Annotated in this window: 70 protein-coding genes and 1 pseudogene (1 of these 71 cut by a window edge); 17 read left to right on the plus strand and 54 right to left on the minus strand. The window is 62.9% G+C overall.

Features of this window, described 5'->3' with window-relative positions; genetic code table 11:
- The 5 genes in view from lpdA to SZ64_RS07430 are tightly spaced (at most 43 nt apart) and all read left to right on the plus strand, a layout consistent with a single transcriptional unit that may run on beyond the window.
- Positions 1-1224 carry the 3' portion of a dihydrolipoyl dehydrogenase gene (lpdA, locus tag SZ64_RS07410; RefSeq protein ID WP_054530226.1) on the plus strand. Its footprint begins 177 nt before the window's first position, so only the last 1224 of its 1401 coding nucleotides appear in the window; its start codon lies off the left edge, out of view; the stop codon is at positions 1222-1224.
- Between the two features lie 24 nt (positions 1225-1248).
- Positions 1249-2601, plus strand: coding sequence for an amidohydrolase (locus SZ64_RS07415; protein WP_054530227.1), 1353 nt, complete (start codon positions 1249-1251; stop codon positions 2599-2601).
- On the plus strand, positions 2598-3020 hold the full coding sequence (locus SZ64_RS07420; protein ID WP_054530228.1) for a VOC family protein: 423 nt from the start codon (positions 2598-2600) through the stop codon (positions 3018-3020). Before SZ64_RS07415 ends, SZ64_RS07420 begins: the two co-directional genes overlap by 4 nt.
- A 43-nt stretch (positions 3021-3063) precedes the next feature.
- A complete protein-coding gene (locus SZ64_RS07425) occupies positions 3064-3750 on the plus strand; it encodes a PepSY domain-containing protein (protein ID WP_054530229.1) in 687 nt (228 codons plus the stop codon).
- A complete protein-coding gene (locus SZ64_RS07430; RefSeq protein WP_054530230.1) occupies positions 3747-4391 on the plus strand; it encodes a trimeric intracellular cation channel family protein in 645 nt (214 codons plus the stop codon). The genes SZ64_RS07425 and SZ64_RS07430 overlap by 4 nt, the downstream gene beginning before the upstream one ends.
- Here the strand turns inward: SZ64_RS07430 and SZ64_RS07435 are convergent.
- Together SZ64_RS07435 and SZ64_RS07440 are read right to left on the minus strand one after the other, a co-directional pair.
- Positions 4370-5080 carry a hypothetical protein gene (locus SZ64_RS07435; protein ID WP_054530231.1) on the minus strand — a complete coding sequence of 237 codons (711 nt, stop codon included), beginning with the start codon at positions 5078-5080 and terminating at the stop codon, positions 4370-4372. The two genes, SZ64_RS07430 and SZ64_RS07435, sit on opposite strands and share 22 nt — an antisense overlap.
- Before the next feature lie 136 nt (positions 5081-5216).
- Positions 5217-5795, minus strand: a complete 579-nt coding sequence (locus SZ64_RS07440; RefSeq protein WP_054530232.1) for a hypothetical protein — start codon at positions 5793-5795, stop codon at positions 5217-5219.
- A 235-nt stretch (positions 5796-6030) separates the two neighbouring features.
- Between SZ64_RS07440 and SZ64_RS07445 the strand changes: the two genes are divergently transcribed.
- Positions 6031-6798 carry a hypothetical protein gene (locus tag SZ64_RS07445; RefSeq protein WP_054530233.1) on the plus strand — a complete coding sequence of 256 codons (768 nt, stop codon included), beginning with the start codon at positions 6031-6033 and terminating at the stop codon, positions 6796-6798.
- Between the two features lie 86 nt (positions 6799-6884).
- On the opposite strand, the gene rplQ is transcribed toward SZ64_RS07445, so the two are convergent.
- The 37 genes from rplQ to apaG all read right to left on the minus strand — a co-directional run bounded on the left by rplQ (position 6885) and on the right by apaG (position 31625).
- The gene (gene rplQ, locus SZ64_RS07450; RefSeq protein WP_054530234.1) at positions 6885-7307 is read right to left on the minus strand and encodes a 50S ribosomal protein L17; all 423 of its coding nucleotides are present in this window, start codon (positions 7305-7307) and stop codon (positions 6885-6887) included.
- A gap of 86 nt (positions 7308-7393) precedes the next feature.
- Entirely contained in the window at positions 7394-8449 is a 1056-nt protein-coding gene (locus SZ64_RS07455; protein ID WP_054530235.1) for a DNA-directed RNA polymerase subunit alpha, read from the minus strand.
- 106 nt (positions 8450-8555) lie between these two features.
- The gene (rpsK, locus tag SZ64_RS07460; RefSeq protein WP_054530236.1) at positions 8556-8945 is read right to left on the minus strand and encodes a 30S ribosomal protein S11; all 390 of its coding nucleotides are present in this window, start codon (positions 8943-8945) and stop codon (positions 8556-8558) included.
- A gap of 54 nt (positions 8946-8999) precedes the next feature.
- Positions 9000-9368, minus strand: a complete 369-nt coding sequence (gene rpsM / locus SZ64_RS07465) for a 30S ribosomal protein S13 (protein WP_054530237.1) — start codon at positions 9366-9368, stop codon at positions 9000-9002.
- Positions 9369-9785: 417 nt separating this feature from the next.
- The gene (locus SZ64_RS07470; RefSeq protein WP_054530238.1) at positions 9786-10433 is read right to left on the minus strand and encodes an adenylate kinase; all 648 of its coding nucleotides are present in this window, start codon (positions 10431-10433) and stop codon (positions 9786-9788) included.
- Positions 10434-10493: 60 nt separating this feature from the next.
- The gene (gene secY / locus SZ64_RS07475; protein ID WP_054530239.1) at positions 10494-11858 is read right to left on the minus strand and encodes a preprotein translocase subunit SecY; all 1365 of its coding nucleotides are present in this window, start codon (positions 11856-11858) and stop codon (positions 10494-10496) included.
- Between the two features lie 123 nt (positions 11859-11981).
- Positions 11982-12470: a 50S ribosomal protein L15 gene (gene rplO, locus SZ64_RS07480; RefSeq protein ID WP_054530240.1), complete on the minus strand. Its 489-nt coding sequence runs from the start codon at positions 12468-12470 to the stop codon at positions 11982-11984.
- 70 nt (positions 12471-12540) lie between these two features.
- Entirely contained in the window at positions 12541-13692 is a 1152-nt protein-coding gene (locus tag SZ64_RS07485; protein ID WP_082384472.1) for an acyltransferase, read from the minus strand.
- Positions 13693-13801: 109 nt separating this feature from the next.
- Positions 13802-13978: a 50S ribosomal protein L30 gene (gene rpmD / locus SZ64_RS07490; protein WP_054530242.1), complete on the minus strand. Its 177-nt coding sequence runs from the start codon at positions 13976-13978 to the stop codon at positions 13802-13804.
- 6 nt (positions 13979-13984) lie between these two features.
- Entirely contained in the window at positions 13985-14722 is a 738-nt protein-coding gene (rpsE, locus tag SZ64_RS07495; protein ID WP_054532149.1) for a 30S ribosomal protein S5, read from the minus strand.
- A gap of 2 nt (positions 14723-14724) precedes the next feature.
- Positions 14725-15069, minus strand: coding sequence for a 50S ribosomal protein L18 (gene rplR / locus SZ64_RS07500; RefSeq protein ID WP_054530243.1), 345 nt, complete (start codon positions 15067-15069; stop codon positions 14725-14727).
- Between the two features lies 1 nt (position 15070).
- On the minus strand, positions 15071-15604 hold the full coding sequence (gene rplF / locus SZ64_RS07505; RefSeq protein ID WP_054530244.1) for a 50S ribosomal protein L6: 534 nt from the start codon (positions 15602-15604) through the stop codon (positions 15071-15073).
- Complete coding sequence (gene rpsH / locus SZ64_RS07510; protein ID WP_054530245.1) at positions 15604-15999, minus strand: 30S ribosomal protein S8; 396 nt, start codon at positions 15997-15999, stop codon at positions 15604-15606. The genes rplF and rpsH overlap by 1 nt, the downstream gene beginning before the upstream one ends.
- Positions 16000-16009: 10 nt before the next feature.
- A complete protein-coding gene (gene rpsN, locus SZ64_RS07515) occupies positions 16010-16315 on the minus strand; it encodes a 30S ribosomal protein S14 (protein ID WP_054530246.1) in 306 nt (101 codons plus the stop codon).
- A gap of 26 nt (positions 16316-16341) precedes the next feature.
- Positions 16342-16920 (minus strand): 50S ribosomal protein L5, encoded by a 579-nt coding sequence (gene rplE, locus SZ64_RS07520; RefSeq protein WP_082384473.1) that lies wholly within the window; start codon positions 16918-16920, stop codon positions 16342-16344.
- Entirely contained in the window at positions 16913-17233 is a 321-nt protein-coding gene (gene rplX, locus SZ64_RS07525) for a 50S ribosomal protein L24 (protein ID WP_054530247.1), read from the minus strand. The genes rplE and rplX overlap by 8 nt, the downstream gene beginning before the upstream one ends.
- Positions 17233-17601: a 50S ribosomal protein L14 gene (gene rplN, locus SZ64_RS07530; protein ID WP_054530248.1), complete on the minus strand. Its 369-nt coding sequence runs from the start codon at positions 17599-17601 to the stop codon at positions 17233-17235. Before rplN ends, rplX begins: the two co-directional genes overlap by 1 nt.
- 61 nt (positions 17602-17662) lie before the next feature.
- Positions 17663-17944: a 30S ribosomal protein S17 gene (rpsQ, locus tag SZ64_RS07535; RefSeq protein WP_054530249.1), complete on the minus strand. Its 282-nt coding sequence runs from the start codon at positions 17942-17944 to the stop codon at positions 17663-17665.
- 11 nt (positions 17945-17955) lie between these two features.
- Positions 17956-18159 (minus strand): 50S ribosomal protein L29, encoded by a 204-nt coding sequence (rpmC, locus tag SZ64_RS07540; protein ID WP_054530250.1) that lies wholly within the window; start codon positions 18157-18159, stop codon positions 17956-17958.
- 3 nt (positions 18160-18162) lie between these two features.
- On the minus strand, positions 18163-18594 hold the full coding sequence (rplP, locus tag SZ64_RS07545) for a 50S ribosomal protein L16 (protein ID WP_054530251.1): 432 nt from the start codon (positions 18592-18594) through the stop codon (positions 18163-18165).
- 20 nt (positions 18595-18614) lie between these two features.
- Entirely contained in the window at positions 18615-19310 is a 696-nt protein-coding gene (gene rpsC, locus SZ64_RS07550) for a 30S ribosomal protein S3 (RefSeq protein ID WP_054530252.1), read from the minus strand.
- A 2-nt stretch (positions 19311-19312) separates the two neighbouring features.
- The gene (gene rplV / locus SZ64_RS07555) at positions 19313-19690 is read right to left on the minus strand and encodes a 50S ribosomal protein L22 (RefSeq protein WP_054530253.1); all 378 of its coding nucleotides are present in this window, start codon (positions 19688-19690) and stop codon (positions 19313-19315) included.
- A complete protein-coding gene (rpsS, locus tag SZ64_RS07560) occupies positions 19690-19968 on the minus strand; it encodes a 30S ribosomal protein S19 (RefSeq protein WP_054530254.1) in 279 nt (92 codons plus the stop codon). Before rpsS ends, rplV begins: the two co-directional genes overlap by 1 nt.
- Before the next feature lie 5 nt (positions 19969-19973).
- Entirely contained in the window at positions 19974-20810 is an 837-nt protein-coding gene (gene rplB, locus SZ64_RS07565) for a 50S ribosomal protein L2 (protein WP_054530255.1), read from the minus strand.
- A 12-nt stretch (positions 20811-20822) separates the two neighbouring features.
- Positions 20823-21134 carry a 50S ribosomal protein L23 gene (locus tag SZ64_RS07570; protein ID WP_054530256.1) on the minus strand — a complete coding sequence of 104 codons (312 nt, stop codon included), beginning with the start codon at positions 21132-21134 and terminating at the stop codon, positions 20823-20825.
- Complete coding sequence (gene rplD / locus SZ64_RS07575; protein WP_054530257.1) at positions 21127-21753, minus strand: 50S ribosomal protein L4; 627 nt, start codon at positions 21751-21753, stop codon at positions 21127-21129. The genes SZ64_RS07570 and rplD overlap by 8 nt, the downstream gene beginning before the upstream one ends.
- A gap of 3 nt (positions 21754-21756) precedes the next feature.
- On the minus strand, positions 21757-22515 hold the full coding sequence (gene rplC / locus SZ64_RS07580) for a 50S ribosomal protein L3 (protein WP_054530258.1): 759 nt from the start codon (positions 22513-22515) through the stop codon (positions 21757-21759).
- Positions 22516-22771: 256 nt separating this feature from the next.
- On the minus strand, positions 22772-23083 hold the full coding sequence (rpsJ, locus tag SZ64_RS07585; RefSeq protein ID WP_040715017.1) for a 30S ribosomal protein S10: 312 nt from the start codon (positions 23081-23083) through the stop codon (positions 22772-22774).
- 161 nt (positions 23084-23244) lie between these two features.
- The gene (gene tuf, locus SZ64_RS07590) at positions 23245-24420 is read right to left on the minus strand and encodes an elongation factor Tu (protein ID WP_054530259.1); all 1176 of its coding nucleotides are present in this window, start codon (positions 24418-24420) and stop codon (positions 23245-23247) included.
- A gap of 89 nt (positions 24421-24509) precedes the next feature.
- On the minus strand, positions 24510-26603 hold the full coding sequence (fusA, locus tag SZ64_RS07595) for an elongation factor G (RefSeq protein ID WP_054530260.1): 2094 nt from the start codon (positions 26601-26603) through the stop codon (positions 24510-24512).
- A 119-nt stretch (positions 26604-26722) separates the two neighbouring features.
- Positions 26723-27193 carry a 30S ribosomal protein S7 gene (rpsG, locus tag SZ64_RS07600; protein ID WP_054530261.1) on the minus strand — a complete coding sequence of 157 codons (471 nt, stop codon included), beginning with the start codon at positions 27191-27193 and terminating at the stop codon, positions 26723-26725.
- Between the two features lie 75 nt (positions 27194-27268).
- Positions 27269-27640 carry a 30S ribosomal protein S12 gene (gene rpsL / locus SZ64_RS07605; RefSeq protein WP_006831873.1) on the minus strand — a complete coding sequence of 124 codons (372 nt, stop codon included), beginning with the start codon at positions 27638-27640 and terminating at the stop codon, positions 27269-27271.
- Between the two features lie 335 nt (positions 27641-27975).
- Complete coding sequence (locus SZ64_RS07610) at positions 27976-28326, minus strand: TonB family protein (RefSeq protein WP_162225084.1); 351 nt, start codon at positions 28324-28326, stop codon at positions 27976-27978.
- 658 nt (positions 28327-28984) lie between these two features.
- Complete coding sequence (locus tag SZ64_RS07615; protein ID WP_054530263.1) at positions 28985-29707, minus strand: EF-hand domain-containing protein; 723 nt, start codon at positions 29705-29707, stop codon at positions 28985-28987.
- A gap of 87 nt (positions 29708-29794) precedes the next feature.
- Positions 29795-30310 carry an FKBP-type peptidyl-prolyl cis-trans isomerase gene (locus SZ64_RS07620; protein ID WP_054530264.1) on the minus strand — a complete coding sequence of 172 codons (516 nt, stop codon included), beginning with the start codon at positions 30308-30310 and terminating at the stop codon, positions 29795-29797.
- A 34-nt stretch (positions 30311-30344) separates the two neighbouring features.
- The gene (locus SZ64_RS07625; RefSeq protein ID WP_054530265.1) at positions 30345-31133 is read right to left on the minus strand and encodes a LysR substrate-binding domain-containing protein; all 789 of its coding nucleotides are present in this window, start codon (positions 31131-31133) and stop codon (positions 30345-30347) included.
- A gap of 81 nt (positions 31134-31214) precedes the next feature.
- The gene (apaG, locus tag SZ64_RS07630) at positions 31215-31625 is read right to left on the minus strand and encodes a Co2+/Mg2+ efflux protein ApaG (protein WP_054530266.1); all 411 of its coding nucleotides are present in this window, start codon (positions 31623-31625) and stop codon (positions 31215-31217) included.
- Positions 31626-31680: 55 nt separating this feature from the next.
- On the opposite strand from apaG, the gene SZ64_RS07635 reads away from it, so the two are divergent.
- A complete protein-coding gene (locus SZ64_RS07635; protein ID WP_156313569.1) occupies positions 31681-31998 on the plus strand; it encodes an excalibur calcium-binding domain-containing protein in 318 nt (105 codons plus the stop codon).
- Positions 31999-32093: 95 nt separating this feature from the next.
- Complete coding sequence (locus SZ64_RS07640) at positions 32094-32540, plus strand: DUF6628 family protein (protein ID WP_054530267.1); 447 nt, start codon at positions 32094-32096, stop codon at positions 32538-32540.
- On the opposite strand, the gene SZ64_RS07645 is transcribed toward SZ64_RS07640, so the two are convergent.
- Positions 32513-33121 (minus strand): hypothetical protein, encoded by a 609-nt coding sequence (locus SZ64_RS07645; protein ID WP_054530268.1) that lies wholly within the window; start codon positions 33119-33121, stop codon positions 32513-32515. The two genes, SZ64_RS07640 and SZ64_RS07645, sit on opposite strands and share 28 nt — an antisense overlap.
- Positions 33122-33206: 85 nt before the next feature.
- Complete coding sequence (locus SZ64_RS07650) at positions 33207-34415, minus strand: aminotransferase class I/II-fold pyridoxal phosphate-dependent enzyme (RefSeq protein WP_054530269.1); 1209 nt, start codon at positions 34413-34415, stop codon at positions 33207-33209.
- 122 nt (positions 34416-34537) lie between these two features.
- On the opposite strand from SZ64_RS07650, the gene SZ64_RS07655 reads away from it, so the two are divergent.
- Complete coding sequence (locus SZ64_RS07655) at positions 34538-35812, plus strand: phospholipid carrier-dependent glycosyltransferase (protein ID WP_054530270.1); 1275 nt, start codon at positions 34538-34540, stop codon at positions 35810-35812.
- A gap of 29 nt (positions 35813-35841) precedes the next feature.
- On the opposite strand, the gene SZ64_RS07660 is transcribed toward SZ64_RS07655, so the two are convergent.
- Positions 35842-36327 (minus strand): hypothetical protein, encoded by a 486-nt coding sequence (locus tag SZ64_RS07660; RefSeq protein WP_054530271.1) that lies wholly within the window; start codon positions 36325-36327, stop codon positions 35842-35844.
- A 115-nt stretch (positions 36328-36442) separates the two neighbouring features.
- On the opposite strand from SZ64_RS07660, the gene SZ64_RS07665 reads away from it, so the two are divergent.
- Complete coding sequence (locus SZ64_RS07665; protein ID WP_054530272.1) at positions 36443-37036, plus strand: hypothetical protein; 594 nt, start codon at positions 36443-36445, stop codon at positions 37034-37036.
- Positions 37037-37048: 12 nt separating this feature from the next.
- Here SZ64_RS07665 and SZ64_RS07670 read toward each other — a convergent pair.
- From SZ64_RS07670 to SZ64_RS07685, 4 genes and pseudogenes are all read right to left on the minus strand, one after another.
- Positions 37049-37246 (minus strand): annotated as a pseudogene (locus tag SZ64_RS07670) (PLDc N-terminal domain-containing protein); the annotation flags it as partial.
- A gap of 105 nt (positions 37247-37351) precedes the next feature.
- Positions 37352-38476, minus strand: coding sequence for a glycosyltransferase family 2 protein (locus SZ64_RS07675; protein WP_054530274.1), 1125 nt, complete (start codon positions 38474-38476; stop codon positions 37352-37354).
- Positions 38477-38487: 11 nt separating this feature from the next.
- Entirely contained in the window at positions 38488-39546 is a 1059-nt protein-coding gene (leuB, locus tag SZ64_RS07680; RefSeq protein ID WP_054530275.1) for a 3-isopropylmalate dehydrogenase, read from the minus strand.
- The gene (locus tag SZ64_RS07685) at positions 39543-40145 is read right to left on the minus strand and encodes a recombination protein O N-terminal domain-containing protein (protein ID WP_054530276.1); all 603 of its coding nucleotides are present in this window, start codon (positions 40143-40145) and stop codon (positions 39543-39545) included. The genes leuB and SZ64_RS07685 overlap by 4 nt, the downstream gene beginning before the upstream one ends.
- 97 nt (positions 40146-40242) lie before the next feature.
- Here SZ64_RS07685 and SZ64_RS07690 point away from each other — a divergent pair, with 97 nt between their 5' ends.
- A complete protein-coding gene (locus tag SZ64_RS07690) occupies positions 40243-40716 on the plus strand; it encodes a DUF983 domain-containing protein (protein WP_054532152.1) in 474 nt (157 codons plus the stop codon).
- A gap of 32 nt (positions 40717-40748) precedes the next feature.
- Here SZ64_RS07690 and SZ64_RS07695 read toward each other — a convergent pair whose 3' ends face one another.
- The 3 genes from SZ64_RS07695 to SZ64_RS07705 form a co-directional block, all read right to left on the minus strand.
- Positions 40749-41003 (minus strand): accessory factor UbiK family protein, encoded by a 255-nt coding sequence (locus SZ64_RS07695; RefSeq protein WP_054530277.1) that lies wholly within the window; start codon positions 41001-41003, stop codon positions 40749-40751.
- Between the two features lie 37 nt (positions 41004-41040).
- Complete coding sequence (locus tag SZ64_RS07700) at positions 41041-41595, minus strand: TspO/MBR family protein (RefSeq protein WP_054530278.1); 555 nt, start codon at positions 41593-41595, stop codon at positions 41041-41043.
- 130 nt (positions 41596-41725) lie between these two features.
- The gene (locus SZ64_RS07705) at positions 41726-42463 is read right to left on the minus strand and encodes a TlyA family RNA methyltransferase (protein WP_054530279.1); all 738 of its coding nucleotides are present in this window, start codon (positions 42461-42463) and stop codon (positions 41726-41728) included.
- 66 nt (positions 42464-42529) lie between these two features.
- Between SZ64_RS07705 and SZ64_RS07710 the strand changes: the two genes are divergently transcribed.
- The 5 genes from SZ64_RS07710 (at position 42530) to SZ64_RS07730 (ending at position 46580) form a co-directional block, all read left to right on the plus strand.
- A complete protein-coding gene (locus SZ64_RS07710) occupies positions 42530-43090 on the plus strand; it encodes a hypothetical protein (protein WP_156313570.1) in 561 nt (186 codons plus the stop codon).
- 235 nt (positions 43091-43325) lie between these two features.
- Positions 43326-43520: a hypothetical protein gene (locus tag SZ64_RS07715; RefSeq protein WP_054530281.1), complete on the plus strand. Its 195-nt coding sequence runs from the start codon at positions 43326-43328 to the stop codon at positions 43518-43520.
- A gap of 544 nt (positions 43521-44064) precedes the next feature.
- Positions 44065-45162 (plus strand): branched-chain amino acid aminotransferase, encoded by a 1098-nt coding sequence (locus SZ64_RS07720; RefSeq protein WP_054530282.1) that lies wholly within the window; start codon positions 44065-44067, stop codon positions 45160-45162.
- 23 nt (positions 45163-45185) lie between these two features.
- Entirely contained in the window at positions 45186-46139 is a 954-nt protein-coding gene (locus SZ64_RS07725; protein WP_054530283.1) for a rhodanese-related sulfurtransferase, read from the plus strand.
- A gap of 51 nt (positions 46140-46190) precedes the next feature.
- A complete protein-coding gene (locus SZ64_RS07730) occupies positions 46191-46580 on the plus strand; it encodes a DUF6334 family protein (protein ID WP_054530284.1) in 390 nt (129 codons plus the stop codon).
- 350 nt (positions 46581-46930) lie between these two features.
- On the opposite strand, the gene SZ64_RS07735 is transcribed toward SZ64_RS07730, so the two are convergent.
- From SZ64_RS07735 to modA, 5 genes are all read right to left on the minus strand, one after another.
- Positions 46931-47815, minus strand: coding sequence for a hypothetical protein (locus SZ64_RS07735; RefSeq protein WP_162225085.1), 885 nt, complete (start codon positions 47813-47815; stop codon positions 46931-46933).
- Between the two features lie 401 nt (positions 47816-48216).
- A complete protein-coding gene (locus SZ64_RS07740; RefSeq protein ID WP_054530286.1) occupies positions 48217-49392 on the minus strand; it encodes an NAD(P)/FAD-dependent oxidoreductase in 1176 nt (391 codons plus the stop codon).
- Positions 49393-49425: 33 nt separating this feature from the next.
- On the minus strand, positions 49426-50064 hold the full coding sequence (locus SZ64_RS07745; protein ID WP_054532153.1) for an ATP-binding cassette domain-containing protein: 639 nt from the start codon (positions 50062-50064) through the stop codon (positions 49426-49428).
- A complete protein-coding gene (gene modB / locus SZ64_RS07750) occupies positions 50054-50758 on the minus strand; it encodes a molybdate ABC transporter permease subunit (RefSeq protein ID WP_054530287.1) in 705 nt (234 codons plus the stop codon). Before modB ends, SZ64_RS07745 begins: the two co-directional genes overlap by 11 nt.
- Positions 50759-50777: 19 nt before the next feature.
- Positions 50778-51563, minus strand: a complete 786-nt coding sequence (gene modA / locus SZ64_RS07755) for a molybdate ABC transporter substrate-binding protein (protein WP_054530288.1) — start codon at positions 51561-51563, stop codon at positions 50778-50780.
- A gap of 69 nt (positions 51564-51632) precedes the next feature.
- Here modA and SZ64_RS07760 point away from each other — a divergent pair, with 69 nt between their 5' ends.
- Positions 51633-52151, plus strand: coding sequence for a hypothetical protein (locus SZ64_RS07760; RefSeq protein WP_054530289.1), 519 nt, complete (start codon positions 51633-51635; stop codon positions 52149-52151).
- Position 52152 lies beyond the last annotated feature (1 nt).

Consider the following 52152-nt stretch of genomic DNA (forward strand, 5'->3'; position numbering starts at 1 on the left):
GAACTGTTCGAGGAAGCCGCCCACGGCGCGCTCGCCAAGTTCGGTATCAAGACCGGCAAGGTGGAAATCGATCTGGCCACCCTGCTGGGCGAGAAGGATACGGCGGTCAAAGGCCTGACCGGCGGCATCGAATATCTGTTCAAGAAGAACAAGGTCGATTGGCTCAAAGGCTTCGGCAGCTTCAAGGACGCGCGCACCGTCGAAGTCGAAGGCAAGGCCTACACTGCAAAGAACGTGGTCATCGCCACCGGCTCCTCCGTCACGCCCCTGCCCAATGTCGAAGTCGACAATGACAAGGGCGTGATCGTCGATTCTACGGGCGCGCTCGCCCTGCCCAAGGTGCCGGAACATCTGGTGGTGATCGGCGGCGGTGTGATCGGGCTGGAACTCGGCTCGGTCTGGCGGCGCCTGGGTGCCAAGGTCACCGTGGTCGAATTCCTCGACCAGATCCTGCCCGGCATGGACGGCGAAGTGCGCAAGGAAGCGCAGAAGCTGTTCGCCAAGCAGGGCATCGAATTCAAGCTCGGCACCAAGGTCACCGGCGCCACCGTGAAGGGCAAGAAGGCCACGCTGACGTTAGAACCCGCCGCTGGCGGCACTGCCGAAACGCTGGAAGCCGATTGCGTGCTGGTGGCCATCGGCCGCAAGCCCAATACGGACGGGCTGAACCTCGAAGCCATCGGGCTGGAACTGAACAAGCGCGGCCAGATCGAGACCGATCACAGCTTCCGCACTGCTGTGGATGGCGTGTGGGCCGTGGGCGATGTGATCCCCGGCCCGATGCTGGCGCACAAGGCCGAGGATGAAGGCATTGCCGTGGCGGAGTTCATCGCCGGGCAGATCGGCATCGTGAACCACGATGTGATCCCCAGCGTGGTCTACACCATGCCGGAAATCGCGGGCGTTGGCCTGACCGAGGAAGCCGCCAAGGAACGCGGCGAAGTAAAGGTCGGCAAGTTCCCGATGGTGGCCAACAGCCGCGCCAAGACCAATCGCGATACAGACGGCTTCGTGAAGGTGATCGCCGACGCCAAGACCGACCGCGTGCTGGGCGTGTGGATCGTGGCCAGCGTGGCCGGCACGATGATCGCCGAAGCCGCTCTCGCCATGGAATTCGGCGCGCTGAGCGAGGATATTGCCTATACCTGCCATGCGCATCCGACCCATTCGGAAGCGCTGAAGGAAGCGGCGATGGCAGTGATGGGCAAGCCTATCCACATTTGAGCTGGCTGGGGCTATCCTGCGCCGATGAGGAACCTGATTGCATGGCCTTTGGGCCTGTCGCTTGCCTGCGCGCTCGCCACACCGGCCTGGGCGACCAGTCCTGACCTTCCGGCGGCGCAGGCGCAGCTCGAAGCCATTCTGGACAAGGCCTATCCAGCGCTGGAGGCGCAATATCGGGATGTGCACGAGCATCCCGAACTGAGCATGCAGGAAACCCGCACCGCAGCCCTGCTGGCGGGAAAGCTGCGCGCGGCCGGGTTCAGCGTAACGGAAAAGGTCGGCGGAACCGGCGTCGTCGGCATCCTGCGCAATGGCGATGGGCCGACGATCCTCGTCCGCACGGAAATGGACGCCCTCCCCATGGAGGAGAAGACCGGCCTTCCCTATGCCAGCCGCGTGCGCCAACAGCGCGACGGGGCGGAGAGCTTCGTAGCGCACAGCTGCGGCCATGATCTTCACATGGCGTGGTGGGCAGGTGCGGCTCTGGCGCTGAGCCAGATGAAGAACGAATGGCACGGCACGCTGATGTTCATCGCCCAGCCCGCCGAAGAGAGTCTGGGCGGCGCGCGGGCCATGCTGGATGACGAATTGTTCCAGCGCTTCGGCAAGCCCGATTTCGGCTTCGCCGCCCATGTCAGCAATTTGCCTGCTGGCACTGTCCAGATCAGGCCCGGCGCAGCGGGCGCCGCCTCCGACAGTTACGAGATCACCTTCCACGGGCGCGGCGGCCACGGCTCCATGCCCAGCGCCACGATCGACCCGATCACCATGGCCGCCCATTTCGTGACCGACGCGCAGACGGTGATCAGCCGCGAGAAGGACGCAGCAGCCTTCGGCGTGCTGACGGTAGGTGCCTTTCAGGCGGGCACAGTGGCCAATATCATTCCCGACAGCGCGCTGCTGAAGGTCAATCTGCGTTCCAACAGCGCGGATGTGCGGGCCTTGCTGCAGAATGGCGTGGTCCGCACGGCCAAGGCCAGCGCCATGATGGCCCGCGCACCGGAACCGACGATCACTTATCTTGGGGGAACTGCCGCGCTGATCAATGACGGCAGCATGGCCAGGCAAGCCCTGGCACTGCTTCAGCCCCTCTATGGCGACAGCATTCAGTTCGTCCCGCCCGACGCGCCGCCCGTTTCGGCAAGCGAGGATTATTCGGAATTCGTTTCCGCAGGCGTGCCGTCGCTGTTCTTCGGCATTGGCGGTTATTCGCCAGAGGCCATCGCCGCGGCAAAGGCCAAGGGCGAGCCCGTGCCCGTCAACCATTCGCCCTTTTTCGCGCCCGTGCCCGATCCCACCATCCGCGCCGGCGTGCGTGCGCTGGTGATGTCAGTCGTCGGCGGCGTCCATCCAGAAAGCGAAACTTCCCCGAAATGAGCCTGCGCCCTTTCCACCTCGCCTTTCCCGTCCGTGACCTTGCAGAGGCCCGCGCCTTTTGGGGCAGTGTCATGGGCTGTCCGGAAGGGCGCAGCAGCGATCACTGGATCGACTTCGATTTCTATGGCCACCAGATCGTCACCCATCTGGCGCCCGATGCAGCGGCGGCCAATGCCAATAATCCGGTGGATGGCCACAATGTGCCCGTGCCCCATTTCGGCATCGTGCTGACGCTGGCTGACTGGCAGGATCTGGCCGACCGGCTGAAGGCGGCGGGCGTGGAATTCGCAATTGAGCCTTACATCCGCTTCAAGGGCCTTCCCGGCGAGCAGGCAACGATGTTCTTCCGCGATCCGTCTGGCAATGCCATCGAGATGAAGGCCTTTGCCGATCTGAACCAGTTGTTCGCCACAGAGTGAACCTGCGCTAAGGCTGCCCGTGAGGAGCGGCCCGGAGGAGCGAATGGCAAGATCGACCACCATGCAGCGTTTCGCGCGCTGGCATATCTGGCTGGGCTGGCTGGCGGGCTTCCCGATCCTGATGTGGACCGTGACCGGCCTGTTCATGGCCGCCCGCCCCATTGGCGAGGTGCGCGGGGAACATCTGCTGGCGCGCCCTGCAGCCGTCGACACGGGAGCGCTGGTGATTCCGCCCCGGCTGGGCACGGTGAAGGACATGAGCCTTGCCGAACAGGCCGACGGGCCCGTGTGGATCGTGACCCAGACCGACGGTGCCCGCTATCGCTATTCCGCCCGCGACGGAACTGTGCTCGGCCCCGTAACGAAGGACGAAGCGCGTGCCATTGCCGACCGTGCCTATATCGGCACGGCACGGCTGGAAGGCGTCACCTATTTTCCCGGCGATGTCGCTCCATCCGATCTGCGTCAGCCCATCGACAGCTGGCAGGCCCGTTTCTCGGACGGCACCCATCTCTATATTGCGGATGTGACCGGCGAAGTCGTCGCCGTGCGCACCGGCTTCTGGCGGGCCTATGATTTCATGTGGGGCCTGCACATCATGGATCTGAAGACGCGTGAGAACGCACATCATGCGATCCTGCTGATCTTCGCCAGTATCTCTGTAATAGGCGCCCTCCTCGGCTGCATCCTGATGTTCCGCCGCCGCAAGGCTCGGGTGAAAGCATCGTGAGCGCCAGCGCGACACTGGCCCTGCCCCCGGCACTCGATGTGGCGGGCGTGGCCGTATTCGCGCTCAGCGGAGCGCTGCTGGCCGCACAGATGCGCCAGACCTTCGTCACCATGGGCTTCTTCGCGCTGGTCACCGGCGTTGGCGGCGGATCGGTGCGCGACGTGCTGCTGGGTGTGCCGGCCTTCTGGCTGCATGATCCATGGATCGCCCCGGTGATCCTGGGCGTGGCGCTGGTTGCCTGGTTCACGCCGCATCGCTGGTGGGAAGGTCAGTTGCTGGAATGGCTGGATGCCGTCGGCCTGGCGGTGTTTTCCGTGCTGGGCACGGCCAAGGCGCTTTCGCTGGGTGCCACTCCCGTTCCTGCGGCCATTCTGGGCATTGTGACGGGCTGCGTCGGCGGGATAATCCGCGACGTGCTTGCGGGGCTCCCCTCGATCCTCCTGCGGCCGGAACTCTATGTGACGGCTGCGGCTCTATCCGCATTCATTTGTGCAGCGGGGCTGGCCCTGAACCTCAATTCGCCGCTGGTATGGAGCATTGCCGCGCTGGCAGGATTTGGCCTGCGGGGCGCGGCATTGCGTTGGGGCCTCTACCTGCCGACCTATTCGCGCGGCGGCACTCAGCCGCCCGGGGCTTCGTAACCGCGATAATCGCCGGGATAGCCTGACTGCTCGCGAGCGCGGGCGTAGGCATCGTCATCCCATTGATTGTCGCTGCCGGGATAGGCATCGCCACTGTAGGACACGCCGCCAAGATCGACGTTGCGGACGCGCCCGTCATTATCGATCCAGCAATTGAAGCCGCCGCCATTATCGAGCTGGCCGGAAATCCGCCAGCCATCGGCGGTGCGTGCAGCATTATCCACGCTGGCAACGCGCGTGGCGCCGCGCTCCACCTGATCGGTGCAGATGCTCACGGCATTGTCGATCCCGCCGCCGGAGTAGCCCGAGCCTCGATAGCTGTCCTGGCCCTGGTAGTCCGGGCGTTCGTCCGGATAGGGATAGGACGGCTCGCGATAACGGTAATCCTCGTTCGGTTCGGAATTGCGGCTGGAATTGCTCGCCGCGCTCGCGATGGCGGCAATCCCGCCGATGATCAGCACGCCGGCCAATACGTCACCCGCGTCTATCCCGCCACGGTCATGCCGATGGCGCCGATCCCACCCGGCCATGGATTCCGCGCCGCCTGCTGCGGGAAGCTGTCGCTCCACGCCCTGCGGTGCGCGCGAATTTCCGGGCAGGTTCGCAGCCGAAACGGGCGCAGCCACCATGGAAAATGCTGCGGCGAGCGCGATGGCAGCAGATGCGTGACGAATGAACGAACGGGGCATCTCAATGGCTCCCAGAGTCGATACCGGCACTACCGGATCGTATGTTCAAGCTAGGCGGCTCAGGCTTTCCTGCGCCTGAACCGCCTTCGCTTCAAGATGGGGTGCCACGTAGAGGGATTGCGCGGCACCGGGGGAATTACAGACCGCGAATGCCGCTGTAATCGACATCCACGACGCGGCCATAACGGACCTTGCAGGTGAACTTGCCCGAGTCATAACCCGACAGGCGATTGTTCCATCCGCGGTAATCGCCGCTCCAGCCATTGCCGTATCGATTGTCACCGCGGCGCCAGTCATGGCCGCGCGTATTCACGGCAATCCGGCCCTTGACGCGATAGCCGTCGCGGGTGCGGTCGATGTCGCGAATATCGGTGACGTCGGCACGGCCGCCATAGGAATACCGGCTGGCCTGGCGCTCAGCGGCGCGCACGCATTGTTCCACCGCCTCGCGGGCACTGCCGCCCCGACGATCACCGTAATAGCGATCGTCGTAGCCGCGGCGATCCCGGTCATAGCCGCGATCGTAGCCGCGATCATTGTCCGAAGCGGCGGCGGCGATCGCGGCGATGCCGCCGATGATCAGCGCCCCGGCGATAACATCACCAGCGTCGATCCGGTCGTCATGTCCGTTGCGGGCATAGGCGGGCGAAACCGAAGCCATCGCCACCGCGCCAGCCGCGACGGTTCCGACCAGGCCCTTGGTAATGGTCTTCATGGGTACTGTCCTCTTCATTCAACGGGGCGGAAATGCCCTTCCATGAAAGTGGGTTTACCGATTCGGCTGTGATGCGATGCTGAATCGGGCTGACAGCGATTGTTCAGACTTCGAGTTTGTTTTATGAACATTCATTCTCTGCAGAATTCCGCCTTTCTGCTGATTGGCAAGCCCGCTCCCCATGGCTAGCCTGCCCGCGACACCCATTTCTGACCGTCACATGCGGAGCTCCCCAATGCGCCAGCCAGTCCGGCTATTCTCCGTTGCAACGCTTGCCGTGACGCTGGTCTGCGCGCCGCCCGCCCTCGCGCTGGACGAAGCCCGGCAGACCGCCTCGATTGAGCAGCATGAGGCCCTGTGGACAAGGATCGAGGAAGGCTTTCGCAAGGATGCCCTCTCAGAAACGGAAATGCAGGAAGGCTACGACATTTTCCTGAACGTCGCGGCCGATGCCCGCCAGGCCATGGTCACTTATGCAGACACCCCCGAACTGGCGCAGAATTTCGCCAACGATCTGGGTATCGCTCTGTTCTATGCGGCCCGTTATCGCGGCGTGAACTTCACCGAAACGGAATCCCGGACGCACCAGATTGCGCTGCTGCAGGAAGCACTTGGCCCGCTCGACACACTCGTAGCCGCGAAAGGTGCGCTGGACGGCCCGAGTTATGAATTGCGGGAAGCTGCACGCCAATTGTTCGATCTGGGTGCCTATGCCGGCGATAGCCGCTGGGCGGACTGGTCAGCGGCCAATGTTCGCGGCAGCCGGGCCACACTGGCACGATTGGGCGATGCCGATGCTTCCGAAACCGTGCTCGAGCGCAACTATCTCGCACAGGCGCTCTATCGCCATGGCCATTTGACCGGAGATGCCGAAGCTACTGCTGAAGCCAGGCAAATGGCGGAACAATTGGGCGAAGACCGGGACTATCTGACGGACCGGATGCACGACGCCGTCGCTGAAGGCGAAGCCCCCTACCCGGCCACCGGTGAGGAACCCTGGTAAGCGAGGCCTGACCAAGCCAAGCCAAGCCAAGAAAAAACCCGCCAGGATCGCTCCTGGCGGGTTCTCAAATCAGCTTGTGGGCTGGATCAGGCTTCGGCCATGTCCAGCTCTTCGCTCATCACCGGGCCGCTATCCTGGCCCTTGGCTTCCACGTCGCGGTCAACCAGTTCGATGATCGCGATGGGGGCGGCGTCCGAAGCGCGGATACCAGCCTTGATGATGCGGGTATAGCCACCGTCACGGCCGGCATAGCGTGCGGCCAGAACGTCGAAGAGCTTCTTTTCCTGCACTTCGTCCAGCACGCGCGAATGCGCGAGACGACGGTTCGACAGGCCGCCACGCTTCGCCAGCGTGATCAGCTTTTCGACATAGGGGCGCAGTTCCTTGGCCTTGGGCGTGGTGGTCTGGATCTGCTCGTGCTTGATCAGCGCGGCAGCCAGGTTGCGCATAAGGGCGGCGCGATGGCCGGACTTGCGCTGCAGCTTGCGGCCGGAAAGTTTGTGACGCATTTTACTATCCTTCGTTCGTAAGGGGCCCGTGTGAGGTAGCCCGATCCCGGCGGCAGTTGCGGGTCGCCGCCTTCACCCAAAAGCTGTTAGCCCAGCAGTTCCTGCTCGAGCTTCTTGGCCATTTCCTCGATGTTCTCGGGCGGCCAGCCAGGGATGTCCATGCCAAGGCGCAGGCCCATGGAGCTGAGGACTTCCTTGATCTCGTTGAGCGACTTGCGGCCGAAATTCGGCGTGCGCAGCATCTCTGCTTCGGTCTTCTGAACCAGATCGCCGATATAGATGATGTTGTCGTTCTTGAGGCAGTTGGCCGAACGCACCGACAGTTCCAGCTCGTCCACCTTCTTGAGGAGGTAGCGGTTGAGCTGGTTGGCGTCCGATTCTTCCGGCTGAGCGGCAATGCCGATCATCGGGCTGGAAGGCTGCGGAATGCCGTCTTCGAAGTGGACGAACAGGGTCAGCTGGTCCTGCAGGATACGAGCGGCATAGGCCACTGCGTCTTCCGGCGTGACAGTGCCGTCGGTTTCAACCGTCAGGCTCAGCTTGTCGTAGTCCAGTTCCTGGCCCACGCGGGCGTTCTCGACCTTGTAGCTGACCTGCTTGATCGGCGAATAGAGCGAGTCCACCGGGATCAGGCCGATCGGCGCGTCAACGGGACGGTTGGAAACCGCCGGGACATAGCCCTTGCCCGTATCGGCGGTGAGTTCCATGTTCAGCGTGGCACCTTCGTCGAGATGGCAGATCACGAGATCCTTGTTCATCACCTCGATGTCGCCGGTAACGGCAATGTCGCCCGCCTTCACTTCAGCGGGGCCGGTCGCCGAAAGCTGCAGCCGCTTCGGGCCTTCGCCTTCCATCTTGAGCGCGATCTGCTTCACGTTCAGGACGATGTCGGTCACGTCCTCGCGCACGCCTGCGAGCGAGGAGAATTCATGCAGCACGTTCTCGATCTTGATCGAGGTGATCGCAGCGCCCTGCAGTGAGGACAGCAGCACGCGGCGCAGGGCGTTGCCCAGCGTCAGGCCGAAACCGCGCTCCAGCGGTTCGGCAATGAAGGTCGCCTTGCGGCGGCCGTCGCCTCCGGCCTTCACTTCCAGGCTGTTGGGCTTCTTGAGTTCCTGCCAGTTCTTCATGTTGACGGACATGGACTTCCCCTAGAGGTTTTATTTGCGGGATCGGCCGTCGGCGCCGGATGCGCCGCGGCCGATCCGAATTACTGTGCGACCCCGAAGGGCCGCGGGCAGGTTCAAATCAGACGCGGCGACGCTTGGAAGGCCGCACGCCATTGTGCGGGATCGGCGTAACGTCGCGGATAGAGGTGATGGTGAAACCCACCGCCTGCAGGGCGCGCAGGGCGCTCTCGCGGCCCGAACCCGGGCCCTTAACTTCGACTTCCAGGGTGCGCACGCCGTGTTCGGCGGCCTTCTTGCCGGCGTCGTCAGCTGCGACCTGCGCGGCATACGGCGTCGACTTGCGGCTGCCCTTGAAGCCCATCATGCCGGCCGAGGACCAGCTGATGGCATTGCCCTGGGCGTCGGTGATGGTGATCATGGTGTTGTTGAAGCTGGCGTTCACGTGAGCGACGCCGCTGGTGATGTTCTTACGCTCGCGGCGCTTAATGCGCTGGGGTTCGCGTGCCATGGTTCGTATCCTGTCCTGAAATTGAGAAGGAAGCCGTGCCTGAAAGGCCGGTTCTTACTTCTTCTTACCTGCGATCGGCTTAGCCTTGCCCTTGCGAGTGCGCGCATTGGTGTGCGTGCGCTGACCACGGACGGGCAGGCCCTTGCGATGGCGGAGGCCGCGATAGCAGGCCAGGTCCATCAGGCGCTTGATGTTCATCGCGGTGTTACGGCGAAGGTCACCTTCCACGGTGTAGCCGGCGTCGATCGCTTCGCGGATCTGCAGGACTTCCGCATCGGAAAGATCCTGAACGCGGCGGCTGTGTTCGATGCCCAGCTTGTCCGCGATGTCCTTGGCCGACTTGGGGCCGATACCGTGAATGTAGGTGAGCGCGATGATTACGCGCTTGTTGGTGGGGATATTTACCCCGGCAATACGAGCCACTTAATTCTCCTGCTCCACAGAGGGCAACCTGATCGCCTGACAAGGCGGCGGAAGTCCTCTATCTCAACGCGTTGCACAACTCCGGCGAAGACGGCTTTTTCGCCACGGCAAAAAGCCCGGACGGCGAACAAGGAACTGTCGCCTGCCGGACTGTCCGTCTTTATCGGAGGGAAAGGCGCCTACGCCGATTCTTGCACGGCGTCAACCGCTAGCTTGCACGCATGCGCGACGTCCCGCCACCGGAACGTCATTGCCATGCCTTTAATTATATACCCCAGAGAACGGCGCGGGTCAAAGCCCTCGATCGACCGGCCTGGCCGAAGACCCTCAAGGTCGCCCTGCCCTGACAGCAATTGGGCCGCGCCACCTCCGCAAGAGGTTGAACGCGGCCCGTTTATCTTGCCTTGACCACCCTGGTCAGTTGCCGAGAATTGCCTCGATGCCCGCCGTCACAACGTCGATGTCGGCCATCCCGTCGACCCGGCTGACAATGCCGCGCGCCTCGTAGATCGGAAGAATCGGCGCGGTCTTGGCGCGATATTCAGCCAGACGCGTACGCACGGTTTCCTCATTGTCATCGGGACGACGCTTGAATTCGGTGCCGCCGCACTTGTCGCACACACCGGCGACCTTGGGCTGCTCGAACTTGTCGTGATAGCCCTGCCCGCATTTGGCGCAGGTGAAGCGACCGGTGATACGCTCGACCAGAGCATCCTCGTCCACTTCAAGCTCGATCACGTGACCAAGCGTGCGACCATGCGCAGCCAGAATTTCGTCCAGCGCGTGGGCCTGCTCGGCCGTGCGCGGATAGCCGTCGAAGATCGCGCCGGTGCCCTTGCCCATGGCTTCCAGCTCGTCGGAAATCAGCGCCGAGACGATCTCATCCGAGACCAGCTCACCTGCTTCCATCACTGCCTTCACGCGAAGGCCAGTCGGTGTTTCCGCCTTCACCGCGGCGCGCAGCATGTCGCCCGTCGAAAGCTGGCGCATCCCGTGGCGTTCAACGAGACGCTTTGCCTGCGTCCCCTTGCCCGCGCCCGGAGGCCCAAGAAGAATGATGTTCATTTGCCCTCCCCATTGATCCGGCGCCGTCTGGCCGGGCGGACCTTGCGGCCCGCCCGCCGATCAGCGCAGTCGGCCTTTCAGCTTAGCCTTCTTGATAAGGTCACCGTACTGGTGCGCCAGAAGGTGCGACTGGATCTGGGTAATTGTATCCACAGTCACGTTCACCACGATCAGCAGGCTGGTGCCGCCGAGAAACAGCGGAACGCCGGTCTGCGCGATCATGTATTCGGGAAGACAGCATACCACAGTGAGGTAGATTGCACCGATCACGGTGATGCGCGTCAGGACGTAATCCAGATAGGTAGCGGTATTCTTGCCCGGACGGATACCGGGAATGAAGCCGCCGTTCTTCTTCAGATTGTCGGCCGTCTCTTCCGGGTTGAACACCACAGCGGTGTAGAAGAAGCAGAAGAACACAATGCCGATGGCATACAGCGTCATGTAGATCGGCTGGCCATGCTGAAGATACTGGTTGAGTGTCACGATAACGCCGCCCAGCGTGCTGTCCGTGCTGACCGAATTGCCGGCGAACTGGCTGATCGTCAGCGGCAGCAGCAGCAGCGAGCTGGCGAAGATCGGCGGAATCACGCCGGCGGTGTTGAGCTTGAGCGGCAAGTGGCTGCGATCGGCCTGCATCATGCCGTTTTGGCTCGCTCGCTTGGGATACTGGATCAGCAGGCGCCGCTGGGCACGCTCCATGAAACAGATCAGCAGCACCAGGCCCACGACCATGCCGATGAAGCCAACGATCACGAAGGGATTGATCGAACCCGAGCGACCGCCTTCGAACATGTTCGCAGTGAAGGTCGGGAACTGGGCAACGATACCGGCCATGATGATGAGCGACACGCCATTGCCGATGCCGCGCGAGGTGATCTGCTCACCCAGCCACAGCAGGAACATGGTGCCGCCGATAAGGCTGATCACCGCCACGATGCGGAAAGAGAGACCAGGTTCCACCACGGCCTGCAGGCCGCTTTGCGCACCATAGCTTTCAAGGCCCGACGCGAGGAACCAGCCCTGCACCGCCGTGAGGAACACAGCGCCATAGCGGGTATACTGGTTGAGTTTCTTGCGCCCGCTTTCGCCTTCCTTCTTGATCGCCGCGAGTGCGGGATGAAGCGAGGCTGCGAGCTGCACCACGATCGAGGCCGTGATGTAGGGCATGATGCCGAGCGCGATGAGGCTCATGCGCTCAAGGCTACCGCCCGAAAAAGTGTTGAACAGGTCGAGAATGCCGCCGCGCGTCTGCGAGTAGAGATCCTCGAGGATCAGCGGATTGACGCCGGGCAGCGGGACGAAGCTCAGGAAACGGAAGACGATCAGCGCGCCGATCGTGAACCAGATTCGCTGCTTGAGCTCGGTCGCCTTCGAGAAGTTGGCGAGATTGAGGTTGCTCGCGATATTGTCGGCGCGTGATGCCATGGGAACGCTTAACCTTTATTGGGGGCGTGACGGCGCGTGCCGACCTTCCCCCTTCCTATCAGCTGAAGCCCATATAGGGGCCGGGCGGAGATGCGACCACCCCCGCCCGGACGATTCCCCGAATTATTCGGAAGCTTCGGCCGCAGGAGCGGCTGCAGCGAGCAGTTCCACCGAACCGCCGGCCTTTTCCACGGCTGCCACAGCGCCCTTGCTGGCACCGGCAACCTTGAAGGAAACCTTGGCCGAAAGTTCGCCCTTGCCGAGCAGACGCACGCCATCCTTGCCACCGCGGGCAAGGCCTGCAGCCTGCAGCGCAGCGTGATCGACAGTGCCCTTGATGTCGAGCTTGCCGGCATCGATGAACTTCTGGATCATGCCGATGTTCACTTCGGCATAGTCCTTGCCGAAGGGATTGTTGAAGCCGCGCTTCGGGATGCGCATGTGAAGCGGCATCTGGCCGCCTTCGAATCCGGCGATCGAAACACCGGAGCGTGCCTTGGCACCCTTCTGGCCGCGACCGCCAGTCTTGCCCTTGCCGGAGCCGATACCACGGCCGATACGCATACGACCCTTGCGGGCGCCAGCATTGTCACGGATTTCGTTCAGTTTCATTGTATGCACTCGCTTTCGCTTTGTTCGCGCTAAAGGAAAGGCGGGCCCTTAGGGGAAAGGGCACGGCTTGTCACCCCCCTTTGGCAGCATCTCTCGCCGCGTGGCGCGAACCGCCTAGCCGTTCGCGCAGGAAGTCCCGCATGGGCCGCTCGAACCAGACGTAGCTGATGCGCGCCATCGCGACCGCCAGCACGAAGAACAGCACCAGGAACCACCCATTCTGCGCGATCTCCTGCGTCTTGATGGCTGGCATCAGCACCAGCATCATCGCCAGCTGGATGGGAAAGTGCCACAGATAAACGCCATAGGTGTTCTCCCCCAGCCACTCGCAGCCGCGATCGAGCCAGGCGGGCGCCCTGTTCTGCCATTGCGCCAGCAGGAGGAACAGCGCGCCGAACATGCCGGTAAGGCCAAAGGCGCGCCAGCCCCAGACGCCCCATTGAAGCGTGACCGCCAGGCCCGCAGCGAAAAGTAAAGTGCCAAGTACGGGCAGGAACCACCCCTGCCCCATTCGCCCTTCACGCAGGACGCTGAGCGTGCAGCCGGCAAAGAAATAGGAACCGCAGGAAAAGACGCCAGAATGCGCCCCCCATTTGTGGTCCGCCCAGGCGAAGCCCAGCGCCATGCCGATCGTGAAGAAGGCCCCGAAACGCCGGGCGAATCCGCGCGTGAGCCAAAACACCGCATAAATCGCAATCTCGACCGAGACCGACCAGACCGGCCCGTTGAACGAAAGGCCGGTGCGAATCCAGTCCGAAGCCATGAAGAGCTGGGCAACGAAATGCTGCCAGTCGAACTTGCCGTAGATCGGCGTATAGCCAAGCCGGTGCAGCGCAACGAATTGCAGCACCGTCACCACCAGCAGGGTCAGCAGATGAAGCGGATAGAGCCGGGCAATGCGGTTCACCACGAAACTGCGAGTTCCGACGCGATGCCCGTAATAGACATGTGCGAAGACGAAGCCGGAGATCAACCAGAAGACCTGAACCGCGAAATAGCCCCATTCATAGGCTGGCCAGAGCACTTCGCGTGCCGGAAACAGGTCGAGATAACCGGGCACCTTGCGGCGGTCGGAACCTGACATGAAAAAATGCACGTAATGATAGAACAGCACCGAAAGCGCAGCGATCCCGCGCACGCCATCGACGAGCGAAAGATAGGGCCGGTTTGCAGCCGCCCTTTCCATCCTGGCCGTACCCTGTGCTGCGCCTCTGCCGTCCATTTCGTGCCCTCGCCCCGAATGAAATCCCTAAGTCCGCAAATTTCCGGCAATTACGAAAAACCCCGGCACGCAGGCCGGGGTTTTCCTTGTCCGTATCGGTAGGGAGAGGTCAGCCGACCACTTCCACCATATGGGGCAGCTTGGCGATTGCGCCGCGCACTTCCGGGGTGTCTTCCACCTCGACCACGCGGTGCATCTTGCCCAGGCCCAGACCGATGAGGATCTTCTTCTGGCTTTCGGGCCGGCGGATCGGCGAACCGATCTGCTTGATCTTGATCTTTGCCATCGGTGATTACTCCGTCAGGGCAGCGGCGTCGGCTTCAGCCTCCGCCTCGTTGGCGCCGCCACGGCCGAGCAGGTCAGCGACCTTCTTGCCGCGACGCTGCGCAACCGACTTCGGCGAAGTCTGGTTGGTCAGCGCATCAAACGTGGCGCGGATCATGTTGTAGGGGTTCGAAGTGCCGACCGACTTGGTCACCACGTCGTGAACGCCCAGGCTTTCGAACACGGCGCGCATCGGACCACCGGCGATGATGCCCGTACCCGCCGGGGCGGTACGCACGTTCACCTTGCCTGCACCGAAACGGCCCTTGCCGTCGTGATGCAGCGTGCGGCCTTCCTTCAGCGGCACGCGGATCATCTTCTTCTTCGCCGAAGCGGTAGCCTTGGTGATGGCTTCCGGCACTTCGCGAGCCTTGCCGTGGCCGAAGCCCACGCGGCCCTTGCCGTCACCCACCACGACCAGCGCAGCGAAACCGAAGCGCTTACCGCCCTTAACCGTCTTGGAGACGCGGTTGATGTGAACGAGCTTCTCGATCAGCTCTTCACCCGCTTCTTCCTCACCGCCACGGCCGCCACGGCGATCGTCACGGCGGCCACGGCCGCGTTCACCGCGCTCGCCACGGTCACCACCGCGGCCACGGCCACGGCCACCACGGCCTTCACGGGTTTCCTCAGTGGTGGTTGCCACTGCGGCTTCGACAGCGCCGGTGGTTTCCGGGGTCTGTTCGTTGTTGTTCTCGTCAGCCATCATCAGAACTCCAGCCCGCCTTCGCGCGCGGCGTCGGCCAGCGCCTTGACGCGGCCATGGAACAGGAAGCCGCCGCGATCGAACACGACGGTGGTCACGCCAGCCTTCATGGCGGCGGCGGCGATGTCCTTGCCCACCTGCGAAGCAGCATCGACATTTGCACCGCTGGACTTGATGCCCAAGGTGGACGCGGCAGCCACAGTGCGGCCTTCTGCGTCATCGATGATCTGCGCGTAGATGTGACGGCCGGTGCGGTGCACCGACAGACGCGGACGACCGCCCGCACGGCTCTTGAGCGCGGTGCGCACACGGCGCCGGCGACGTTCGAAAAGGGAGAGCTTGGCCATCTTACTTCTTCTTCCCTTCCTTGCGGAAGATGTACTCGCCGCGATACTTGATACCCTTGCCCTTGTAGGGTTCGGGCTTCCGCCAGCGGCGAACTTCGGCCGCGAACTGGCCGACCATCTGCTTGTCGATGCCGGTGATCTCGACCGTGGTCTGATCGGGCGTCTTCACTTCGAGGCCTGCCGGCACGTCGAGATCGACGTCGTGGCTGTAGCCGAGCTGAAGCTTGAGCTTCGCGCCCTGGGCCTGCGCACGATAACCCACACCGGTGATTTCCAGCACCTTGGTGTAACCTTCGGTCACGCCCGACACGAGATTGGCAACCAGCGTGCGCTGCATGCCCCAGAAGGAGCGTGCCCGCTTGCTGTCATTGGCCGGACGGATCGAAATCGTGCCGTCCTGCAGCTCGTAAGTGACATCGTCGGCAAGACCGAGCGTGAGCGTGCCCTTCGGGCCCTTCACGGTAAGAATACCGTCGTTGATGTCGGCGGTGACGCCACTGGGGATCGTCACCGGCACTTTACCGATGCGGCTCATCAGAACACCTCCGCCAGCACTTCGCCGCCGACGTTCTGGGCGCGGGCTTCGGCATCCGAAAGCACACCCTTGGGCGTCGAGACGATGGTGATGCCCAGGCCATTGCGGACATTCGGCAGTTCCTTGGAACCCGAATAGACCCGGCGGCCGGGCTTGGACACGCGAGCCACATACTTGATGGCAGGCTCGCCTTCGAAATACTTCAGTTCGATCCGCAGCTGCGGGTGCTTGCCCGTGGCGTCTTCCGAGAAACCACGGATATAGCCTTCGCGGCAGAGCACTTCGAGCACGTTGGCGCGAAGCTTGGAAGCCGGCGAGAGGACGGAATCCTTCTTCGCCTGCTGGCCGTTGCGGATGCGGGTGAGCATATCACCCAGGGGATCGGTCATAGCCATTTGCGGATCCTTACCAGCTCGACTTCGTCACGCCCGGGATCAGGCCCTTGTTGGCCAGGTCCCGCAGCTCGACGCGGCACAGGCCGAACTTGCGATAATAGCCGCGCGGACGGCCGGTGGTGGCGCAGCGGTTGCGCACGCGGGTGGGATTCGCGTTGCGCGGGATTTCCGCCAGCTTCAGGCGAGCCATCAGGCGCTCGGTTTCATCGAGCGACTCATTGTCGGCAATCGCCTTCAGCTTCGCGTACTTCGCCGCATACTTCTTCACGAGCTGCTTACGACGCTCGTTCTTGTTCACGGAACTCAGTTTCGCCATGGACTTAAGCTCTCTCTATCGGCGGCTCACGCCGCTTCCTTCTGTTCCTGCGAGGCAGGGAACGGGAAACCGAAAAGACGCAGAAGCTCGCGGGCTTCCTCGTCGGTCTTGGCAGTGGTGGTGACGATGATGTCCATACCACGCACCTTGTCGATCTTGTCGTAGCTGATCTCAGGGAAGATGATCTGCTCCTTCACGCCCATGGCGTAATTGCCACGGCCGTCGAAGCTCTTCGGGTTGAGACCACGGAAGTCGCGGATGCGGGGCATCGCGATCGTCACGAGGCGATCGAGGAATTCGTACATGCGTTCGCGGCGCAGGGTAACCTTGCAACCGATCGGCATGCCTTCGCGCAGCTTGAACTGTGCGATCGACTTCTTCGCCTTGGTGATCACGGGCTTCTGGCCGGCGATCAGTTCCATTTCCTCGGCGGCCGTCTGGACCTTCTTCTTGTCCTGGCTGGCTTCGCCAACGCCCATGTTGAGCGTGATCTTTTCCAGCTTCGGAACTTCAAGGCGGTTCTTGTAACCGAACTTTTCGGTCATCGCCTTGACGATCTGGTCCTCATAGCTCTGCTTGAGGCGAGGGGTGTAATTGTCAGCCACTGATGACCTCCCCGGACTTCACGGCCACACGGACCTTCTTGCCGTCACGCTCTTCAAAGCGGACGCGCGTTGCCTGGCCGGACTTGGGGTCTGCCAGAGCAACCTTGGAAACGGCGAGCGGCGCTTCGAAGCGGTCGATGCCGCCCTGCGGGTTCGCCTGCGACGCCTTGCGGTGACGGGCAGCGACATTAATGCCCTGCACCACGACCTTGCCGTCCTGCGGAAGCACCTTCAGCACGGTGCCGGTGCGGCCCTTGTCCTTGCCCGAACGGACAACGACGGTGTCGCCCTTCTTGATCTTCGCGGCAGACATTACAGCACCTCCGGCGCGAGCGAGATGATCTTCATGAAGCCCTTGCCGCGCAGTTCGCGCACCACGGGGCCGAAGATACGAGTGCCGATGGGCTCCTCGTTCTTGTTCACGAGAACGGCCGCATTCGTGTCGAAGCGGATCACGCTGCCGTCGGGACGACGAACGTCCTTCTTGGTGCGCACGATAACGGCGCGGTGAACGTCACCCTTCTTCACGCGGGCACGCGGCTGCGCCTCCTTGATGGAGACGACGATCACGTCGCCAACGCCAGCGGTACGGCGCTTGGAGCCGCCCAGCACCTTGATGCACTGGACGCGCTTCGCGCCGCTGTTATCCGCGACGTCGAGGTTGGATTGCATCTGGATCATCGATCCGGTTCCTTCTCAATCGGCTTGCCGGAACAAGTCCGGCAGTTCCAAAATCTTCAGCTTACGCTTCGGCTTCGAGATTGGCCTCGAGGGCCGTACCCTTGCCGGCCGTCACCCGGTCGAGGACCTTCCAGCTCTTGGTCTTCGAAATCGGGCGGGTCTCTTCGATCCGGACGGTTTCGCCAACCTTGAACGAATTGTCTTCGTCGTGGGCGTGGTACTTCTTCGAGCGGCGGATGATCTTCCCGTACAGCGGGTGCTTCACCTTACGCTCGACCTTGACCGTGACGGTCTTGTCGGTCTTGTCGGAGACGACGGTCCCGATCAGGATACGCTTCGGCATCGTCTAACTCCTCAGGCCTTGGCGGCCGCAGCGCGTTCGCTCTGCAGCGTCTTGATGCGCGCGATATCGCGGCGGACTTCCTTAACCCGAGCAGGACGCTCGAGCTGGTTGGTCGCGGCCTGGAAGCGCAGGTTGAACTGCTCGCGCTTGAGGTCGACGAGGTCAGCGGTCAGCTGGTCGTCGGTCTTGGTGCGGAGATCTTCGATCTTGCTCATCGTTTAGCCCTCCAGGTGCGAGGTGTCGCCGAGACGGGCAACGACCTTGGTCTTGATCGGCAGCTTCATTGCAGCGCGGCTGAAAGCCTCTGCAGCGAGCGGACCGGCGACGCCGTCCAGTTCGAACAGGATGCGGCCCGGCTTGACGCGAGCAGCCCAATATTCGACCGAACCCTTGCCCTTACCCTGACGGACTTCGGCAGGCTTCTTCGAAACCGGCACGTCCGGGAAGACGCGGATCCAGAGACGGCCCTGGCGCTTGATGTGACGCGTGATCGCGCGGCGAGCCGCTTCGATCTGCCGGGCGGTGATCCGCTCCGGCTCGAGGGCCTTGAGGCCGTAAGAGCCGAAATTGAGGCTCGAACCACCCTTGGCATCACCCTTGATGCGGCCCTTGAACGCCTTGCGGAACTTGGTTTTCTTCGGTTGCAGCATTGTCTCTACTCAGCTCCCGATCAGCGCGCCGGACGGACGCCGGAGGTTTGAGCCTCCATCATCAGCCGGTCCTGCGCCATCGGATCGTGGGCGAAGATCTCACCCTTGAAGATCCAGCACTTGATGCCGATGATGCCATAGGCGGTCAGCGCCTCGGCTTCGGCATAATCGACGTTGGCACGCAGTGTGTGAAGCGGCACGCGACCTTCGCGATACTGCTCGACACGGGCGATTTCGGCACCGCCGAGACGGCCGCCGCACATCACCTTGATACCGTCTGCACCGAGACGCATGGCGGACTGCATGGCGCGCTTCATCGCACGGCGGAAAGCCACGCGGCGAACGAGCTGGTCGGCAATGCCCTGGGCGACGAGCTTAGCGTCGATTTCCGGCTTGCGGATTTCGACGATGTTCAGCTTCACTTCGCTCTGGGTCATCTTCGAAAGCTGCGCACGCAGCTTCTCGATGTCGGCGCCCTTCTTGCCGATGATCACGCCGGGGCGCGCAGCATAGATGCTGACGCGGCACAGCTTGGCCGGACGCTCGATCACGATCTTGGAGATCGCAGCCTGCGGCACGGTTTCGATCACGAACTTGCGGATCTTGATGTCTTCCTCGAGCAGCTTCGCATAGTCACGCCCTTCGGCGTACCAGCGGCTGTCCCAGGTGCGGTTGATCTGCAGGCGCAGGCCAATCGGGTTTGATTTATGACCCATGATCAGGCCTCCTCGACTTCGCGGACGACGATACGCAGCCGGCTGAACGGCTTCAGGATGCGCGTGGACTTGCCACGGCCGCGCGTATGGAACCGCTTCATGGTGACCGACTTGCCCACGCTCGCTTCGGCGACGATCAAGGCGTCGACGTCGAGATTGTGGTTGTTTTCGGCGTTGGCGATCGCCGAGGCGAGCACCTTCTTCGCGTCCTGCGCCATCGCCCGCTTGGAGAAGGTCAGGATGTTGAGGGCTTCTTCAGCCTTCTTGCCGCGGATCAGACCGGCGACCAGGTTGAGCTTCTGGGCGGAACCACGAATGGTGGTGCCGACCGACAGCGCTTCCTTTTCACCTACGCGACGGGGAGCTTTCTGCTTGCTCATCAGCGCTTACCCTTCTTGTCGGCGGCGTGGCCGGGGAAGTTGCGCGTGGGCGCAAATTCACCGAGCTTGTGGCCGACCATTTCCTCGTTGACCGAGACGGGGATGAACTTCTGGCCGTTATAGACGTTGAACGTCAGGCCAACGAACTGCGGCAAAATCGTCGAACGACGCGACCAGGTCTTGATCGCACCAGCGCGGGTGCCCTGCTCCTGCGCGTCTTCTGCCTTCTTCAGCAGATGCAGGTCGACGAACGGGCCTTTCCAGACGGAACGAGCCATGGGGCTTACCTCTTCTTCTTCGCGTGACGCGAACGGATGATCATCTTGTCGGTCGACTTGTTATGCCGCGTGCGGGCACCCTTGGTGGGCTTGCCCCACGGAGTGACCGGATGACGGCCGCCCGAGGTCCGGCCTTCACCACCACCATGCGGGTGATCGACCGGGTTCTTCGCGACACCGCGGGTAAGCGGCTTCACGCCCATCCAACGACGACGACCAGCCTTGGCAAGCGTCTGGTTCGAGTTGTCCGGGTTGGACACCGCACCGACCGTACCCATGCAATCGCCACGCAGGTAACGCTGTTCGCCCGAATTCAGGCGGACAATCACGAGACCGCGGTCACGACCGACCAGCTGCACATAGGTGCCTGCCGAACGGGCGATCTGACCACCCTTGCCCGGCTTCATCTCCACGTTGTGGCAGATGGTACCGACCGGCATCTGGCTGAGCAGCATGGCGTTGCCCGGCTTCACGTCGGTCTTTTCACCGGCGATCACCTGGTCGCCCACGGCAACACGCTGCGGCGCGAGGATATAGGCGAGTTCGCCGTCCTCGTACTTGAGCAGCGCGATGAACGCGGTGCGGTTGGGATCGTATTCGATCCGTTCAACGGTTGCAGCAACGTCCCACTTGCGACGCTTGAAGTCGACGAAGCGATACTTCTGCTTGTGACCGCCACCAATGCCGCGCGAAGTCACGTGGCCCTTGTTGTTGCGGCCACCCGTCTTGCTCTTGCCCTCGGTGAGGGACTTGACCGGCTTGCCCTTGTAGAGGCCCGAGCGGTCCACCAGCACGAGGCCGCGACGCGCGGGGCTGGTCGGCTTGTAATTCTTGAGTGCCATTGTCTTCTAGCCTCAGATACCGCTGGTGACGTCGATGGGGTCCTGGCCGGCAGCCAGGGTCACGATCGCCTTCTTCACGTCGGTGCGCTTGTAGGCTTTGCCCTTCCAGCGCTTCGTCTTGCCCTTCTGGACAATCGTATTCACTGCCTTCACCTTGGTGTCGAACAGAGCCTCAACCGCTTCCTTGATCTGCGGCTTGGTGGCGCTGCCGGCGACCTTGAAGACGACTGCGTTGTTTTCAGACAGCAGCGTCGACTTCTCGGTGATGTGCGGCGAAAGGATCACGTCATAGTGACGCACATCCACGTCCTGCTTCTTAGCCATTGAAACGCGCCTCCAGCTTTTCGACAGCGGCGCGCGTCAGCACCAGCGTGTCATGCTTCAGGATGTCATAGACATTGGCGCCGATGGCGGGGAGGACGTTGATGTCCTTCAGGTTGCCGGCGGCACGCGCGAAGTTGTCGTTCACGCTTTCACCGTCGATCACCAGCACCTTCTTGCCCCAGCCCGCCTTGGCGAGCTGACCGGCCAGAGCCTTGGTCTTGGCATCGGTCAGTTCAAGGCTGTCAACGACGACGAGGCCGTTCTTCGCCTTGGCCGAGAGAGCCATGCGCAGACCCAGAGCACGGATCTTCTTGTTGAGCGAGATGTCGAATTCACGACGGCGGGCACCATGTGCCTTACCACCGCCAATGAACACCGGCGCCTTGCGGTCGCCGTGACGGGCCGTACCGCCACCCTTCTGGCGGCCGAACTTCTTGCCGGTACGGGCAACGTCCGAACGCTCACGGGTCGCACGGGCAATGCCGCGGCGATTTTCGAGTTGCCAGGTGACAACGCGGTGCAGGATGTCGGCGCGCGGTTCAAGACCGAACACGGCATCGTTCAGTTCAATGTCGCCCTTGGCGACCGAACCGTCGAGGTTGGAAAGCTTCACCTTCACGACTTAGCCCTCCTGGCCTTCGGCCGCTTCGACAGCCACGACTTCTTCAGCCGGGGTGTCGGCAGGCGCCGCGTCATTGCTGTTGGCCGCGCTCTTCAGCCCGGCGGGATAGGGAGCCTCGGCGTGACGCGAAACCTTCACGGAGTCGCGAACGAGGAGCCATGCGTTCTTCGAACCAGGGACCGAACCCTTCACGAAGATCAGGCCGCGTTCGTCATCGGTGCGGACGATCTCGAGGTTCTGCTGGGTGCGCTGACGGTCGCCCATGTGGCCGGCCATCTTCTTGCCCTTGAACACGCGACCCGGATCCTGACGGTTACCGGTCGAACCGTGCGCACGGTGGCTGATCGAAACACCGTGGGTGGCGCGCATACCGCCGAAACCCCAGCGCTTCATCGCACCGGCAAAGCCCTTGCCCTGCGTGTGGCCGGTGATGTCGACCAGCTGGCCCGGCACGAAGTGCGAGGCAGCGATCGTGGAACCGACTTCCAGCACCGCATCTTCAGCGACGCGGAATTCGGCGACCTTCATCTTGAGCGACACTTCGGCCTTGGCGAAATGTTCACGCTGCGGCTTGGCAACGTTCTTCTGCTTGGCTTCACCCGAACCGACCTGGAGCGCGGTGTAACCATCGTTCTCCTGGGTACGGACCGAAACCACCTGGCAGTCTTCCAGGGCAAGAACGGTCACGGGAACGTGACGTCCATCCTCCTGGAACAGGCGGGTCATCCCGACTTTCTTAGCGATCACGCCTGTGCGCATGACCAATCTCCTCAACAGAGGCACCTGGACCCATTCCAGGTGCTTGCCAGCCCTAATTGTGATGCATCGCCCCGTCCGGGCTGAGCGCCCTCCCCCGGCATGATACCTCGGGGAGAGCAAGACGGGGGACGCAGCCCGGATCGATGATCCGGCGGTATCCCAATGTCTGCGCGAGAATTTTCTCGCGAGCCGGTCCGGATAAATCCGGGCTCCGGATAGGATGCGGCCCGAAGGCCAAAACTTTCAGATCAGCGGCTTAGGCCAGCTTGATCTCAACATTCACACCTGCCGCCAGGTCCAGCTTCATCAGCGCGTCGACCGTCTGGGCGTTGGGCTGCACGATGTCCAGCAGCCGCTTGTAGGTGCGAACCTCGAACTGTTCCCGCGACTTCTTGTCGATGTGCGGACCGCGGTTCACGGTGAACTTCTCGATACGCGTCGGCAGCGGAATGGGGCCCCGGATCAGCGCGCCGGTGCGGCGGGCGGTTTCGGCAATCTCGCCAGTTGCCTGATCGAGAACGCGGTGGTCAAACGCCTTGAGGCGAATGCGAATATTCTGAGCTTCCATTTCCAACTACCGATGCGAAAGAGCCAAGGCGATCCGAAAACCGCCAAAAACAAAGAACCGCCCCGCCTCACCGAATATTCGGGAAGGGGCGGCCCCCAGAAACTTTATAGGCAAAAGCCGGACCCGCAGGGGACGAATCCCCCGCGGGTCGCGCGCCTATATTACTTCGTGATCTTGCTGACAACCCCAGAACCGACGGTACGACCGCCTTCACGGATTGCGAAGCGAAGACCTTCGTCCATAGCGATCGGAGCAATCAGCTTCACGCCGATGGTCACGTTGTCGCCCGGCATCACCATTTCAGTGCCTTCGGGAAGGATCACTTCGCCGGTCACGTCGGTGGTGCGGAAGTAGAACTGCGGACGATAGTTGGCGAAGAACGGCGTGTGACGGCCACCTTCGTCCTTCGACAGCACGTAGACTTCGGCGTTGAATTCGGTGTGCGGGTTCACGGTGCCCGGCTTGGCCAGAACCTGACCACGCTCAACCGATTCACGAGCGATACCGCGAATCAGCGCACCGACGTTGTCGCCGGCTTCACCGCGATCGAGCAGCTTGCGGAACATTTCGACGCCGGTCACGGTCGTCTTCTGGGTGTCCTTGATGCCGACGATTTCGACTTCGTCACCCACGTTCACAACGCCGGTTTCGATACGGCCGGTCACAACGGTACCACGACCCGAGATCGAGAACACGTCTTCGATCGGCATCAGGAAGGGCTTGTCGATCGGACGATCGGGCTGCGGGATGTAATCGTCAACAGCCTTCATCAGCTCGAGGATCGACTTTTCGCCGATTTCCGGATCGCGGCCTTCGAGAGCGGCCAGAGCCGAACCCTTGACGATCGGAATATCGTCGCCCGGGAAGTCGTAGCTGGAGAGCAGTTCGCGGATTTCGAGTTCGACGAGCTCGAGCAGCTCTTCGTCGTCAACCTGGTCGACCTTGTTCATGTACACGACCAGAGCCGGCACGCCGACCTGGCGGGCAAGCAGGATGTGTTCGCGGGTCTGCGGCATCGGGCCGTCAGCAGCGTTCACAACCAGGATCGCGCCGTCCATCTGGGCGGCACCGGTGATCATGTTCTTCACATAGTCAGCGTGGCCCGGGCAGTCGACGTGTGCGTAGTGACGCGCGTCGGTTTCGTATTCCACGTGAGCGGTCGAGATGGTGATGCCGCGCTCGCGCTCTTCCGGAGCCTTGTCGATGTTCGCGAAATCGACGGGGGCGCCGAGGACCTTGGTGATCGCAGCGGTCAGCGTGGTCTTGCCGTGGTCGACGTGACCGATGGTGCCGATGTTGCAGTGCGGCTTGGTCCGCTCAAATTTTGCCTTAGCCATTTGTCAAAACCTCTATTTTCTCAAAATTCGATCAATGCGGGAGACGGCGCCCGTTGAATCAGGCGCCGCCCCTAGACGGTCACTCGCCTTTAGGCAAGCTTCTCCTTGACTTCGGCCGCCACGTTGGCGGGCACTTCGTCATAGTGCGAGAACTGCATCGTGTACTGGGCGCGGCCCTGGGTGAACGAACGCAGTTCATTGACGTAGCCGAACATGTTGGCCAGCGGCACGAAGGCCTCGACCACCTGGGCATTACCGCGGCTGTCGGTGCCCTGGATCTGGCCACGACGGGAGTTCATGTCGCCGATAACGTCGCCCATGAATTCTTCCGGAGTAACCACTTCCACCTTCATGATCGGTTCGAGCAGCTTGATGCCCGACTTCTCGGCCACTTCGCGCATCGCGCCGCGACCGGCGATTTCGAACGCGATCGTCGAGGAGTCGACGTCGTGATACGCACCGTCATAGAGGCGAATTTCGAAGTCGATGATCGGGAAGCCGATCAGATAGCCGCTGGCTGCCTGTTCGCGCATGCCCTTTTCGATCGACGGAATGTATTCGCGCGGAATGTTGCCGCCCTTGATCTCGTCGATGAAGGTGATGCCAGCACCGCGTTCGCCCGGAGCAACCTTGACCTTCACGCGACCGAACTGACCGGTACCGCCCGACTGCTTCTTGTGGGTGAAGTCCACATCGACAGGCTTCGAAAGCGATTCGCGATAGGCCACCTGCGGCGCACCGACGTTGGCTTCGACCTTGAATTCGCGACGCATGCGGTCGACGAGGATTTCAAGGTGAAGTTCGCCCATGCCCTTGATGATGGTCTGGCCCGATTCATGGTCGGTCGAGACGCGGAACGAGGGATCTTCGGCAGCCAGGCGGTTGAGCGCGATGCCCATCTTTTCCTGGTCGGCCTTGGTCTTGGGTTCCACCGACAGTTCGATAACCGGCTCGGGGAATTCCATACGCTCGAGGATGATCGGCGCGTTCTTGGCGCACAGCGTATCGCCCGTGGTGGTTTCCTTCAGGCCCGCCAGAGCAACGATGTCGCCAGCGAATGCTTCGTCGATGTCCTCACGGTTGTTGGAGTGCATCAGCAGCATACGGCCGATCTTTTCGTCCTTCTCCTTCACGGAGTTAAGGTACGAACCCTTCGACAGCTTGCCCGAATAGATGCGGGCGAAGGTCAGCGAACCCACGAACGGGTCGTTCATGATCTTGAACGCCAGCGCGCTGAACGGAGCTTCGTCGCTCGAAGGACGGGTATCTTCTTCGTCCGTGCCGGGCTTCACGCCCTTGATGGCCGGAACGTCGATCGGGCTCGGCAGGTAGTCGACAACGGCGTCGAGCAGGGCCTGCACGCCCTTGTTCTTGAACGAGGAGCCGCACAGCACCGGAACGAACGCATGTTCCAGCGTGCCCTTGCGGATCAGCGCCTTGAGCTGGGCCACGTCGGGCTCAACGCCTTCGAGGTAGGCTTCGGTCGCATCGTCGTCCTGTTCGACGGCGAGTTCGACCAGCTTCTGGCGATAGTCGGCAGCCTTGTCGGCGAGGTCGGCCGGGATTTCTTCGTAGAAGAATTCGGCGCCCAGGCTTTCATCCTTCCAGATGATCGCACGGTTGTTGACGAGGTCCACCAGGCCCTTGAAGCCCGATTCAGCGCCGATCGGCAGATAGAGCACGAGCGGAACCGCGCCGAGGCGATCGATGATCGTCTGCACGCAGTAGTAGAAGTCCGCACCGGTACGGTCGAGCTTGTTGATGTAGCACATCCGGGGCACGCCGTACTTTTCAGCCTGGCGCCACACGGTTTCGGACTGCGGCTCAACGCCGGCCACGCCGTCGAAAGCGGCAACCGCACCGTCGAGCACGCGCAGCGAACGTTCCACCTCGATGGTGAAGTCCACGTGGCCCGGGGTGTCGATGATGTTCAGGCGATGCTCGGGGCCATTGCCTTCGTCAGCCTTCCAGAAGCAGGTCGTCGCGGCCGACGTGATGGTGATGCCGCGTTCCTGTTCCTGTTCCATCCAGTCCATGGTGGCGGCGCCATCGTGCACTTCGCCGATCTTGTAGGACTTGCCGGTGTAGTAGAGAATCCGCTCGGTCGTCGTGGTCTTGCCGGCGTCGATATGCGCCATGATACCGAAATTGCGGTAGCGTTCGATCGGATGGCTGCGTGCCATGGTGGTTTCCTTAAGGCCTTTCGGAGTTCAGGCCGGCCAATGCCGGCCCTCGCCCCATATAGTAACGATTGTGACCGGCAAAAGACACGCCCGATGCGTGCCCTTCCCCGGCCCGCCGCTTACCAGCGGTAGTGGCTGAACGCGCGGTTGGCGTCGGCCATGCGGTGAGTATCTTCCCGCTTCTTGACCGCGTTGCCGCGATTGTTCGCCGCATCCATCAGCTCACCCGAAAGGCGGGCAGCCATGGTGGTTTCCGCACGGCCGCGAGCGGCAGTGATGAGCCAGCGGATCGCCAGGGCCTGGGCGCGCTCGGGGCGCACTTCCACGGGAACCTGGTAGGTTGCACCACCAACGCGGCGCGAACGCACTTCGATGGCGGGCTTCACATTGTTCAGCGCGTCATGGAAAACCTGAACCGGATCGGTCTTGGCCTTGGTCTCGACAGTGTCGAGCGCGCCATAGACGATCTTTTCGGCGGCAGACTTCTTGCCGTCATACATCAGGTTGTTCATGAACTTCGAAAGCACCACATCCCCAAACTTGGGATCGGGCAGGATTTCCCGCTTCTCGGGACGACGACGACGTGACATCGGTAATTCCTTTTCAACTGGGCGGCGCTTCCGTCAGGCGGCGCGCCGGCCCTCAATCCTTGCTCGCGGCGGAGCTTACTTAGGACGCTTGGCGCCGTACTTCGAACGGCTCTGCTTGCGGTCCTTCACGCCCTGCGTGTCGAGCACGCCGCGCAGCACGTGGTAACGCACGCCGGGAAGGTCGCGCACACGGCCGCCGCGGATCAGCACAACCGAGTGTTCCTGCAGGTTGTGGCCTTCGCCGGGGATGTAGGAAATGACTTCGCGCTGGTTGGTCAGACGGACCTTGGCGACCTTGCGGAGAGCCGAGTTCGGCTTCTTCGGGGTCGTGGTGTAAACGCGAGTGCAGACGCCGCGCTTCTGCGGGTTCTGCTCCATCGCAGGCACCTTGCTCTTGGCCTTCTGCGGCACGCGGCCCTTGCGGACCAGCTGGTTGATCGTAGGCATTAAATCTCTTCACCTTATCTTCTGACCCCAAAGGGGATCAGGCTTGTCGACAATACGACCGGGTGAAGAGTGAAGGATGGAGACCTTTCGTCATTCCCGCGAAAGCGGAAACCCAGACCCCACGAAAGAGGCCCCGAAAGAAGCACCAGCCGAAACGCTCCACCAGGCCACAAGGCCGGGTTACTTTGCCGACCGCCCCCAAGGGACCGCGCCGCCAATGTTCAGCTCGAAATGCCCGGAACAGGGAATCCCTGCCCGAACTTGTGCGGGCCATTAGGGGAAAGGGGGAATGAGGTCAAGCGGGGGTGGGCGAACGAAATGGCGCAATACCAGCCTTACCAATACAGCCTGGTGCTATACGTCCCCTGCACTGGCTGGCCCTCAGGATTTCCCGCCGGGCGAAATTTCGCTCTCTGAACGACGAGATCGCAAATTTTCGCATCGATTCGATCATCACCCGAACTCTGTAGAACCGTGCAATGAGTCACCTTTCCTTCGGGCGAGACGTGAAAAACATAGCCGACCAAACCATGTAGACGACCCTTGAAGACCGGATCGATCAGGTCGCGAGCGAGAAACCACTTGCCCGAGTTCAAAGGTTTCGACGGAGCGAAAGGAACCCGTTCTGCAGCATATCCGGAGTAAGGCACGGAAGCCAGCAGTCCAACGCACATCATGCCGAACATGATCCGTCGCGCCTTCATCCGAAAAAACCCGATTTCCGGCGGACTCGTGTTTCAAATATCATCTCGATAACCCGGCCTGTGACAGTTTTGGCATCTCACGAAGCGATCTCCGGCCAATAATCCATTTTCCTACACGCCCCGCTTCTGCAATCTGCCGTGGGTTATGGCCCAACCTTCCCCGCCCGGCACATTCCGCATTTCTCCCTATCCGGTTGAGGATCGGCCGGGTTTCCGGCTGCGCGGTTGGTGCGTCTCCTTTGCGGCATCGCGGCTTGGTGTGAGGGCAGGCTGGGCCCCCGCCTGCGCGGGGGTGACGAAGATGGGGCGCGAGGCTACGAAGAGAGGCGCGACGGGGACGAAGGATGGGTGCGTTGGGCCTCATGCCGTGAAGCACGCGGGGTGCACGAAAGCGCGAAATGGAAAGTCACACATCGTCAGGCGCGCAATGGCCGAAAACGGCTCGAAACCGCGCCTTGCAGGGGGTGTTACACAGTGTGTTTCGGGGGCCGTTCTGCGTAACACATGGCAGCCACATCCGCCCCGCCCTGCTCAGGCGGCGAGGTTTCGCGAGATCGGATTTCGTGCGGGTCTCGCCCGCATGTCACGCGGCGGATTGCCGCGCGGCTGCGCCGCTCGCAAGGACGACAGGAGGCCGGCTCTAATTGCCCGGCGGCGGGGGCGGCGGGCTGCCTGCTCCACCCGGTGCAGCGCCCGGTGCGCCGGCCGGGCCACCGCGCTGCGGGCGCATAGTGCCGGGGCCTTCGCGCAGGGCGACGATCTCGTCGGCTACCAGCCAGCCATCCTTGTTGAGGTCCGCCTTGTCGAAGCGGGCACCTTCAAAGGCCAGCAGTTCTTCCAGCGAAACGCCGCCATCGTAATTGGTGTTCGCTTCCACGATCAGCGTGGCGGTGATCGGGGCGATCACGTCTTCCAGCACTTCATCCTCGCGGTCCTTGCCGAGTTCGACCGGCAATTGCTCGGCAACCAGCGCGATCTGCTCGCCGCTCGTCATGCCGTCTTCCGCAAGCACGGCCGAACCGAGCGTGCGCTGCCAGGCGGCGAATTCCTCGGGGCTGATCTGGCGGTTACGGTCCGTATCCACCTCGGCAAAGCGCCGGGCGATCATCGCAGCCTTGCGCGCTTCTATCGCGGCGTTGAATTCGGCCAGCGTGATCGTGCCGTCGCGGTCGGTATCGGCGGCGCGGAAGATCTTCTCCACCGCCTGGTCGAACTTCTTGCGGGCAATCGGCGTGGAAGGAGGCGCGCCGTTGGGGCGCTTGATGCGAGACATGTCGCCGCCATATTGCACTTCCTGCGCGGCCAGCACCGAGGGTGCGGCCAGCGCCAGCGCGACTGCCAGAGTGGGAAGAAACCTGCTCATGATGTGCCCTCCTGCCGTCCCGCGCGGGGCGGTTCCTCTTCCTCGGGCCGTGAACCGCGGATGAACCACGTTCCCGCCGCCCGCGCCTCAGCGGCCGACGATGCCCAGCAGTTCGATCGTGAAGAACAGGGTCGCCCCGCCCGGGATCGGACCGGCGCCGCGCGGGCCGTAGCCCATGTCCGCCGGCACAGCGAGTTCGATTGTATCGCCCACGCCCATCTGCGGCACGGCCATCTGCCATGCGGGGATCAGGCCGCGCAGGGGGAAAGTGGCCGGACGGCCGGAGGCATAGGAACTGTCGAACTCCGACCCATCGGTCAGCGTGCCGCGATAATGGATGCGTACCACATCGCGCACGGTGGGATGCTCGCCCGTGCCGTCACCCTTCACCCGGCGCCACATCAGGCCGCCTTCCATCCACTGCCAGCCATCTTCGGCCTTGAGCGAAGCCAGTGCGGCCTGCTGCTTGTTGAGCCAGGCGGCATCCTGCTGGAGGCCGGTCCCCTGCGGCTCTTCCTGAGCGCGGGCGGCGGTAAGGACCAGCGCGGGAATGGCCGTGACGGCGAGCAGCAGGAACGGGGCGTAGGAAAGGATGCGTTTCATCGGGAGAGTCTTTGCTTGAAAGGGCGGCCCTGTTTCAGGCCATCAGGAATTCGACCAATTGGCGGACCTTTTTCTGGCGCCATTGGGGACGGGGCGCCACCAGCCAGTATGCACGGTGGCCCGGTTCCGGCCCCTGCAGCGCCTTCAGCCGCCCGTCGGCCAGCAGTTCTTCCACCAGAAGCAGCGGCAGCATGGCCTTGCCCAGCCCTGCCCGCACGCTGGCGAGCGCCTGCGCCGCATTGCCGACCTGAAGCACGGCCTCCGCCCCATCGGGCAAAGGCGCGCCGGGCCATGCGATCCAGTCATCAGGGGCGCTGTCGGTGGCGACCACTACGCGCATCGCCGGGGCAAGCTGCAGCCCTTCCAGATCGCCCGGCCCTTCGGCCAGGCGGATCGCGATATCCAGATTGGCCTCGGTAAAGTCCACTTCCTCGCCCGCGATCAGCTGATAGCGGATCTCCGGGTTCTCCTTGCGGAAGGCGGCAAGGCGCGGCGCAAGCCAGGTGGCCCAGAATTCATGCGGGGCGGCAATGGCATAGGAATAGCTGGACTGGCCCGCCTGCATGGCCTGCACGCTTTCCTCGAAACGCAGGAAGCCTTCGCGCAAAGTGTCCAGCCCGGCCACGGCCTCGTCCGTCAGTTCCAGCCCCTTGGAGGTGCGGCGGAACAGCACAACGCCCAGCACATCTTCCAGTGCGCGGATCTGCTGGCCCACGGCCGCCGGCGTCACCGCCAGTTCGTCCGCCGCGCGGGTGAAGGACAGGTGCCGGGCCGCGGCATCGAATACGCGCAGGGCGTTAAGGGGCAGATGCGTCCGCTTCATGGTGAGAGGGGATTTAGGCCGACCGGCGCCTGCGGGCAACCAAGCATGGCTTGCCTGCCCGAAAGGCGATCCGCCTTTATCTCAGTCAGCCGTCGCAGGCGCAGCCAGCGGGAAGAAGGGAATGGCCACTTCGAACAGCTCCCCCTCGCGCGCGCCGTCCACCCGGCGGAAGGTGTAATGCCCTTCCATGCTGCCATGCGGCGTGGTGAGCGGGCAGCCGGAGACGTAATCGTGGCTGCGTCCGGGCGCGAGAATGGGGGTTTCGCCAACCACCCCTTCGCCCTGCACGATGTTCACCATGCCGCGCCCATCCGTGATGCGCCAGAAGCGGGAGAGCAGTTGCACCGTCTCGCCCGAATCGTTCTCAAGCCGGATGTGATAGACCCAGAACCACTTGCCCGCGTCCACGCGCGACTGATCGGGCATGAAATTCACCGCCACCCTGACAGTGATGCCCTGCGTGATCGCGGCGTGCTGGAACAGTTCCTTCATGAGTCGCGACGGTAGCCATATTTGGCCGGGCGTCAAAGGGGTGGTATGGGGCCGCATGGGACGAAAGCGCGCCCTGCCCCCGGCAATCGCCATTGCGGTGCTGCTCGTTCCGCCCGCTTCCCCCTTGCGCGCCCATCCGGGCGGGCTGGATGCCAATGGCTGCCACACCAATCGCAAGACGGGCGAATATCACTGCCATCGTGCCGCAAGCGCACCGGCCCCTGCCCCATCCCCCCGGCAAGGCGGAAATGCGGGAACCTATTACCCCAATTGCGCCGCCGCCCGCGCGGCCGGAGCAGCCCCACTGCGGCGCGGCGATCCGGGTTATCGCGCCGGGCTTGATCGGGACAATGACGGGATCGCCTGCGAATAGGGGCCAAGCATGACCGCCCTTTCTTCTTGCGAACGATTCTCATTAGCGGTAAACGAGTCGCAGTTGCTCGGATAACCCCGTTGGGAGATTGCGCCATGAATCACGGCCGTTCCGCCGATTTGCTTCCCCTTCCCCTTCCGGCAGACCGCACCGGGAGGCTGGTGCTTGTCGCCATGCGACGCATGGCCGCGCATGGCATTCGCGATGCGCAAGCGGCTTGGCTGATGCTGGATCTGTTCGGCGCACGCTTCCGCCGGCCACTGGTGCTGCTGCGCGCCTTCATGCTGGAATTCGCGCAGGCATCGCACCGCTCGATCCGCATCGCGCCATGCTGCTCGCTGCGGATGACGCAAGATGAGGGCCTGCTGATCGACGCACTGAATCTGGCAGCCGACCATCCGGGCCTTGCCGAAGACGCGCTGGTGCGCCTTTCGGGCAATCCCTGTATCTGCGAGCCGCTGTCAGCCGCCGCCGTGTTCAGCCGCGCGATTGCAGAACTGGAACCTGCACGTGCCTACCATTCGCTGGAGTCGGGGGCGTAATCGTAATCTTGCACCTGTTCGTCGGATGACCAATCGGTATCGTGCCGACGTTCAGCTTCTGAATCCGCCTGCATCTGGGATATTTCCCGCTGCATCTTGAGCGCTTCATGCTGCATCTTGGGCAGGTTGCGCATTGCCGCACCGGCGCTGAGTGCGGTCATCTTGCCTTCGTTGAAGGGGCGCTGATCGAGAGCCGCGTCGACATATTCGGCAAAGGCAAGCTCGCTGACATCCGAAGTCATGGACGATGCGGCACCGTCAGAGGGCGATGAACGATTGCAGCTTGTAGCCACGTTGACTCCAGCATCGCCGACCGGAGTGAATTCCGCACGGCAATCGAGCGAGGCGAAAGACCCGCCGGCCTCATAACGCACGACATTGGGCGCGGGCGCGGTGACCAGCACGTCGAGCCTGCCGAAAGGCAGCTTGCCTTCGCGCAGATCCGCCGCGGCCAGCAGCTTCTTCGCCTCGCCCATACTCATCGCATAGGCAGGCTTTTCACCGCCTGACGTCAACGGCATGAAATATACGCCAAGTCCTGCCGCAGCGACCAGGATCGTCCCGAAAACCATTTCGCGCATAAAAGTCCCCACTCTTCTGGCGGAGACTTTCTAGCGGCGAGTAGTTACCATTTTGCTCAGTTGTGGCTGGGTAACTACCCTGCGATCACACACCGGCGCGATCGAACGCCTGTGCCAGATCCTCGATCACGTCCTGCGGATCTTCCAGGCCGACATTGATACGCAGCATCCCGTCTTCCACGCCGGCTTCGGCACGGCCTTCCGGGCCCATATTGTGATGGGTGGTGGTGGCCGGGTGGCACAGCAGGCTCTTGGAATCGCCGATATTGTTGGAAATATCGACCAGCTCCAGCGCGTTCAGCACGGCCATGGCCTGTTCCCTGCCGCCTTCGAGGAAGAAGGAGAAGATCGGCCCGGCCGCGCTCATCTGGCTCATGCACAATTCGTGCTGCGGATGGCTGGGAAGGCCGGGATGGAGCACGCGGCTGACGCGGCTTTCCACGAACTGCGCCACTTTCAGCGCATTCTCGCTCTGCCGCGCGGCGCGAAGTTCCAGCGTTTCCAGGCCCTTGAGCACTACCCACGCATTGAACGGCGCAAGGATCGGCCCGGTGTTGCGCTGGAACGGCATCAGCTTGTCGTTGATCCATTCCTCGCTGGCGCAAAGCGCACCGGCGAGCACACGGCCCTGCCCGTCCATCAGCTTGGTGGCGGAATAGGCGACCACATCGGCACCATATTCCATCGGCCGCTGCAGCGCCGGGGTGGCAAAGGCATTGTCCACCACGGTGACGATGCCATGCGCCCGCGCCAGCGCACAGACGGCGCGCATGTCGACCACGTCCATGGTCGGGTTGGCGGGCGTCTCGAAGAAGAACACCTTGGTATTCGGGCGGATCGCCTTTTCCCAGGCGTCATTGTCGCGCGCATCGACAATTGTCTTCTCGATCCCGAAGCGCGGCAGCAGATTGTCCACGATCCAGCGGCACGAACCGAAGGCCGCGCGGCCCGCCACGATGTGATCCCCTGCGGAAAGCTGGCACAGCAGCGCCGCCGTCATAGAGGCCATGCCGGTGGATTGCACACGGCACGCCTCAGCCCCTTCCAGCATGGCGATCCGTTCTTCCAGCATCGCCGTGGTTGGGTTCTGCATACGGGAATAGACCATGCCTTCGGCTTCGCCCGCAAAGCGCGCAGCGACCGTTTCGGCCGTGTCGTAGGTATAGCCCGAGGTGAGGAACAGTGCCTCGCTCGTCTCGCCCTGCTCGCTGCGCCAGGTGCCGGCGCGCACCGCGCGAGTGGCGGGGCGCCATTTGGAGGTGATCGAGCGGTCGGTTCCGGTGGTCTTCTTCATGGCCGCGCGTTTAGGGCCGGTGCCGCGACGGGGCAAGCAAGGTTTGTTTATGCGACGGATAGCCACAGACCACGGCTAATACCCGATTGCTCCCGCATACGGCTCTGCTATCCAGCGCGGCGATGATGCAGCATCCGGCAACTCCCCGCGACCCGCTTGGCTGGTGCGCCCTTATCACCGCATTGTTCGCCGCTCTCGTCTTCTGGCGGCTCGGCACCCCTTCCCGGATCTATTTTGATGAGGTCCATTATGTGACCGCATCGCGCATCCTTGCGACGTTCGATCACATCACCAATCGCGAACACCCGCTGTTGGGCAAGGAATTCATCGCGCTGGGCATTGCCCTGTTCGGCGATCATCCATGGTCGTGGCGCGTCCTTCCCGCGATTGCCGGCATCGCGACTCTGTTCGCCTTCATGCGCGGCATGTGGTTTGCCAGCCTGTCCCGCTTTGCCACGCTGGCAAGCGGGGTGCTGCTGGCAACGGGCTTCATCCTGTTCGTCCAGTCCCGCATTGCGATGCTGGACATCTTCATGGTGAGCTTCGCCATTCTGGCGCTATGGATGGTGGCGGGCGCAGTGCGCATTCCGGGGCAGGCGCGCTGGCGGCAGATCCTTGCGGGCATCTTCATGGGGCTGGCGCTGGGCAGCAAATGGAATGCCGCACCTGTACTGATGGTGCCGGGCCTCACCTTTCTGGCCATCCGTCTGGCGCAGACCGGACCGCGCTTCCTCACCGCGACCGATGCCGGGCCGATCAGGGGCATTTCCCTGCTGGAGGCAGGCCTGTGGCTGGGCGTGCTGCCAGTGCTGGTCTATCTCGCCACATTCTGGCCCGTGTTCTTCTACGCCAAGAACCCGCTGACCATCGGCGGATATTGGGAATACCACCAGAAGATGTGGGAACTGCAGCAGCAGACGGTGAAGCCCCATCCCTATATGAGCCGCTGGTATCACTGGGTGATCGACTGGCGCCCGATCTGGTATCTCTACGAGAATGTGGACGGCGCGCAGCGCGGCGTGCTGCTGCTGGGCAACCCCTTCACCATGATCGCAGGTCTGGCCGCGGTCGGCTGGTGCGCCTTTGCCGGGGTAATGCGGCAGAACAAGGCGGCGCTGGCGATGGCGGTGCTCTATGCCGTGACGCTGGGCATGTGGATCATCGCTCCCAAGCCGATCCAGTTCTACTACCACTATTTCCTGCCCAGTTGCTTCCTGCTGGGCGCGCTGGCCGTGGCGCTGGATGCGCTGTGGCAGGCAGGCTGGCGCAAGACCGCACTGGGCGGCCTTGCACTGAGCGTGGCGATGTTCGCGGTATTCTACCCGATCATTTCTTCCGCAAAGCTCTCTGGCCCCTATGCCTATGAGCATTGGATGTGGCTGAAAAGCTGGCGCTGATCGGCCCTTTGGCAGTGCGATAAGGCCTGTCAGGCCGGAGCGTTTGCGGCAAGAAAGCCGGTCCAGCCCGCCACGCTCATGCTGGCGAGATATTCGTCCTGCATATCCTGGGTGAGCACTTCGATCATCCGCTCCCCCTCGATCCACATTTCGATCACCCCGAACAATCCGGCGCGGCTGCGATATTTTGCCGGCCAGCCCTCGCGCGCGGCAATCGCCATCACCTCATCTTGCGGCAGGCGGGTACCCATCGCGAAATGGGTGGAAAAGCCGCGCAGCCTGCCCGCGCTTTCGTCGAAGTTCCCCACCGCATCGGCATCGCCCGGAACTTCTTCCAGCACTGTGCCGCGCGGATAGACTTCCACCATCGTATTGCGATCGTCGCCTGCCATGGCGAGCCAGCTACCCTCGCTTACCGGCGGGAAAGGCGTGATCGTGCCATTGCCGAACAGTTCGGCGATGACGGAAGCGACATGGCGCGGTTCGCGCGCGTCGATTGATAGATGGAACAGCATATTCGGTTCTCCCCGTTGAGCCGCACAGGCGACTCGATGGCGGCCCTCTGACTTATGGCACAAAATGTGTCAACGGGAATTTGACACATTTTGTGCCACGTGGCAGGAGGCTGTCATGACCGATGACGGAACCATACAGGAAAAACCCTCCTCCAACGACGAGCGGATCGACGAGGCGCTGCTACAGCTTGCTGCGGAGGGCGCGCCGCTTACCCACGATGCCGTTGCGAAGATTTCCGGCGTTTCGCGCCGCACAGTGTATCGGCGCTATGCAGATCAGGTGGAACTGCGGAAGCGGCTGTGGAACCTGCTCTCCCCGCCCGGAGGCATGCCGCGCAATCTGCACGATTTGCTCGACCGGGAACTGCGTGAGACGTTCGAGAAGTTCGACCGTCAGGCTGCCGCCATGACAGTCGCCTCAGCCAGTCCGGAAGGGCGCCAGATGCGGCTGGAAATGAAGGCGGAACGGGTTGCCGCCTATTCCGCCATCTTCGGCCCGCATACGGACAGGCTGACCGAGGAACAGGCGCGCAAGGCACATGCCGCGATGCAATTGCTTTGCTGCGGCCTCGCGTGGCGGGAAATGCGGGATCAGTGGGATCTGAACGGGCCGGATGCGGCGGAGGCCTCCGCCTGGGCGGTCAAGGTGCTGATCGCCCATCTCGACCGGGAAGGGGCGCAGGCTTTTGACGTGCCCACGCCCCATTAGCGGAAATACCGGTCAGCTCAGCGCAGGGCGCGCCTTCGGCCCCGCGAGGAACCAGACGATGAGGCCCAGCAGCGGAAAGATCAGGATGCCGGCCGACCAGGCGATTTTGGCACCACCCGAAGCGGAGCTTTGCAGCACGCTGACGATGGCCCAGATATCCAGGATCAGGATGATGAAGCCGAGAAGATAGGACATGTTTATCCTCCTTTGCCGTTTACGGCGCCGCCTTGCGACGTCGACGTAAAATCAACGGCTTGGAAGGGCCAGGAGTTCCTCAGCCTGTCGGGCCGGACGAACGCCCCGTCCTGCATCGCCCTATTTGAAACGGCCCCAGACGAAGCGGCTGGACAGGGCATAGTTCCAGACCGAGCCTACCAAAATGCCGACGATGGCCGAAGGATAGGCGTGGAAGCCGGAACGGACCAATGCCGCCGCCACGCCGACATTGGCGAGCATCCCCACCGAACAGGTCAGCGCGAAACGCAGCCAGCCGCGCAGCAGCGGCCCCGCGCCCGTCAGCCTCTTGTCGGCATAGGTCAGCGCATTGTTGAGCACGAAGTTGAACGTCATCGCCACGATGGAAGCGACCGTCTGCCCAACGTCGAATTCCGTGATCCAGCGCCCGAAGACGAAGCCGTCTCCGCCAGCAAAATGCAGGAAGGTGGCCAGCACGGCCATATGCACCACCACGCCGGCCGCACCGATCGTGCCGAACAGGGCGAAGCGGGTCGGGATGATCCGCCCCAGCCATTTGTCGTAAAGGCCGACGAGGAATTCGAACACCACTGTGCGGTCCAGCTTGCTCTCGCCCTCTGCACGGGCGGCGAATTCCAGCGGGAATTCCTTGATCTTCAACGGACGGTCCACCGTAGCAAGGATGTCGAGCAGGATCTTGAAGCCCACGCCGGAAAGCCGGTGCGCATCGGCACGCAGGGTCTCGGCGCGGAGCATGAAATAGCCACTCATCGGGTCTGACAATTCAACCCCGGTCATCTTGCGCGCAAGATTATTGGCAAGGCCGGATGCCTTTACCCGGTCAGGCCGGTTCCACGCCTCGGTGCTGGCCCCTTCGCAGAAGCGCGAGGCATAGGCGACGTCGTATTCGCCGCTCTCGATTACCTCCAGCATACCCGGCAAAAGCGCGGGATCATGCTGATGATCCGCATCCATCACAGCCACCACGGGCGCTGCCGTGGCGCACATGCCTTCGATCGCGGCGCTCGCAAGGCCGCGCCGGCCGATCCGCTCGATCACCCGGATGCGCGGATCCTCCAGCGAGATCGCGCGCGCTTCGTCGGCGGTGCCATCGGGGCTGTGATCGTCGACAATCACCGCTTCCCACTCGACCCCCTGCAGCGCCGCATCGAGACGCACGACCAGCGCGCGCAGATTCGCGCGCTCATTATAGGTCGGCAGGATGACGGCGAGGCGCAGGGACATCGGGAACTAAATCAGAGACGCGCGACGACCGCAGCGCCGATTTCCGCCGTGCCGGCGCTGCCGCCAAGGTCAGCACCCTTCACACCGTCTTCCAGCGCCTTTGCGACGGCCGCTTCCACGCGGGCGGCTTCGGCTTCGAGGCCCAGCGAGTGGCGCAGCAGCATGGCTAGCGACAAGATCATGGCCATCGGATTGGCCTTGCCCTGCCCGGCAATATCGGGCGCGCTGCCGTGGATCGGTTCATAGAGGCCCTTGGTGCCATAGGCAGTCTGCTTCTCGCCCAGCGAGGCGCTGGCCAGCAGGCCGATGGAACCCACGCACATGCTGGCCTGATCCGACAGGATGTCGCCGAACAGATTGCCGGTCACGATCACGTCGAACTGGCCGGGATTGCGGACCAGCTGCATCGCGGCATTGTCCACATACATGTGGCTGAGTTCCACATCCGGGTATTGCTTGGCGATCTCGATCACCACGTCGCGCCACAGCTGGCTGGTTTCCAGCACATTGGCCTTGTCCACACTGCAAAGGCGGCCCTTGCGGCCCTGCGCCGCGCGGAAGGCGACATGGGCGATCCGCTCCACCTCATCCTCGGCATAGGACATGAAGTCATAGCCCTGGCGGCGGCCGTCATGCAGCGTGCGCATGCCCTTTTCGCCGAAATAGACATCGCCGTTCAGTTCGCGAACGATCAGCAGGTCGATCTGGCGCGCCACTTCGGGGCGCAGGGCCGACATGTCCTCAAGGCCGGGGAACAGCGTCGCCGGGCGGAGATTGGCGAAGAGGGTCAGCGCCTGACGCAGGCCGAGAATGGCCTGTTCCGGGCGCAGATGGCGTTCCAGATTGTCGCAGGAAGGATCGCCCACCGCACCGAACAGCACTGCGTCCGCAGCCTTGGCCATTTCCAGCGTTTCGGGCGGCAGCGGGTGGCCGTGCTTCTTGTAGCCAATACCGCCGACATCGCCATGCATCAGTTCCACGCCCGGCAAAGCCAGTGCGTCGAGCACGGCCAACGCCTGCTCCATGATTTCCGGACCGATGCCGTCACCGGCAAGCACAGCAATCTTCATCTATCAATCCGCCCTAATCTGTCCCGCAGAATCGCGCGCGCCGCCATAACATCGCCGCGCCGGTCGGCAAGGAGGTAGCGCTCAATCGGCGCGGAAAGTGCATCCAGCGCGGTGAGGGCCTCAGCCAGAGTCTCGCTTCGGGGTGGCCCGCCTCCGCCATATCCCAGCTCGCGCAATACCAGCGCCTCATAGGCTGCCATCGCCCCTGCCCAGCCCCGCGCGGAGGGGGCATGGCAGATGGCGTCCAGCAACGCCCCGAGCGCCTGATAGAGCGAAGGATAAGCCTGCCGCTCCGGCAGGGCCGATGCCGTAAGCGCGCAGGCCCATTGGATCGCAGCGGCTGGTAAAGGCTCGGAAAGCCAAGGCCCGCGGCTCTGCACCAGTTCCAGCCGGGCGAAGGGCAACTGACTTTCGGACTTCCAGCGCAGTTCCATGTCCACCAGATTGCCGGGGATCATCACCGGGCGCAGCGTGCGCCCCCTGCCGCCCGCGACATAGCCGGCCACCATGCCGTGCTCCTCGCTCAGCAGGCGCGCGATCACTGCAGTCTCGCCATGCGGACGGGAAGCGCAGAGGATCGCCTGGGCACGGATTTGCATAGGCGCGGTTTAGGCGGCCGAGCCGCGCCGCACAAATCTTTCGCGAACGGTCACTTATCCGTTCGGCAAGGCGGGCGGAGATGTGTATGGCGCGCGCATGGACAAGAACCCGAGTCCCGCCCCCGAGCCTTCGGCCCGGTCAGAAACATCTTCCCGCGACGACAAGCTCCACTGGATTTTGCGCTGCGGCTGGAAGGGCCTCTGCCCCTGCTGCGGCAAGGGCAAGATGTTTGCCTCGTGGCTGAAGCTCAACACCAAATGCGATGTTTGCGGCCTCGATTACCGCTTCGCCGCCCCGGATGACGGGCCGGCCTTCTTCTCGCAATGTATCGTGGCCTTCCCGCTGCTGTTCGTGGTGGTCTGGCTGGAAGTTGCGCACCACCCGCCGTTCTGGGTCCACCTGATCTTCTCGGTGCCGCTGATGATGGCGGGCTGCATCCTGCCGCTGCGCCCGATCAAGGGCTGGCTGGTGGCCTCGCAATACGTCAACAAGGCGCAGGAAGCGGGCACGGAAGGCCTATGGGCCAAGCTCCACGCCCGTGAGGAGGAAAACAGCCGGAACGAAGGCTGAGCCTGCGCGGCCAGCCTTCTCCTTCTTCGGCCTTACTTCTTCGCCTTCAGCGCTTCTTCCAAAGCGGCGAGACGTTCCGCCAGTTTTTCGTTTTCTTCCCGCGCCTTGGCGGCCATTGCCTTCACCGCGTCGAATTCCTCGCGCGAGATGAAGTCGAAGCCGCCCATGGCGCCCTTCATCCGTTCACGCGCAGCCTCGCGCGCTTCGCGGGTCATGCCCGCAAAGGTGCCGGCGGCGCTGTTCATCAGCTTGACGAAATCGGATACGATCGGGTTGTCGCTTTGCATGGCGCCTATTTGGTCCCGTGCGGCGCGGCGCGCAAGATCAGAGTTCGATCCGCTGCACCGCCCCCGAATATTCCGAGCCATCCGCATGCGGGTTCAGCACCTGCAGCTCGTAATTCAGCAGCGTCGCGAAGCAGACCCATGCCAGATAGGGCAGCAGCAGGGCCCCCGCCTGCCAGCGTACTCGCCAGAAAAGCACCAGCGTCACCAGCACCGCCACGTCGATCGCGCCCAGCAGATACAGTGCCCAGCGGATTTCATGCAGGCCGAAGAAGACTGGCGACCATGCGAGATTGAGCGCGAACTGGATCACGAAGAACACCAGTGCCGCCGTGCGCCCCCGTGCCCCCCAGGCCGCCGCAACCAGCGCCGCGGCAAGGCCCATCAGGGCGTAAAGCACGCTCCACACCACCGGGAAAGTGACCGGCGGCGGATAGATCGCGGGCTTTTCAAGCGCAGCGAACCAAGGATTATCCGCTCCGGAGCCGGAAACGGCACCGGACAGAAACCCAAGCAGCAGAACCACAGGTACGAAGAAGAGCGCCCAGCGGAAGAAACTAGCCCTCAGCTGCGCGCGCGAGGCGAGAACGGTCATGCGAACTCCGATTCGGTTGACCGGATATTGGCGGCAGGTGGCTCCGGGGGCAATCGCGCGCGTGACACTGTTCCCAAAGCGGGGCGGAACGGTGAATTTCGCTTTACGCCGGCCACCCTGCGCCCGCCCCTTACCCCCGCTGCGCGGCGATCAGGAATTCCACATTGCCTTCCGGCCCGGTGATCGGGCTTTCGACGATCCCGTCGATCTGCCAGCCATCGCCCTCCAGCCATTCGCGCACTTCGTCGCACACGCGCTGGTGCAGCGCCGGATCGCGCACGACGCCGCCCTTGCCGACCTCGCCCTTTCCCACTTCAAATTGCGGCTTGATGAGAGCGACGAGGCGGCATTGCGGCGCAGCCAGTTTCAGCGGCACTTCCAATACCTTATGCAGGGAAATGAAACTGGCATCGCAAACAACCCAGTTGCACGGCGCGTCGATCTGCTCGGGCGTGAGGATGCGCGCGCTGGTCTGTTCCAGCACGGTTACGCGCGGATCCTGCCGCAATTTCCAGGCGAGCTGGTTGGTGCCGGAATCGACCGCGAAGACCCGCTCCGCCCCCTTGGACAGCAGCACATCGGTGAACCCGCCGGTCGAGCTACCGATGTCCATCGCCACTGCGCCTGACGGGTCCAATCCGAAATGCTCAATGGCGTGGGCCAGCTTGATCCCGCCCCGGCTGACCCAGGGATGATCGCGGCCACGCACGGTCACATCGGCGTCTTCGGCGACTTGCTGCCCCGGCTTGGAGACCTTCGCCTCGCCCAGATAGACAAGGCCCGCCATCACCAGCGCCTGTGCGCGCGCACGGCTTTCCGCGAGGCCCCGGGCCACCAGCAATTGGTCGATACGTTGTTTTCCCGCCATGAACGCAGCCGATAGCGCCCAGCGCGCGCTTGAGCCAGCGCCGGGTTTAAGCCAAGGATGCCAGCGATGAAACTTCGCTGTCTTGCCGCCTGCCTGCCCGCCGCCGCACTTGGCGCCTGCGTTCCTGCCGCCGTGCCGCCCGCTCCGGCCCCGGCGCCGCTGCCCAGCCCCACGCCTGCACCGCCCCCGGTGCCAGCACCGACCCCGGCGCCGGTGCCTACTCAGGCCCATGAAAACTGGATGGACGCGCCGCGCAGCCCCGGAGACTGGTTCTACAAGAAGGTCGGCCCGTTCAGCTATGCCGTCTATGGCCGAAGCGACACCGACTTCGGCTTCGTGATGCGCTGCGATCCGGCAACTCGCACCATCTCCATCGGCCGCGTCAGCGCGCAGAGCCGCAGCCAGCCGATGCGAATCCGGGCTGAAAGCGCGGAACGCCTGCTGGACGCGCAGCCGCGCCAAGGGTCCATCGAAACCCTGCTGGCGGCTGATCTTTCAGCAAACGATGCCCTGCTTGACGCCATGGCGATCAGCAAAGGCCGCTTCGCCGTCGAAACCGGCGGAGAGCCGACGCTGTATATCCCCAGTTGGCCGGAAGTGACCCGCGTGATCGAGGATTGCCGCTAAAAGCGCGACTCGATTTGGCGATTCGTTCGCATATTTTCCGCCCGATTCTTCATTCCCGCTCTTTTGCGACGGACGGTTCAGCGTGAACCGTTCGCGCCTGACGGCGAGTCGCGCGGCGATCTGCGCCTATCCCTACAAATGCTCGAAACATCGCATTCCTGATGCCCAACCAACGGAAAGATCGGACTTATCCGTTCGCAAGGCCGTTCCTTGCCCCCATGTTTCAGGAGTTCACATGTCCAAGACAATCACGACAATGGCCGCCAGCAAGGCTGCTCTCGCCCTTCTCGCCCCTTTCGCACTGAGCGCCGCCTACGCACAGGAAGCGCCCGCTCCGGCGCCGGATGACACTGCCGCCCCGACTGAACCGGCAACGCCCGCACCGACCGAAGAGCCGACCACGACTCCCAGCGAAGATCCCGGCAATTAAGCCGTTTCTGCGCAAATCCGTCACCAACACGACCGCTTCCGCCACGCCTCGAAAGGGGTGTGGCGGTTGTCGTTTCAGCAAGGTTTTCCGGGGGTTGGGCGGGCACCGTCTGCACCTTGCCACAAGCGCTCAATTCTGACGGGGAAAAACATATTTGCAAGACTTGTGTTGCGGCGCGTCATGACTCACATTGAGGGCAAGGCACGCGAGACCGCGGGCCCAGCCGCAAAAAACGGCGACTTTGGCTCAACAGCGCGAAAGGAGGTGATCCGATGTCTCATGGTTCAGCAGGGAGGTCGGTTATTTTCCGCGCGGAGCATTATCGTTAAATCCAGCAGCAACGATAAAGGCTCCGTGAGCGGCACTTCCGGCCGCTGACCATGCGAAAACCCGCTCCCGGTCCGCCGGGGCGGGTTTTCACATATCTGGGCAAATGGCGGCGAAACTCCGCCTCCGCACCCGTTACAATGGCAACTTTACTCGCACTTGCACCGCCTGCGGATTTAGGTTTAACCGCCCGGATCAACCGGAGTTAAACCTTCCCATGGCCGATTTTCCCGCCGTCGAATTCAATCGCCTGCCTCACCCGGCCCCCATGGGGCTGGCGGAACGTAACAGCGCCCTCGCCAATCCCGGCTTCGGCACCCTGTTTTCGGACCACATGGTATCGATTGACTGGACCGACGGGCTGGGCTGGCACAATGCGAAGGTAGGCCCGCGCGAGCCGATCCTGCTCGATCCCGCTGCCGCCGTTCTGCATTACGCGCAGGAAATCTTCGAAGGGCTGAAGGCCTATCGCCTGTCGGACGGTGGCACTGCCCTGTTCCGCCCCGATGCCAATGCCCGGCGCTTCAACGAATCCGCCAAGCGCCTTGCCATGCCGGAAATCCCGGAAGAAACCTTCATCGGCGCCGTGCGCGAACTCGTCGCCGCCGATGCGGACTGGTTCCCCAGCGTGGAAGGCGGCTCGCTCTATCTGCGCCCCTTCATGTTCGCTTCGGAACCCTTCCTGGGCGTGCGCCCGGCCAAGCAGTACAAGTTCCTGGTGATCGCCAGCCCGGCGGGCAATTACTTCAAGTCGGGCGCGCCTGCCGTCTCGATCTGGGTGTCGAGCGATTATACGCGCGCGGCCCCCGGCGGCACCGGTGCAGCCAAGTGCGGCGGCAATTATGCAGCCAGCCTTGTTCCGCAGGCAGAAGCCATTGCCCGCGGGCACGATCAGGTCGTGTTCCTCGATGCGGCAGAGCATAAATATATCGAGGAACTGGGCGGCATGAACCTGTTCTTCGTGTTCGAGGACGGGCGCATGGTCACCCCGCCGCTGACCGGCACGATCCTGCCCGGCATCACGCGCGACAGCCTGCTGGCCCTCGCCCGCGAGGAAGGCCTTACGGTGAGCGAGGAACGCTATTCGCTCGATCAATGGCGTGCCGACGCCGAAAGCGGCAAGCTGGTTGAAACCTTCGCCTGCGGCACGGCTGCGGTGGTTACTCCGGTGGGCAAGGTCGCTGGCCATGATGGCGAATTCACCATCGGTTCGGGCGGCCCCGGCCAGATGACGAGCAAGCTGCGCGAGAAGCTGGTGGGCATCCAGCGCGGCACCGTGCCTGACACCCATGGCTGGGTAACCCGGCTGGACTGAGCGGAACCGCCCCGGTGGCTGACATGCCCGAGGAAACTTCTCTGCCGGTCTGCGTCGCGGCGCTCTACCAGTTCACGCCCTTCGCAGACCACAAGGCCCTGCGCGAACCGCTGCTCGCCCTGTGCGAAGAGCTGGGCGTAAAGGGCACCCTGCTGCTGGCGCATGAGGGCATCAACGGCACCATCGCGGGCAGCGACAATGCGATTGCCCGCGTGATCGGCCATGTCCGCGCCCTGCCCGGCTGCGCGGGGCTGGACGTCAAATATTCCCGCGCCCCGGCCATGCCCTTCCACCGCATGAAAGTGCGGCTGAAGAAGGAAATCGTCACTATGGGCGAGCCGGATATCGATCCGCTCGCCAACGTGGGCACCTATGTCCCGGCGGAAGACTGGAACGCGCTGATCAGCGATCCCGAAACCATCGTGATCGACACGCGCAACGATTACGAGGTGGCCGTGGGCAAATTCCACGGCGCGATCGACCCGCAGACCGCCACTTTCCGCGATTTCCCCGCCTGGTTCCGCGCCGAGCGCGAGCGCCTGCTGGGAGAAGGCAAGGCGCCCAAGGTGGCGATGTATTGCACCGGCGGCATCCGCTGCGAGAAATCCACCGCCTTCCTCAAGGCCGAGGGTGTGGAAGAGGTGTTCCACCTCAAAGGCGGCATCCTCAAATATCTGGAAACCGTGCCCGCCGAAGAAAGCCTGTGGGAAGGCGAATGCTTCGTCTTCGACCAGCGCGTTACCGTCTCCCACGGCCTCGCGCCGGGCAGCTACGACCTATGCCACGCCTGCCGCCGCCCGGTGAGCGCGGAAGACAAAGCCTCGCCGCTCTATGTTGAGGGCGTCAGCTGCCCCGCCTGCCACGCCGAACGCGACGAGGAACAGCGCGCCAGCTACGCCGAACGCCACCGCCAGGAACTACTCGCCCGCGCAAGGGGTGAAGCGCATGTGGGCGCGAGCTTCGGGGTTGAGGGTTAGGCGGCGGGCACTCTTTCCTGCCAGACTTTTCGGACGAACAATCAGGCAATTATGCTTCAGTTTGACTGGGAAGAAGTTGAAGGTGCTACCGTGGCAGGCGTGTTTGCCAAGGGGGCGCGCTGCCTTGATGACGGCAGTCTTGAATGCAAAGAGCTTGCATTGAAGCTGGACTCCTCCGCTGTGATCCTGAGGGTGAACCCGGATACCGATGAGGTGATAGTCACACTTGAACCGTTCGACGGTGCAGTTGAGGGATGGCAGACGCTTCCGCAACTACAAGGTGCCGTGTCCCACAAGCTTGGCTGGTGCTGGATAGGACGAAATTTTCGCGGCTATCTGGATTGCTTCTCGTTCGCGTTAGATGGAATCGATCCCGCCTACAGTTTCACAGGAATAGCTTCCGCGCTCCATTGCATGCGAATTACGTCGATAGCAGGCTGAACGGCCACGCCCGCGGCGAGGCGCATGTGGGCGCGAGCTTCGGGGTTGAGGGTTAGGCGGCGGAGCTAAGGGTCGAACAAGGCTCCTTTTCCGCAATCACCCCGCCCGCTCGTCCTGAGCCTGTCGAAGGACACGCGCTGCCATTTGACCATTGAGCAGCTCCGTCGCCTTCTCAGCGCGAACTGGCCCAGCTGGATTTTTCCCGGAACTACCGTCGCGCGTGTCCTTCGACAGGCTCAGGACGAGCGGATGTTGGAGTATCCCGCACACATTCGAACCCGTCAGCTTTCGTTTGCCTCAAGGCGACGTTCAACCGGCAGGAATGGGGTGGAAACCTGCCGTCCGTCTCCTCATTCAATTCGGTCGAATGGAATGATGCCCATTTCTTCAAGGAGCATACGCTGAGCATCGGCGTAACGGTGCGCAAATGCCTCTCTTTCAGCCTTTGGCCTCGCAAAGTAGTCCCGCTCCAAACTCTCCCAAACACCCCCTTTGGCCGCTGGCTCTTCAACCTTTGACAACCAGTCGAACCAATGGCCAATCTCATGCAGAAGGGTTCTGTGGAGCTGGGTGTTTCGTGCAGACGATGCTGTCACGGAAATGCTGAATTTCCGCCCTAATCTCTGAACATCATGCCCATCGGCCCGAAGTCGGTCCAATTCCAGGCTATCATCTTGATCTAATGATGTGCTCCAGATCAGGGGCTTGCTGACCTGGATTGCGTCGAGAAAGATCACCGGCCCCTTCGCAAGGGGTCTCCCCTGAGCAGTCGCTATTTCGGAGTAGTAGAGCAGCCGGCCCCAGACAGGGGACAGGATGAGTTGTTTGCGTGTAGGTTGACGAAAAACAAACGTCTGTAATCCGGCCCAGTCACTTTGAGGCAATGCCTTGAGAACACGCGCTACATCGTCAACTGTGCAAGGATGGATGCAGTCCAGAGTATTCGTTTCGATGATAAAGCGAACCGTTCGGTCAGCAATTACGCGATCTTCCACACAGTGATCACCAATCCGATCAAGCCAGTAAAGACCATCAGTCCTACTGGGGATCACAAGTGCATTGTTCTGGCCATGCCCCTGCTTCGCTGTGCCGATGTTTCGGTTGCGGCGTGTCGAATTCCGATGCGAATGCATAATCATCCAATGCCATAGGCTGTGCGCTGGGCCAACGGCGGCTTTGTTGTCGTGTCCGGAATGGCGGCATTCGGCAAGATTGGGATGGGAAGCGGAAATCACTATACTCGTCATGCTGAACTTGTTTCAGCATCCATCTCTTCCCCCAAAACTACGGCCAAATCTGGAGAAATATATCCTGGAAGCGATGCTGTGCTTGCACAAACAAGTTCAGGATGACGGGGGCGAGAAATCACTTTCCTACATCGTGGCAAATGGCGTTTATCCTGCTCGATGCCTTACCTCGCTACGCCCCTCCCCGCCTCCCTCCGCCTCCCTCCGCCCGGTCTGGAAAGGTCGGCTGGAACGGCCACAAAAAAGCAAAAACGAAAGGTCACACTCCGCCGCGCGCCTGATGCCGAAAAACGGCTCGAAACTGCGGCACACAGGGGGTGTTACACAAGAGGTTTCGAGGGTCGTTCCGTGTAACACCAAAGGTGACACGCTCGCCCGAACCGGCCCGCCTAGATCGCCTGCCCCGCCGCCTTCGCGCTGGCCCAGGCCCATTGGAAATTATAGCCGCCCAACCAGCCGGTCACGTCCACTGCCTCGCCAATGGCATAGAGGCCCGGCAGCTTGCGCGCTTCTAAGGTCTTGGAGGAAAGCTCCGCCGTGCTGATGCCCCCGATGGTTACTTCGGCCTTGGCGAAACCTTCGCTGCCATTGGGCCGGAAGCGCCAGTCAGCCAGCCTCCGCGCGGCCTCAGCCAGTGCCTTGTCGGACAGATTGCCGAGTTCCCGCTCCAGCCCCAGCTTCTCGGCCAGCACCGTGGCCAGCCGGTCAGGCAGATATTCGCCCAGCACACTGCGCAGGCCAGCGCGCGGGCGGGCGCGCTTGGCGTCTGCCAGCCAGCCTTCGCCAAGATCAGGCAGAAAATCGATGCCCACTTCCTCGCCGCGCCGCCAGAAGGAGGACACTTGCAGGATCGCCGGACCGGACAGCCCGCGATGAGTGAACAAAGCCGCCTCGCGAAAGGCAGCCTTGCCGCAGCGCGCGATCACTTCGGCCGAAACGCCGGAAAGCTCGCGGAACAGGGCTTCGTCCCCCGGCAAGGTGAGGGGCACCAGCGCGGGGCGCGGTTCCACCACCTTGAGGCCGAATTGCCGGGCGAGATCATAGGCAAAGCCACTCGCGCCCATCTTGGGGATCGACGGGCCGCCCGTGGCGATCACCAGTGCGGGCGCGCTTGCCGTCTCGCCCCCGGCAGTGACGCGAAAGACCCCATCGGCGTGGGAAACCTCACTCACCGGCGCGTTGCAGCGCAATTCCACTCTGCCCTTGGCGCATTCCGCCAGCAGCATATCCACGATCTGCCGCGCGGAGCCGTCGCAGAAGAGCTGGCCCAGCGTCTTCTCGTGCCAGGCGATGCCGTAGCTATCGACCAGCGCGAGAAAGTCCTGCGGCGAATAGCGGCCCAGCGCCGATTTGGCGAAATGCGGGTTCTGCGAGAGATAGCGATCCGGCGCGGTGTGGATATTGGTGAAATTGCACCGCCCGCCGCCGGAAATCAGGATCTTCTTACCCGGTGCATCGGCATGGTCGAGCAGCAGCACCCGCCTGCCGCGTTGCCCGGCCGTGGCTGCCGCCATCATGCCGGCCGCGCCAGCCCCCAAAATGATTGCATCGAATTCACCGGCCATGGCAGTGCCCCTAGCGGGCGCGCGGCCCGCCGCCTAGGCCCCCAGCCGGATCACACTGCCGGTCAGGCGTTCCACTTCAGCCATGTCGTGGCTGACATAGAGGACCGGCAAGGCCAGCTCATCGCGGATACGTTCCACCACGCGCAAAATCTCCTCACCCCGTGCGGCATCGAGCGAGGTGAGCGGTTCGTCCATCAGCAGGAATTTCGGCGCGGAAAGCAGGGCGCGCCCGATGGTGACCCGGCGCACTTCCCCGCCCGAAAGCGTGGCAGGCGGCCGGTCGAGCAGGTGGCCGATGCCCAGAAAATCGACCACTTCATCCTGAGTGATCCAGCGTTCCTCCGGCGCATGCAGCTTCTCGCCATAAGCAAGGTTGGCCGCCACATTCATATGCGGGAACAGCCGCCCTTGCTGGAAAACATAGCCGACGCGGCGTTTTTCCGGCGCCAGGTTTATCTTCAGCGCGGAATCGAACAGCACCCGCCCGCCGACCACGATCCGCCCGCTTTCCGGCTTCAGCAGGCCCGCGATGCAATTGAGCGTTGTCGTCTTGCCCGCGCCGGACGCGCCTGTCAGCGCCGTGAGCGGCGCGTAAGAGACCGCGTTCAGATCAATCCGTATATCGCCGATCCGGCGGGCCAGCTTGATCTCGAAACAGGGTTCAGAGGACATGGCCGCCCCCCTGCCCCAGCCGCGCCCCACTGCGGCGCACCAGCCATTCGCTGGCAACCAGCGCCGCGATGGACAGACCGACCGAGATCAGCGCCAGCCGCGTCACCATCTCTTCCCCGCCCGGCATTTGCAGGCCGGTGTAGATCGCCAGCGGCAAGGTTCGCGTCTCGCCCGGAATGTTGGAGGCGAAAGTGATCGTGGCACCGAATTCGCCGATAGAGCGCGCAAAGCCCAGCACGCAGCCGGCCAGAATGCCCGGAACGGACAATGGCAGCGTCACCGTGGCGAAGGCCCAGAGCGGCCTTGCGCCCAGAGTGCGCGCTGCTTCTTCCAGCCGTCGGTCCACAGCCTCGATCGAAAGCCGGATCGCGCGGACCATCAGGGGCAACGCCATAATCGCCGCCGCCAGCGCCGCGCCGGTCCAGCGGAACACCAGCACAATGCCCAGATATTCCTCCAGAAAGGCCCCTGCCGGCCCGTTGCGGCCGAACAGGATCAGCAACAGCCAGCCGGTCACTACCGGGGGGACGACCAAGGGCAAGTGGACCAGCGCATCGAGCAGCAGGATGCCGGGAAAACGCTTCCGCGCGAGCAGCCAGGCCAGCCCATATGCCACGGGCAAGGTGGCCGCCATCGCCACCAGACTGACCTTCAGCGACAGGCCGACAATCGCCCATTCCGCCGCACTCAGCATGGAGAAATGCCCTGCGGCGTCAATTGGCGCCGGGTGGCGTAAAGCCGTGACGTTCGAAGATCGTCATTGCTGCGCCGCTTGCCAGAAATTCGCGGAATGCAGCCGCCTCCGGGTTCGTGGATGCCTTGATCTGGCCAATCGGATAGAGGATCGGCGGATGGCTGTCAGCCGGGAAGGTGGCGATAATGCGCACCTTGTCGCTCGCCATGGCATCGCTGCCATAGACAACGCCCAGCGCCGCCTCGCCCCGTTCCACCAGCGCAAGTGCCGCGCGGACGTTCTCGGCCTGCACGATCTTGCCTTCGACATCGCCCCACAGGCCAAGACTGGCCAGAGCAGCCTTTGCATATTTCCCCGCCGGAACTGCCTCAGGATCGGCCAGAGCCAGCGGCCCCTTGCTCAGGGCCACGAGAAGGCCGGGACGGTCTGCGAGATCGAAGCGGGCATCGCTCGCCGCAGGCTTGATCAGCACCAGGCTGTTGCCCAGCAGGGTCCTGCGCGTGCCGGGTTCGATCAACTTTTCATCTTCCAACGTGTCCATCCACTCTTCGTCGGCGGAAATGAACAGGTCCGCCGGGGCGCCTTGCTGCACCTGTCGGGCGAGCGCGGAAGTGGCGGCAAAGCTCAGCACCGGGCGCGGATGGCCTTCCTTTGCCCAGGCGTCTGCGGCTTCTTCCAGCGATTCCTGCAGGCTCGCGGCAGCCAACACGATGGGGCCGCCAGCCTCTTCCTTCTGCGCCCCGGAACAGGCCGTGAGAATTGCAGCGGCAAAGATCGGAAGGAGGCGGACAAAAATGCGCTGCATAGCTGGCTTTCGGTTGACGCGAACGCGTCCGCCTATGCTATATACACCGCGATATAGCAAGGCAGGAGCATGTTCTTGGTTCCCCGTTCCATGATTACCGTTGCCATGGTGGCATTCGTTTCCGTCGCTTCGGCATCTCCTGTCTGGGCGGCCGAGGATAAGTGGCAGCCCCCTGCCTGCGACGCACCCGTGCCCGTTCCGGCAGAATGGAGCGGCTGGGAAACCCCCTCCTCCGCGCCTGACAGCGGCGAGATCGCTGTCGGAACCGCCTGGAACTTCGCGCTCGCCCCCGTCTCCGAAGTGGCGCTGACCGGGTTCGACGGCAAGGAACTGCCCGAAGGCAGCATGGGCGCAGTACTGACCTTCTCGGCGCCAAGTGCGGGCACTTATCTCATCACCGTGGCCGACCCGATGTGGATCGATGTGATCGGCGCAAAGGGCGTGGTCGAATCTTCCGCCCATGGCCACGGGCCGGATTGTTCGGGCATTGGCAAGATCGTCCACTTCCCGCTGCAACCCGGAACCTATCGCATCGAGCTTTCAGCCGCGCAGGTGGATGCCAGCCGGCTGATGATAAAGGCGCCCTGAC

It is taken from the genome of Erythrobacter sp. SG61-1L (assembly GCF_001305965.1).
GTDB lineage: Bacteria > Pseudomonadota > Alphaproteobacteria > Sphingomonadales > Sphingomonadaceae > Andeanibacterium.

Excerpts from the sequence above, each read along its gene's own strand:
- SZ64_RS07415 (WP_054530227.1), top strand. The coding sequence starts at position 1,249 with ATGAGGAACCTGATTGCATGGCCTTTGGGCCTGTCGCTTGCCTGCGCG.
- SZ64_RS07420 (WP_054530228.1), top strand. The coding sequence starts at position 2,598 with ATGAGCCTGCGCCCTTTCCACCTCGCCTTTCCCGTCCGTGACCTTGCA.
- SZ64_RS07425 (WP_054530229.1), top strand. The coding sequence starts at position 3,064 with ATGGCAAGATCGACCACCATGCAGCGTTTCGCGCGCTGGCATATCTGG.
- SZ64_RS07435 (WP_054530231.1), bottom strand. The coding sequence starts at position 5,080 with ATGCCCCGTTCGTTCATTCGTCACGCATCTGCTGCCATCGCGCTCGCC.
- SZ64_RS07440 (WP_054530232.1), bottom strand. The coding sequence starts at position 5,795 with ATGAAGACCATTACCAAGGGCCTGGTCGGAACCGTCGCGGCTGGCGCG.
- SZ64_RS07445 (WP_054530233.1), top strand. The coding sequence starts at position 6,031 with ATGCGCCAGCCAGTCCGGCTATTCTCCGTTGCAACGCTTGCCGTGACG.
- rplQ (WP_054530234.1), bottom strand. The coding sequence starts at position 7,307 with ATGCGTCACAAACTTTCCGGCCGCAAGCTGCAGCGCAAGTCCGGCCAT.
- SZ64_RS07455 (WP_054530235.1), bottom strand. The coding sequence starts at position 8,449 with ATGTCCGTCAACATGAAGAACTGGCAGGAACTCAAGAAGCCCAACAGC.
- rpsK (WP_054530236.1), bottom strand. The coding sequence starts at position 8,945 with ATGGCACGCGAACCCCAGCGCATTAAGCGCCGCGAGCGTAAGAACATC.
- SZ64_RS07470 (WP_054530238.1), bottom strand. The coding sequence starts at position 10,433 with ATGAACATCATTCTTCTTGGGCCTCCGGGCGCGGGCAAGGGGACGCAG.
- secY (WP_054530239.1), bottom strand. The coding sequence starts at position 11,858 with ATGGCATCACGCGCCGACAATATCGCGAGCAACCTCAATCTCGCCAAC.
- rplO (WP_054530240.1), bottom strand. The coding sequence starts at position 12,470 with ATGAAACTGAACGAAATCCGTGACAATGCTGGCGCCCGCAAGGGTCGT.
- SZ64_RS07485 (WP_082384472.1), bottom strand. The coding sequence starts at position 13,692 with ATGGACGGCAGAGGCGCAGCACAGGGTACGGCCAGGATGGAAAGGGCG.
- rpmD (WP_054530242.1), bottom strand. The coding sequence starts at position 13,978 with ATGGCAAAGATCAAGATCAAGCAGATCGGTTCGCCGATCCGCCGGCCC.
- rpsE (WP_054532149.1), bottom strand. The coding sequence starts at position 14,722 with ATGGCTGACGAGAACAACAACGAACAGACCCCGGAAACCACCGGCGCT.
- rplR (WP_054530243.1), bottom strand. The coding sequence starts at position 15,069 with ATGGCCAAGCTCTCCCTTTTCGAACGTCGCCGGCGCCGTGTGCGCACC.
- rplF (WP_054530244.1), bottom strand. The coding sequence starts at position 15,604 with ATGAGCCGCATCGGTAAAGTGCCGGTGACGATCCCCAGTGGCGTCACC.
- rpsH (WP_054530245.1), bottom strand. The coding sequence starts at position 15,999 with ATGGCTATGACCGATCCCCTGGGTGATATGCTCACCCGCATCCGCAAC.
- rpsN (WP_054530246.1), bottom strand. The coding sequence starts at position 16,315 with ATGGCGAAACTGAGTTCCGTGAACAAGAACGAGCGTCGTAAGCAGCTC.
- rplX (WP_054530247.1), bottom strand. The coding sequence starts at position 17,233 with ATGTCTGCCGCGAAGATCAAGAAGGGCGACACCGTCGTTGTCCGTTCG.
- rplN (WP_054530248.1), bottom strand. The coding sequence starts at position 17,601 with ATGATCCAGATGCAATCCAACCTCGACGTCGCGGATAACAGCGGCGCG.
- rpsQ (WP_054530249.1), bottom strand. The coding sequence starts at position 17,944 with ATGCCGAAGCGTATCCTGATCGGGACCGTCGTCTCCGACAAGACCGAC.
- rpmC (WP_054530250.1), bottom strand. The coding sequence starts at position 18,159 with ATGAGCAAGATCGAAGATCTCCGCACCAAGACCGACGACCAGCTGACC.
- rplP (WP_054530251.1), bottom strand. The coding sequence starts at position 18,594 with ATGCTGCAACCGAAGAAAACCAAGTTCCGCAAGGCGTTCAAGGGCCGC.
- rpsC (WP_054530252.1), bottom strand. The coding sequence starts at position 19,310 with ATGGGTCATAAATCAAACCCGATTGGCCTGCGCCTGCAGATCAACCGC.
- rplV (WP_054530253.1), bottom strand. The coding sequence starts at position 19,690 with ATGAGCAAGCAGAAAGCTCCCCGTCGCGTAGGTGAAAAGGAAGCGCTG.
- rpsS (WP_054530254.1), bottom strand. The coding sequence starts at position 19,968 with ATGGCTCGTTCCGTCTGGAAAGGCCCGTTCGTCGACCTGCATCTGCTG.
- rplB (WP_054530255.1), bottom strand. The coding sequence starts at position 20,810 with ATGGCACTCAAGAATTACAAGCCGACCAGCCCCGCGCGTCGCGGCCTC.
- SZ64_RS07570 (WP_054530256.1), bottom strand. The coding sequence starts at position 21,134 with ATGGCTAAGAAGCAGGACGTGGATGTGCGTCACTATGACGTGATCCTT.
- rplC (WP_054530258.1), bottom strand. The coding sequence starts at position 22,515 with ATGCGCACAGGCGTGATCGCTAAGAAAGTCGGGATGACCCGCCTGTTC.
- rpsJ (WP_040715017.1), bottom strand. The coding sequence starts at position 23,083 with ATGGAAGCTCAGAATATTCGCATTCGCCTCAAGGCGTTTGACCACCGC.
- tuf (WP_054530259.1), bottom strand. The coding sequence starts at position 24,420 with ATGGCTAAGGCAAAATTTGAGCGGACCAAGCCGCACTGCAACATCGGC.
- fusA (WP_054530260.1), bottom strand. The coding sequence starts at position 26,603 with ATGGCACGCAGCCATCCGATCGAACGCTACCGCAATTTCGGTATCATG.
- rpsG (WP_054530261.1), bottom strand. The coding sequence starts at position 27,193 with ATGTCACGTCGTCGTCGTCCCGAGAAGCGGGAAATCCTGCCCGATCCC.
- rpsL (WP_006831873.1), bottom strand. The coding sequence starts at position 27,640 with ATGCCTACGATCAACCAGCTGGTCCGCAAGGGCCGCGTGCCGCAGAAG.
- SZ64_RS07610 (WP_162225084.1), bottom strand. The coding sequence starts at position 28,326 with ATGTTCGGCATGATGTGCGTTGGACTGCTGGCTTCCGTGCCTTACTCC.
- SZ64_RS07615 (WP_054530263.1), bottom strand. The coding sequence starts at position 29,707 with ATGAGCAGGTTTCTTCCCACTCTGGCAGTCGCGCTGGCGCTGGCCGCA.
- SZ64_RS07620 (WP_054530264.1), bottom strand. The coding sequence starts at position 30,310 with ATGAAACGCATCCTTTCCTACGCCCCGTTCCTGCTGCTCGCCGTCACG.
- SZ64_RS07625 (WP_054530265.1), bottom strand. The coding sequence starts at position 31,133 with ATGAAGCGGACGCATCTGCCCCTTAACGCCCTGCGCGTATTCGATGCC.
- apaG (WP_054530266.1), bottom strand. The coding sequence starts at position 31,625 with ATGAAGGAACTGTTCCAGCACGCCGCGATCACGCAGGGCATCACTGTC.
- SZ64_RS07635 (WP_156313569.1), top strand. The coding sequence starts at position 31,681 with ATGGGACGAAAGCGCGCCCTGCCCCCGGCAATCGCCATTGCGGTGCTG.
- SZ64_RS07640 (WP_054530267.1), top strand. The coding sequence starts at position 32,094 with ATGAATCACGGCCGTTCCGCCGATTTGCTTCCCCTTCCCCTTCCGGCA.
- SZ64_RS07645 (WP_054530268.1), bottom strand. The coding sequence starts at position 33,121 with ATGCGCGAAATGGTTTTCGGGACGATCCTGGTCGCTGCGGCAGGACTT.
- SZ64_RS07650 (WP_054530269.1), bottom strand. The coding sequence starts at position 34,415 with ATGAAGAAGACCACCGGAACCGACCGCTCGATCACCTCCAAATGGCGC.
- SZ64_RS07655 (WP_054530270.1), top strand. The coding sequence starts at position 34,538 with ATGATGCAGCATCCGGCAACTCCCCGCGACCCGCTTGGCTGGTGCGCC.
- SZ64_RS07660 (WP_054530271.1), bottom strand. The coding sequence starts at position 36,327 with ATGCTGTTCCATCTATCAATCGACGCGCGCGAACCGCGCCATGTCGCT.
- SZ64_RS07665 (WP_054530272.1), top strand. The coding sequence starts at position 36,443 with ATGACCGATGACGGAACCATACAGGAAAAACCCTCCTCCAACGACGAG.
- SZ64_RS07675 (WP_054530274.1), bottom strand. The coding sequence starts at position 38,476 with ATGTCCCTGCGCCTCGCCGTCATCCTGCCGACCTATAATGAGCGCGCG.
- leuB (WP_054530275.1), bottom strand. The coding sequence starts at position 39,546 with ATGAAGATTGCTGTGCTTGCCGGTGACGGCATCGGTCCGGAAATCATG.
- SZ64_RS07685 (WP_054530276.1), bottom strand. The coding sequence starts at position 40,145 with ATGCAAATCCGTGCCCAGGCGATCCTCTGCGCTTCCCGTCCGCATGGC.
- SZ64_RS07690 (WP_054532152.1), top strand. The coding sequence starts at position 40,243 with ATGGACAAGAACCCGAGTCCCGCCCCCGAGCCTTCGGCCCGGTCAGAA.
- SZ64_RS07695 (WP_054530277.1), bottom strand. The coding sequence starts at position 41,003 with ATGCAAAGCGACAACCCGATCGTATCCGATTTCGTCAAGCTGATGAAC.
- SZ64_RS07700 (WP_054530278.1), bottom strand. The coding sequence starts at position 41,595 with ATGACCGTTCTCGCCTCGCGCGCGCAGCTGAGGGCTAGTTTCTTCCGC.
- SZ64_RS07705 (WP_054530279.1), bottom strand. The coding sequence starts at position 42,463 with ATGGCGGGAAAACAACGTATCGACCAATTGCTGGTGGCCCGGGGCCTC.
- SZ64_RS07710 (WP_156313570.1), top strand. The coding sequence starts at position 42,530 with ATGAAACTTCGCTGTCTTGCCGCCTGCCTGCCCGCCGCCGCACTTGGC.
- SZ64_RS07715 (WP_054530281.1), top strand. The coding sequence starts at position 43,326 with ATGTCCAAGACAATCACGACAATGGCCGCCAGCAAGGCTGCTCTCGCC.
- SZ64_RS07720 (WP_054530282.1), top strand. The coding sequence starts at position 44,065 with ATGGCCGATTTTCCCGCCGTCGAATTCAATCGCCTGCCTCACCCGGCC.
- SZ64_RS07725 (WP_054530283.1), top strand. The coding sequence starts at position 45,186 with ATGCCCGAGGAAACTTCTCTGCCGGTCTGCGTCGCGGCGCTCTACCAG.
- SZ64_RS07730 (WP_054530284.1), top strand. The coding sequence starts at position 46,191 with ATGCTTCAGTTTGACTGGGAAGAAGTTGAAGGTGCTACCGTGGCAGGC.
- SZ64_RS07740 (WP_054530286.1), bottom strand. The coding sequence starts at position 49,392 with ATGGCCGGTGAATTCGATGCAATCATTTTGGGGGCTGGCGCGGCCGGC.
- SZ64_RS07745 (WP_054532153.1), bottom strand. The coding sequence starts at position 50,064 with ATGTCCTCTGAACCCTGTTTCGAGATCAAGCTGGCCCGCCGGATCGGC.
- modB (WP_054530287.1), bottom strand. The coding sequence starts at position 50,758 with ATGCTGAGTGCGGCGGAATGGGCGATTGTCGGCCTGTCGCTGAAGGTC.
- modA (WP_054530288.1), bottom strand. The coding sequence starts at position 51,563 with ATGCAGCGCATTTTTGTCCGCCTCCTTCCGATCTTTGCCGCTGCAATT.
- SZ64_RS07760 (WP_054530289.1), top strand. The coding sequence starts at position 51,633 with ATGTTCTTGGTTCCCCGTTCCATGATTACCGTTGCCATGGTGGCATTC.